The organism is Bradyrhizobium sp. NBAIM18 (assembly GCF_020193825.1).
Taxonomy (GTDB): Bacteria; Pseudomonadota; Alphaproteobacteria; order Rhizobiales; family Xanthobacteraceae; genus Bradyrhizobium; species Bradyrhizobium yuanmingense.
Genome location: NZ_JADYVO010000007.1, coordinates 337,270 through 392,610, shown reverse-complemented (window position 1 = coordinate 392,610; position 55,341 = coordinate 337,270). Strand labels below are relative to the sequence as shown.

Here is a 55,341-nt window from a genome sequence, read left to right as displayed (position 1 = left end):
GCCGTGCCCACCATTGCCCGCCGACTTACACGATGGATGAATCGGTGGGCCCGCTTCGCTTGGCCCACCCTACGACAGCTTACGTCTGGCCCCGCAGCTTCTCCGCCGCCTTCGGCGCGAAATAGCTCAGCACGCCGTCGGCGCCGGCCCGCTTGAAGGCGAGCAGGCTCTCCATCATGGCACGTTCGCCGTCGAGCCAGCCGTTGTTCGCGGCGGCCACGATCATCGCGTATTCGCCGGAGACCTGGTAGGCGAAGGTCGGCATGGCAAACGTGTCCTTCACGCGGCGGACCACGTCGAGATAGGGCATGCCGGGCTTCACCATCACCATGTCGGCGCCCTCGGCGATGTCGAGCTCGACCTCGCGCAGCGCTTCATCGGTATTGGCGCTGTCCATCTGATAGGTGCGCTTGTCGCCGGTGAGCGTCTTGGCCGAGCCGATGGCGTCGCGGAACGGGCCATAGAAGGCGGAGGCGTATTTCGCGGCATAGGCCATGATCTGCACGTCGAGCTGGCCGGCGCGGTCCAGCCCCTCGCGGATCGCGGCGACGCGGCCGTCCATCATGTCGGAGGGCGCGATGATGTCGCAGCCGGCTTCGGCCTGCACCAAGGCCTGACGCACCAGCACGGCGACCGTCTCGTCATTCAGGATCTTGCCGTCGGAGATCAGTCCGTCATGGCCGTGGCTGGTGAAGGGATCGAGCGCGACGTCGCAGAGGATTCCGATCTCGGGAAACTCCTTCTTGATCGCGCGCACGGCCTGGCAGACCAGGTTGTTCGGGTTGGTGGCTTCCGAGCCTTCCTCGTCGCGCAAAGAGGGATCGGTATAGGGAAACAGCGCGATGCAGGGGATGGTCAGCTTCATCGCGCGCTCGGCCTCGCGCACGGCCTGGTCGACGCTAAGGCGGTCAACGCCCGGCATCGAGGCGACCTGCTCACGCTTGTTGGTGCCGTCGATCAGGAACAGCGGCCAGATCAGATCGTCGGTGGTGAGGACGTTCTCGCGCACCATGCGTCGGGCCCACTCGGCCTTGCGATTGCGGCGCGGACGGACGGTCAGATCGAGGGCATGCGGCACCGCGGTGCTGTCCCGGCGCGAAACGTCGCGCAATTCGATCGGACGTCCGTATTTGATCGCCATTACTCTTCCTCCGGCTGGAATTATTCTTATACCAGCTCGCACGGTTCCCGTCACCGCGGCTTGACCTGCCGCAAGGCAGATCTGCCCCTGACTTGGGCAGCCGATTGATTTTGCGGGCCGAAGCAGCCAGAAGGGGCCATGTCCGAGATCTCCACCCGCGATGCGGCCCAAGGCGGCGCCAATGCCAGGGACGCTGCCCGTGACACTGCTAGAGAGAGCGCGCTCTCGGTGGCGGCGATCTCCTCGGAGCGCTCGGAGTCCGACGACAATGTCTGGACCCGCCGGCTGGTGCTGTTCCTGCGGGTGATGGCGCTGCTCTCGATCCTGAAAGGCCTCTATCATTGGGCGCAGGTCACAGGCTTCGTCGGCGGCGAGGACGAGGCGTTCGAGAACCAGTCGATGGCCTGGCAGGCCGCGACGGTCTACTTCGCGGTGATCGAGCTCGTCGCCGCCGTCGGCCTCTGGCTGGCGACGCCCTGGGGCGCGGTGGTGTGGCTGACGACCGTGGTGTCGATGGCGGTGATCGAGCTGATGTTTCCGGGAATCTACGGCGGCAGCCTCGTCGTGGTCGGCGTCGAGGTCTTCATGCTTGCCGCCTATCTCGCGCTCGCCTGGATGGCCGCGCGCGAGCGGCCGCCGTAGGCGACATCGTCGCGATCGACGACACTCTCGTGCCCCGGACGCAGCGGCAGCGCGCCGCGCTTGCGGCGTGATGCGCTGCAGAGCCGGGGCCCATCTCTCCAACATCTCGCCTGCGGCTTCTGGGTCCCGGATCTTCGCTGCGCTTGTCCGGGACAGGAGAATGTTGCGTTTGGTTGACCGCTGGTTGCCTAAAATTCGCGGTAAGTTTTCATTGACCAGCCGGTTCCGCCACAGCTCTTACGCGTGCGTTTCGAAACGGGGCGGGGCTGTTCTGGAATGCGACAACGGGGGCGGACGGAGGGTGAACAGGACCTTGCGAAGGTCAATAGAGGCTTTCAAAAAGTACTTGTGGCACAGGCTTAATGCGCAATTCACTGTCTTAAATTCATGATCTCTTTATTCTCTTATTTAAGCCGATCTTCAAACGCCCCTCTTAAGTTGCACCTATCAGACGGGACACAAGTTTCGTCGAATAAGTGTCGATAAAAACGACAACAGGGGAAGTGTCATGATGAAAGCCGTCGCAACTGCGGCAGATACCGCAGAGCGCGTCTCCGGCCAGCAGGGTTCGGTGCAGTCGCTCTATCTGGAAGCTTTGACTCTGGTGGAGCGGCTGCATCGCCGGCTCCTCGACGTGATCAAGGACGAATTCGATCGCCGCGGCCGTGCGGACATCAACTCGGTCCAGGCGCTCTTGCTCTATAACATCGGCGACAAGGAGCTGACCGCGGGCGAATTGCGCACGCGCGGTTACTATCTCGGCTCCAACGTCTCCTACAATCTGAAGAAGCTCGTCGAGCTCGGCTTCCTCGATCATCAGCGCTCGCGCGTCGATCGCCGCTCGGTGCGCATCCGCCTGACCCCGCAGGGCCAGGAAGTCCGCCGCATCGTCGATGCGCTCTACCAGAAGCACGTCAAGACGGTGGAGCAGGTCGGCGGCATCTCCGGCGACGAGTTCGCGACCCTCAACAAGTCGCTGCACCGCCTGGAGCGGTTCTGGACCGACCAGATCCTCTATCGCCTCTGAGTTCTAAAGGGATCTGGGCGAAGCCGGCCCGTAACAAGACCGGAAGCCCTCCCGAACGTGCCTGACTTCCCCAAGCGCGCCGGCCCGGACTTGCTCCGGACCGGTGCGTTGATGTTTTTTTGCACCTGCGAAAAAAATCCCTGGCAGCCAGGAACCAGTTCCCGGATCGGCGCTTATCTTCTTCGGATCGGAGAAACGGCGATGCTGGTCGAGCGCGGGCTTCGGGTGATGAACGTGGAACTCGTCAGCGAGGCCTACGCCATCGCCGCGAACTACCTTCGCCGCTCCGGCGCAATCCCGGACACTCTCGTCACCGACGACCGCCTGCTTCACCTGATCGTCAAGCTGCTCCAGCAGGGCGAATTCAACAAGATCAGGCTGGCCAACAGGGCGATCGCTCGGTTCCAGGCGCAGACCGAGGCCAGAGCGGTTGCCTGATCAAAACCCCCAAGATCCCGACCAACCAGAGGATGCCATGGAAGCTGCCATCGACCGCATCATGCAGACCTACGACCTGCTCGCCAACCGCACCGCGGCGGCCAGCGCCGAGGCGCGTGAAAAGGTCACGAACTACCTCAACATCCTGATGGAAGCCGGCGAGACCGACACCCATAGGTTGACGGTCTGCGGCCTGACCTATCTGCGCCAGCTCGACGGCAGCGTCGACCCCGTGAAAGCGGGGTATACCGGGCTGTAGAACGACGCCCGCTGCCCCGGCGGCAGCTGGCAAGAAATAAGGCCCAAAGCGGCCCCACCCGGATCTTGACGGGGAGCGGATCTCGCAAGACCGCTCCCGGGCTGAAAACCCCCAATCCCACCATATCTTGCATAAATATCTGGCCCGACCCGCAAATGCTTGGCCGCGGTCGGCCGATGTGGTAGATCGCGCGTGCTTCCGACCGCCACACCAGACCCGCCCGTAGCCCGCCAAAAGGCTGCGGCGGTGGAGATATTCGCAAGATGACCGCACCCAAGACCGCCTCCGCGCCCGATTCGTTTTTCACCGCCTCGCTCGAGCAGGCCGATCCGGAAATCGCTGCCGCCATCAAGGGCGAGCTCGGTCGGCAGCGCCACGAGGTCGAGCTGATCGCCTCCGAGAACATCGTCAGCCGGGCCGTGCTGGAAGCGCAGGGTTCGGTGATGACCAACAAATACGCGGAAGGTTATCCGGGCGCGCGCTATTACGGCGGTTGTGAGTGGGTCGACGTCGCCGAGAACCTTGCGATCGATCGTGCCAAGAAGCTGTTTGGTGCCAATTTCGCCAACGTGCAGCCGAACTCCGGCAGCCAGATGAACCAGGCGGTGTTCCTGGCGCTGCTGCAGCCGGGCGACACCTTCATGGGTCTCGATCTCGCCGCCGGCGGCCATCTCACCCATGGCTCGCCCGTGAACATGAGCGGCAAGTGGTTCAAGGCCGCGCATTACACCGTGCGCCGCGAGGACCAGATCATCGACATGGATGCGGTGGCCAAGCAGGCCGAAGAGGTCAAGCCGAAACTGATCATCGCCGGCGGCTCGGCCTATTCGCGCGCCTGGGACTTCAAGCGTTTCCGCGAGATCGCCGACAGCGTCGGCGCTTACCTGCTGGTGGACATGGCGCATTTCGCCGGGCTCGTCGCCGGCGGCGTGCATGCTTCCCCGGTGCCGTACGCGCACGTCACGACCACCACGACGCACAAATCGCTGCGCGGTCCGCGCGGCGGCCTGATGCTGTGGAATGACGAGACGCTGACCAAGAAGCTCAACTCGGCGATCTTCCCGGGCCTGCAGGGCGGTCCTTTGATGCACGTGATTGCGGCCAAGGCGGTCGCCTTCGGCGAGGCGCTGCGTCCGGATTTCAAGGTCTACGCCAAGAACATCGTCGAGAACGCCAAGGCCTTGGCCGAGACGTTGAAGGGCCATGGTCTCGATATCGTCTCCGGCGGCACCGACAATCATCTGATGCTGGTCGATCTCCGGCCGAAGGGCCTGAAGGGCAACGTCTCGGAGAAGGCGCTGGTTCGCGCCGCCATCACCTGCAACAAGAACGGCATTCCGTTCGACCCGGAATCGCCCTTTGTGACCTCGGGCATTCGGCTCGGCACGCCGGCTGCGACCAGCCGCGGCTTCGGCGTGGCCGAATTCCAGCAGGTCGGCGGCATGATCGCAGAGGTCCTCAATGCGATCGCGCAATCCTCCGACGGCAAGGCGCCGCTGGTGGAAGCTGCGATCAAGGAACGGGTCAAGGCGCTCACCGACCGGTTCCCGATCTACCAGTAAGGCGCCGCATGATCCGGAAAAGTGGGTACCGGTTTTCCGAAGAGATCATGCGAAAATAAAGGTCACACGGATGCGCTGCCCGAACTGCAACAGTCTCGATACGCAGGTGAAGGACTCGCGTCCGACCGAGGACTCGTCCGTGATCCGCAGGCGGCGCGTGTGCGTCGCCTGCAATTTCCGCTTCACCACCTTCGAGCGCGTGCAGCTGCGCGAGCTCACGGTGATCAAGCGCAACGGCCGCCGCGTGCCGTTCGACCGCGACAAGCTGATGCGCTCGGTGCAGATCTCACTTCGCAAGCGGCAGGTCGAGCCGGAGCGGGTGGAGAAGATGGTCTCCACCATCGTGCGCGAGCTCGAGACCGGTGGCGAGGCCGAGATCTCCTCGGAGGTGATCGGCGAGACCGTGATGGAGCACCTGCGCACGCTCGACGACGTCGCCTATGTGCGCTTTGCCTCGGTGTACCGCAATTTCCGCGAGGCCAAGGATTTCGCCGACGTGCTCGGCGAGCTCTCCGGCGAGGAGGAAGCGCGGCTCGCCGCGATCCGCAAATGATCTTCCGCATCCTGGAAGACCAGTTCGCGCAGAAGGCCCGCGAGGCCAAGGATGCTGATCGCCGTTTCATGGAGCTGGCGCTTGCGCTCGGTCGGCGCGGGCAGGGCCGGACCTGGCCCAATCCGGCCGTGGGCGCCGTCATCGTCAAGGACGGCGTCATCGTCGGCCGCGGCTGGACGCAAGCAGGCGGACGTCCGCACGGTGAGCCCGAGGCGTTGCAGCGGGCGGGCGAAGCAGCGCGGGGCGCCACGCTCTACGTCACGCTGGAGCCGTGCTCGCATTTCGGCAAGTCGCCGCCTTGCGCCGATGCGGTGATCGCCGCCGGCATCAAGCGCGTGGTGGCGGCGATCGAGGACCCCAATCCGGAAGTTGCGGGCCAGGGCCATGCGCGCCTGCGCGCCGCCGGCATCAATGTGGACGTCGGTCTGTGCGCGGCGGAGGCCGCGTTCGACCATGCCGGCCATTTCCGCCGCATCCGGGACCAGCGTCCTCATGTTATCCTGAAGCTCGCGGTCTCGCCTGACGGCAAGATCGGTGCGGCCGGCGGCAAGCCGCTTGCGATCACGGGGGAGGCGGCACGCAACCGCGTGCATCTGCTCCGCGCGCAGAGCGATGCCATCCTGGTCGGCATCGGCACGGTGCTGGCGGATGATCCGCAGCTCAACTGCCGCCTGCCGGGCATGGCGGCGCGCTCGCCGGTGCGTGTGGTGCTCGACCGGAGCCTGCGCATTCCCGCATCGAGCCAGCTGGTTCGGTCTGCGCGCGAGACGCCGCTTTGGGTGATCGCGTCCGAGCTTGCGGAAGCGGCCGCCGCGACGCGCCTTGGCGCGGCCGGTGCGCAAATCATGCGCATGCCTCCGGGGAGTGCATCCGGGCTCGATCTTTCGGCCGTGCTGCATGCGCTGGCGGACAAGGGCATCACACGGCTGATGGTCGAGGGCGGCAGCCGCGTTGCGGCATCGTTCGTCGCGGCCGATCTCGTCGACGAGGTCTGGCTGTTCCGCGGAGCGGAAGCGGTCGGCGAAGGCGGCGTCGATGCGCTCGATGCATTGCCCCTGTCGAAAATCACGCAGTCGCCGGCCTACAAGGTTCATGCTAGCGAGACCTGCGGCAAGGATACTCTCACCATCTACGAGCGCGCGTAATGTTCACCGGCATTGTCACCGATATCGGCGAGATCGTCAGCTTCACGCCAACGGCGCAAGGGCAGCTGCACCGGCTGCGGATCGCCTGCCGCTACGATCAGAGCACGATTGCGGACGGCGCCTCGATCGCCTGCAACGGTGTGTGCCTGACCGTGGTTGGCTCGGGCGTTGCGGATGGCAGGGACTCCAAGCAAAGGACCTGGTTCGACGTCGACACCGCGGCCGAGACGCTGGCGCTGACGACGGCCAAGCACTGGAAGGTCGGCACCAGGCTCAACCTCGAGCGCGCGCTGAAGATCGGCGATGAGCTCGGCGGCCATATCGTCGCCGGCCACGCCGATGGCATTGCAACCATCGTCAGCCGGGAGGACTTGCCGGATATGGCGCGGTTCGTGCTCTCGACGACGCGGGAGCTGGCCCGGTTCATCGCCACCAAGGGCTCGATCACGCTCGACGGCGTCTCGCTGACGATCAATACGGTTGCAGACGTGACCTTTTCGGTGCTGATCATTCCGCACACGCTTGATGTCACGACGATCGGCAGCTGGAAGGCGGGGGATGAGGTTAATATCGAGGTCGACCTGATGGCCCGCTACGCGGCGCGGCTGACGGAAATGACGGTCTCTTAGAACTTGGCTTACCTGCTTCCGGCGACTACATAGCGCCGACCCCTTTCGAAACGGATTGAACGATGGCAGACGCGCGGCGCGCACCCCTGAAGGACCAGACCGATATTTCCGGCGCGCGCGCGCTGATTGTCGAGGCGCGGTTCTATGACGATCTCCAGGATGCGCTGCTGGACGGCGCGGTGGCCGAGCTGAAGGCGGCCGGCCTGACCCACGACGTCATCACGGTTCCCGGTGCGCTGGAGATCCCCGCGGCAATCGCCATCGCGGTCGATGCCGCGGCGGCGAACGGCAGGCCCTATGATGCGGTGATCGCGCTCGGCTGCGTGATCCGCGGCGACACCATTCATTTCGAGATCGTCTCGCAGGAATCCTCGCGCGCGCTGATGGACCTCGCCGTGGCGCGGAAGCTGCCGCTCGGCAACGGCATCCTCACCGTCAACACCGAGGCGCAGGCCTGGGCGCGGGCGCGTGCCAGCGAGCTCAACAAGGGCGGCGATGCCGCGCGCGCCGCGCTTGCGATGCTGCGCATTAAACGCCGCCTGGCGCAGGCCTGAAGCCATGGCCGATAACACCAAGAAGCCGACAGGCGTTGTCGAGAAGAAGGCGAACCGGCGCGGTGCGGCACGGCTCGCAGCCGTGCAGGCGCTGTACCAGATGGACATCGCCGGTGCGGGCATCAACGACATCTTTGCCGAGTTCGAAAGCCATTGGCTCGGCAACGAGGTCGAGGGCGAGACGTATCTGCCGGCGGAAGCCGCCTTTTTCCGCGACGTCGTGTCCGGCGTCGTCCGCGACCAGAAGAAGCTCGATCCTCTGATCGACGAGGCGCTGTCAAAGGGCTGGCCGCTCAAGCGCATCGAAGCGATCCTGCGGGCGGTGCTGCGGGCAGGAGCCTATGAGCTCCAGCATCGCAAGGACGTGCCGGGCCGGGTGGTGGTCTCCGAATATGTCGACGTCGCCAATGCTTTCGTCGACCGCGAGGAAACCGGCATGGTCAACGCCGTGCTCGACCAGATCGGCCGCCAGTTTCGCGACGACGAGTTCGGGCGGGGGTAGTTTCCCGCGAGGGCGGTGAAGTGATGCGAGACGACTGCCCCATTCTCCGTCGTCATCACCCGCGAAGGCGGGTGATCCAGTACGCCGCGGCCTATCGGGCTAACACGACTGTCTCTCGAATACTGGATCGCCCGGTCAAGCCGGGCGATGACAGCGGTGGATGGGGCTGACGCCGATGGAAACCACACAAAATCCCTCCGGCGAAGACTCCCTCATCGCGCGCTATTTCAAGCCGCTGGCGACCGATCCCGGCGCGTTCGGGTTGGTCGACGACGCGGCGGTGCTGTCCTCGTCCGGCGAGGACATCGTCGTCACCACCGACGCGGTGGTGGAAGGCGTGCATTATCTTGCCGGCGATCCGCCTGACACCATCGCGCGCAAGGCGCTGCGGGTGAACCTGTCCGATCTCGCGGCGAAAGGAGCGACGCCGGCAGGCTTCGTGCTGACGCTGGCGCTGCGCAGCAAGGAGGATGCCTGGCTGCGTCCCTTTGCGGACGCGCTAGGCGAGGATGCCAACACCTTCGCTTGTCCTCTGCTCGGTGGCGACACGGTGTCGACGCCGGGCCCGCAGATGATCTCGATCACCGCCTTCGGCCGTGTGCCTCAGGGGCGGATGATCGGCCGCACCGGCGCAAGGCCGGGCGACCGCGTCCTGGTCACGGGCACGATCGGCGATGCCGCGCTCGGCCTCGACGTGCTCAAAGGCGGGGCTGCCGTCAGCGCGCTGACCTCCGATCCCGCGGCACGGGATTTTCTGGTCTCGCGCTATCGGGTGCCGCAGCCACGCAACGTGCTGGCGCCGGCCCTGCGCGATCATGCCACCGCGGCGATGGACGTCTCCGACGGCCTCGCCGGCGATCTGACCAAGCTCTGTGCCGCTTCCGGGGTCGCGGCTTCGGTCGACGTGACGAGCCTGCCACTCTCGGCCGCGGCAGCCGGCCTTCGCGCCCGCAACGTCGCGTCTGTCGAGACGCTGCTTGCCGGGGGCGACGACTACGAGGTGCTCTGCACCGTTCCGCCGGCACAATGCGAGACGCTGATTGCCGCGGGGCAGTCCCTCGGCGTTGCCGTGACCGCAATCGGTACCATCACGGAGGGGCAGAAGCCGCTGCGCTTCCTGGACGGGCAGGGCCAGGATCTGCTTTTGACGCGGCTGTCCTACAGCCACTTCTAGGAATTGCTCCAAACCGGCATCTGAGTTCTCAGCGCTTGGTCCTAAATACCTGCCGAGATCGGCCTTTTCGGGCTGATCCGGCGTTGCACCCTCAATGTGATTTTGGCAAGCTCGCGGCCGACTGGAGCCGTCCCTTAAGGGCAAGGGGGCGGCTTTGTTCAAAATCAAGGCGCTGCACCGCACGACGGACAACAAAAGGCGCCGGGGGTACATCAAGGATCTGAGGCAAACATCACATGACAGCATTATGGTTGATAGTGCTCTGCGGAGCGCTTTCCGTCGCCTACGCGATTTGGGCGACGTCTTCGGTCTTGGGCGCGGATGCGGGGTCGCCGCGCATGCAGGAGATCGCAGGGGCGGTGCGCGAAGGCGCACAAGCCTATCTCCGGCGGCAATACACCACGATCGGTATCGTCGGCATCGTCATCTTCGTGCTGCTTGCCTATTTCCTCGGGCTCTATGTCGCGATCGGTTTCGCCATCGGCGCGATCCTGTCCGGCGCTGCGGGCTTCATCGGCATGAACGTCTCGGTCCGCGCCAATGTGCGCACCGCCCAGGCCGCGACGACGTCGCTGGCCGGCGGCCTGGAGCTCGCCTTCAAGGCGGGCGCCATCACCGGCCTTCTGGTGGCGGGTCTGGCGCTGCTCGGCGTGACGCTCTATTTCGGCTTCCTGGTCCATTCGCTGAAGCTCGCGCCGGATAGCCGCGTCGTCGTCGACGCCCTGGTGGCGCTCGGCTTCGGCGCCTCGCTGATCTCGATCTTCGCCCGTCTCGGTGGCGGCATCTTCACCAAGGGTGCGGACGTCGGCGGCGACCTCGTCGGCAAGGTCGAGGCCGGCATTCCCGAGGATGACCCGCGCAACCCTGCGACCATCGCCGACAACGTCGGCGACAACGTCGGCGACTGCGCCGGCATGGCCGCCGACCTGTTCGAGACCTATGCGGTGACCGCGGTCGCCACCATGGTCCTGGCGGCGATCTTCTTCGCCAAGACGCCGATCCTCGCCAACATGATGACGCTGCCGCTCGCGATCGGCGGCATCTGCATCATCACCTCGATCATCGGCACCTTCTTCGTCAAGCTAGGGCCGAGCCAGTCGATCATGGGCGCGCTCTACAAGGGCCTGATCGCAACGGGCATCCTGTCGCTGATCGGCATCGCCCTGGTGATCTACTACCTGATCGGCTTCGGCAAGCTCGAGGGCGTCAACTACACCGGCCTGGCACTGTTCGAGTGCGGCGTGGTCGGTCTCGTCGTCACCGCCCTGATCATCTGGATCACCGAATACTACACCGGCACCGACTATCGTCCGGTGAAGTCGATCGCCCAGTCCTCGGTCACCGGCCACGGCACCAACGTGATCCAGGGCCTCGCCATCTCGATGGAAGCGACCGCGTTGCCTGCGATCGTCATCATCGCCGGCATCCTGGTCACCTACAGCCTCGCCGGGCTGTTCGGCATCGCGATCGCGACTGCCACCATGCTGGCGCTGGCCGGCATGATCGTCGCCCTCGACGCCTTCGGCCCCGTCACCGACAATGCCGGCGGCATTGCCGAAATGGCGGGACTGCCGAAGGAGGTGCGCAAGTCGACCGACGCGCTCGACGCGGTCGGCAACACCACCAAGGCGGTCACCAAAGGCTACGCGATCGGCTCCGCTGGGCTCGGCGCCCTGGTGCTATTCGCGGCCTACAACGAGGACCTCAAGTTCTTCGTGGCCCGCTCCGCGCAGCATCCCTACTTCGCCGGCGTCAATCCGGACTTCTCACTGAACAATCCCTACGTCGTGGTGGGCCTGCTGTTCGGCGGTCTGTTGCCGTACCTGTTCGGCGCGATGGGCATGACCGCGGTCGGCCGTGCGGCCGGTGCGATCGTCGAGGAGGTCCGTCGCCAATTCCGCGAGAAGCCGGGCATCATGCAGGGCACCGACAAGCCTGATTACGGCAAGGCGGTCGACTTGCTCACGCGCGCGGCAATCAAGGAGATGATCATCCCCTCGCTGCTGCCGGTGCTGTCGCCGATCGTCGTCTACTTCCTGATCTATGCGATCGCGGGCGGCGGCGCGGCCGGCAAGTCGGCGGCATTCTCGGCCGTCGGCGCCATGCTGCTCGGCGTCATCGTGACGGGCCTGTTCGTCGCAATCTCCATGACCTCGGGCGGCGGCGCCTGGGACAACGCCAAGAAGTACATCGAGGACGGTCATTTCGGCGGCAAGGGCTCTGATGCCCATAAGTCCGCGGTGACCGGCGATACCGTCGGCGATCCCTACAAGGACACGGCGGGACCTGCGGTGAACCCGATGATCAAGATCACCAATATCGTGGCCCTGCTGCTGCTGGCGATCCTGGCGCACTGAGCGGCGCTGACGCGAGAAGAGAAAACCCCGCGGCGTGAGCCGCGGTGTTTTTGATTTGGCGATCCGACGCTCTCCCGACGTCATTGCGAGGAGCTCTTGCGACTAAGCAATCCAGCATCTTTCCGCAGAGACAGCCTGGATTGCTTCGCTTCTCTCGCAATGACGTGAGAGAGACCTACTGCACGTCCATCTGCAGGCCTTCCTTCTGGATGATGCCGGCGAACTTCTTCGTCTCGGCGTCCACGAAGGCGGCGAACTGCTCGGGCGTGCCGTAGTCGGCGCGGGCGCCCATGGCGGCGATCTGCTTCTTGACGTCCTCGCGCTCCAGCATCGCCTTGACCTGGAGATTGAGCGCGCCCAGCACCTCGGGCGAGGCGCCCTTCGGCAGGAAGACCGCGAACCAGGAGGACACGTCGAAATTCGCCAGCTCCGGCGCGCTCTCGCGCATGGTCGGCAGGTCTTTGGCGAGGTCGCTGCGCTCGGGCGTGGTGACGCAGAGACCGTTGAGCGTGCCGCTCTGCACCTGAGGCAGGGTCGGATAGAGATTGTCGAACAGGATCTGGATGTCGCCGGCAAGGGCGGCCTGGAGCGCGGGGCCGGCGCCGCGGAACGGGATGTGCGTCATCTTCAGGCCGGTGAGTTGGAGAAACCAGGCGCCGGTGAGGTGAGGGCTCTGGCCGACGCCGGAGGAGGCGTAGCTGAGCTTGTCCGGATTGGCCTTCAGATACGCGATCAGCTCGGGAATCGTTTTGATGCCGGTCTTCGGATGCGCCGAGACGATGTTCGGAATCCGGATCATGTTCGAGACCGGCTGAAGCTGGTCCGGCTTGTAGCTGAGGTTCTTGAAGATGCTGTAGGCGATCGCGTTCGGGCCGGGGTTGCCGACCAGGATGGTGTGACCATCCGGCTTGGCGCGCACGGCCTCGGCGGTGCCGATCGTGCCGCCGCCGCCGGAGCGGTTTTCCACCACAGTCGACTGACCCCAGGCGGTTTGCAGATGCGCGGCCAGGAGGCGGCCCATCACGTCCGTCGAGCCGCCGGCCGCGGCCGGCACGATGAGACGAACGTTTTCAGTGGGCTTCCAGTCGGCAAGGCTCGATCGCGGTAAAATCGCTGCGGCCGAAAGGCCGGCAGCACCGGCGAGCACACGACGGCGGGACAACAAAGGCTTATGCACGAATCCACTCCTGCTTTTTGCTTTGCGGGAACCGTAGGGAACGGCACGTGCGACCGCAAGTCGCGCGCGACGACAAGTGCCGCGCAGAGAGCGGCACGACGACGCAGGCGTAAGCCCATATACCTTGTGATGGAATTAAACGGCTTCAGGAGTCTCGTTCGACGTGCATTTTCGACGCGAAGCGACAAGCCGCTTCGATCGAACCCTTCCACGGCCTCAGTTGAAGCTGAGCAGCTTGAACAGCGGGGTGAGGTAGCTCATCTCCTGACCCGACGTCGGCGTGGTGCGGCTGATGAAGTCGAAGATCTTGCCGTCCTGGAGACCGTAATTCGCAAGCCGGCGCACGCGCCGGGTCTTGTCGAAATAGACTGCGATGACACGCTGATCGACCACCTTCTGGTTCATGAAGGCGACCGGGCGCTCCGAGCGCTGCGAGATGTAGTAGAACACTTCACCGTCGAGGGTCGCGACCGTCGAAGGCGTGCCCATCACGATCAGCACCTGATCCTGGCTCGCGCCGATCGGAATCTGCTCGAGCGCGCCGGGCGGCAGGATGTAGCCTTTCTGGAACTGCTCGCCGGTGCAAGCTGCAAGGGCCACGCCGATCACGGCGGTGGCCGCAAGCATGCGCAGGCCGCGCCAACAGGCATGAAGGCCGCGCCGCATGTCCGCGCGCAGGCTGATCTGGTTCGTTGTCGTCATAGCGGAACTGATTCCGTCCCCTTGCGTCGCGCGAGGCGCTGAAGTACCGGGCTGGGCGTCTGAATGCAACTCGCGCGCGCCCGCTTGCGGAAACCACAATGCTTTGGCCGTTCAATCACTTCAGGAAACCCCGGCGAACCCCGCCCGGCACCATTGAGGCCATCTATGGCATGATCGTGACGCAGGCGCGAGACCCCCTGTTTTACCGGGTCTTGGGTGTGCCCGATACGGTTAACGGGCGTTTCGACCTGTTGCTGCTGCATCTCTGGCTGCTGCTGCGCCGTCTGCGCGCGGCTCAGGGCGCCGCGGAGCTGTCGCAGGCGCTGTTCGACCGCTTCTGCGAGGACATGGACGACAATCTGCGCGAGATGGGGGTGGGCGACCAGACCGTGCCGAAGCGGATGCGGGCCTTCGGCGAGGCTTTCTACGGCCGCGTCCAGGCCTACGACCAAGCGATGGAAGCCGGCGGCGAGACGCTGGCAGCGGCGATCTGCAAGAATATCTTGAATGGGACCGGCTTCGACCAGGCGGAGCGGCTCGCGGCCTATGCGAGGGCCAGCGAGGCCGATCTTGGCCGGACCGACGAGGCTGCGCTGCTGCGCGCGTCCTTCAAGTTTCCCCGGGCGCTGTCAGAGGATGTCACGCCATGAGCCGACCAGATACCGAGCGCGATCCCTGGCGGGCGCCCGTCATCGTTGCGCAAATCCCGGACGGCGGGTTGCATCGCGAGCTCGAGGCCTCAGTGGCCGAGCGGCAGGCGATGGCGGAGGTCGCGGGCTTGCGCGAGATCCTGTCCGCCCATGCCAGCTTCGATGTCGTGCCGAAAAGCGGGGGGCGGGTCCAGGTCACGGGCCTGGTTCGTGGCCGGATCGGCCAGACCTGCGTCGTCACGCTGGATCCGATCGAGAGCGAGATCGAGGAGGAGGTGGACCTGATGTTCGCCCCCGAGGCCGAGGCGCGCCGCCTGGCCGATCTGATCGAGGAGGGGCAGGACGACGAGGCGCCGCCCGAGGTTGCCGACCCGCCCGAGCCGATCACAGGCGGCATCATCGACCTCGGCCGGCTCGCCACCGACGTCCTGTTCCTGGCGATCGATCCCTATCCGCGCAAGGAGGGGGCCGTGTTCGAGGCGGAGGTCACCGCTCCCGACCCCGAAGACCATCCCTTCGCCGTGCTGAAGGCATTGCAGGACAAGAAGAAGGGCCAATGAGGGGCATTTTGGCTCGCGGGCTGCCTTGCCAGGGGACGCGAGCCATTTGCCTCGATGGTTTGAGACGGCTGTTTATCTATCTGATTTCAATGCATTTCTCGCCAAATCCGCGCCCGGCGGCCGGATTGCCCCGAATGCAAAAGGCTGGGGGCAAGAGGTTGTTTCGGGGGTACAAAACGCTATTGTCGCGCCCCGGTCCGGGTGCGGCGTGGCGCTTGGCCGGCCGCCGTCCCGGTGGCGAACCCATTTTGCGGCCCCGCTGATCCCAAGACCGCACCAGACCAGGTTTCCAGGACTTACATGCCAAGCAAGGTTCGCATCGCGCTGGACGCCATGGGAGGCGATGTCGGCCCCGCCGTGGTCATTCCGGGCGCCGCCATCTCGCTTGGCCGGCATCGCGACACCGAGTTCCTGCTGGTCGGCGACCGCGCCAGGATCGAGCCCGAGCTCGACCAGCACCCGAAGCTGAAGGCCGCCTCCAAGATCGTCCATACCGACGTCGCCGTCAGCATGAAGGACAAGCCGAGCCAGGCGCTGCGGCGCGGCCGCAAGACCTCCTCGATGTGGCTCGCGATCGACGCGGTCAAGAAGGGCGAGGCGGACGTCGCGATCTCCGCCGGCAATACCGGCGCGCTGATGGCGATGGCGCGCTTCCATCTGCGCACCCTGCCGGGCATCGACCGGCCGGCGATCTCGGCGATCTGGCCGACCCTACGCGGGGAGTCCGTCGTGCTCGACCTCGGCGCCACCCTCGGCGGCGATGCCCACCATCTGGTGTCGATGGCGGTGATGGGCGCGGCCAAGGCGAGCGTGCTGTTCAACAAGACCCGGCCCACGGTCGGGCTGCTCAATATCGGCGCCGAGGAGATCAAGGGGCACGAGGAGATCCGCGAGGCCAGCGAGATCCTGCGGGCGCGGAACCTGCCGGAGCTCGACTATATCGGCTTCGTCGAGGGCGACGGCATTGGCAAGGGGCTCGCCGACGTGATCGTCACCGAAGGCTTTAGCGGCAACATCGCGCTGAAGGCGGCCGAGGGAACCGCACGGCAGATGGCGGAATTGCTTCGTCACGAGATGCAGCGGAGCTGGATGTCCAAGCTCGGCTACCTCTTCGCGCGCAGCGCCTTCCAGGCCCTGCGCAACAAAATGGACCCCAACAAGTCCAATGGTGGCGTGCTGCTGGGACTGAACGGGGTGGTGGTCAAGAGCCACGGCGGAACCAACGCCGAAGGCTTTGCCTATGCGATCGATGTTGGCTATGAGATGGCTCACTACGATCTCCTGAACAAGATCAATCAGATGCTCAACCGCGAGGGTGGTGCACTCAAATTCGTGCAGCCCGCGCCGGAGGATGTTTCGTGACTCAGATTCGTTCGGTCGTGCTCGGCTGCGGCTCTTACTTGCCGGAGCAGGTGGTGACCAACGCCCAATTGGCGGCGCGCATCGATACCTCCGACGAGTGGATCGTGCAGCGCACCGGCATTCGCGAGCGGCACATCGCGGCCGAGGGCGAGTTCACCTCGCACCTCGCCATCAAGGCGGCACAGGCGGCGCTCCGCGATGCCGGCGTTGACGCGCAATCGATCGAGCTGATCGTGCTGGCGACCTCGACACCCGACAACACCTTCCCCGCGACCGCCGTCGCCGTGCAGCACGGGCTCGGCATCAATCATGGAGCGGCCTTCGATCTGCAGGCGGTGTGCTCGGGCTTCGTGTTCGCGCTCGCCACCGCCGACAATTTCCTGCGCACCGGGGCCTACAAGCGGGCGCTGGTGATCGGCGCGGAGACCTTCTCGCGCATCCTCGACTGGAACGATCGCGGCACCTGCGTGCTGTTCGGCGACGGCGCCGGCGCCGTGGTGCTGGAGGCGCAGGAGCAGCCCGGCAATGCCGCGACCGATCGCGGCATCGTCACCACTCACTTACGATCCGACGGCCGCCACAAGGCAAAGCTGTTCGTCGACGGCGGGCCGTCCTCGACCCAGACCGTCGGCCATCTGCGCATGGAGGGCCGCGAGGTCTTCAAGCACGCGGTCGGCATGATCACCGACGTGATCGTCGATGCTTTCAAGGCGACCGGGCTCGATGCCGACGGCATCGACTGGTTCGTGCCGCACCAGGCCAACAAGCGAATCATCGACGCTTCCGCGCACAAGCTGCACATCGCGCCGGAAAAGGTGGTGCTGACGGTGGACCGTCACGGCAACACCTCGGCGGCCTCGATCCCGCTGGCGCTCTCGGTGGCGCGCAAGGACGGCCGCATCAAGAAGGGCGACATGGTCCTGCTGGAGGCCATGGGTGGCGGCTTTACCTGGGGCTCCGCGCTGGTGCGCTGGTAAGCCACACCGATAAAATTTTGCCGGAATCCGTGCCGATTATCGCGATGTGTGCATTGATGTGCGGTGTTGACCGCCGTATCGTAAGCTCATAATTTCAGACAAGAATTGTTCGCCGTGAGGTGGGGCAGGGCGATGAGCGAGACCAGCAAAACCGTAACGCGTGTCGATCTGTGCGAAGCTGTCTACCAGAAGGTGGGCCTGTCGCGCACGGAATCGTCTGCCTTCGTGGAACTCGTGCTGAAGGAGATCACCGACTGCCTGGAGAAGGGCGAGACGGTGAAATTGTCCTCGTTCGGCTCCTTCATGGTGCGCAAGAAGGGCCAGCGCATCGGCCGCAACCCGAAGACCGGCACCGAGGTGCCGATCTCGCCGCGCCGCGTTATGGTGTTCAAGCCGTCGGCGATCCTGAAGCAGCGGATCAACGCCCAGCACCGCACCAACGGCGACGCCACCCAGGCTCAAGAAGAGGCGTAACCGCCTTTCGGAAAGGACTGGCCTTTGGACAAGGCGCCGGATGCGTTCCGAACCATCAGCGAAGTAGCGCAGGAACTCGACATTCCGCAGCACGTGCTGCGGTTCTGGGAGACCCGCTTCTCCCAGATCAAGCCGATGAAGCGCAGCGGCGGCCGCCGCTATTACCGCCCCGACGACGTCGACCTGCTCAAGGGCATCCGCCGGCTGCTCTACGGCGAAGGCTATACCATCCGCGGGGTGCAGCGGATCCTGAAAGAGCACGGCGTCAAATCGGTGCAGGGCCTCGCCGACAGCGCGGCCGCGGTCTCCTTTGGCGCCATCGAGGACGCGATCGGCGCGAGCCTGATGGAGCCCGAGGACGAGGCCCCCATCAAGGGCGTCACCGACACCGACGATGATGACTTCCAGGGCGATGAAGAGGAAGGCATCGACTTCCGCTTCACCGAGGTCGACGACGAGGAGATCCTCACCACCTTCCGCAAAGGCGGCGCCGCCGTGCCCGCCGGCCCCAGCGCGCTCGACCGCGAGCGGCTGGAGCGGGTCCTCGGCGACCTCGTCGCCTGTCGCGAGATGCTGGATCAGGCCCTGAAGGAGGGCTAGGGCGGTCCCCGGCTTTGCGGGGCAGTTCCGGCCCCGCTTGGGCGGATACACCAAAATGCTGCGGCCTCGCCTTGCGCAAAGCGGCGATCCTAGCTAATGGAACGGCATTCGGAGCGTGGCGCAGCCCGGTTAGCGCACTAGTCTGGGAGACTAGGGGTCGGAGGTTCAAATCCTCTCGCTCCGACCAAATTCCTCAAGAACGGAATTCCTTCCGGGCCGTCGGTTGACCGCGGGCCGGCCGTTTGCGGTTGATTTTGCAACGTTCCGCAGGTGTTGCCCTCGCGTCACAGCATCCAGCGTCAACATGATTTAAGAATTTGGGCACTTTGGAATCGCGGAGGGGCGTCCCGTGAGAAGAGTACTGGCCGCTATAGCAGTCTCGGCGAGTGTCGTGTCGGGGGCCGTAGCTGCTGACCAAAGCCCCTGCACTTTTCACGAAAGCGCGCACGGCTGACTCCAGCCCAAGCTGGACGGGATTTTATGCTGGCGGCAACGTTGGCGGCGCATGGGCAGACCGGTCCGTCAATTTTACGAGTGACGCGGCCTCCGCTTTCATCTTCAATCCTGGAGTTCCGATTCTGCCTCCGTTTGCGGGGCAGGTTGCTCCCAGCCCTCACGATTTTTCGATGAGCGGTGTAACGGGAGGCTTGCAAGCCGGCTACAATTGGCAACTCGATAGCAAGTGGTTAGTCGGCGTAGAAGCTGACTTGAGCGGATCCAGCTTGCGCGGCGGCGGTCGTGAAACAACGCCGATTCTACCCCCCAGCCTTCACACAGACCATCTCGGCTGAGCAAAAGATCGACTGGTGGGGGAGCGTTCGTGGGCGTCTGGGGGCGCTGGTCACGCCTAGCGTTCTTCTGTATGGGACCGGCGGCTTTGCTTTTGGTCGAGTAGCGACATTTGACGACTACATCGTGAACGGACCGGGGGCGCTTTGAATATCTCCGTCGCCGGCACTTCATTCAGCTGTACGATCGGATCGACTTGCTTCACGGGGAACGATTCCCGCATTCAGACTGGCTGGACGGTCGGCGGAGGCGGCGAATGGCGCTTTGCGCCTGGTTGGAGCTTCAGGGCCGAATATCTCTACGTTGACCTCGGCAAATCGTCAGTGACGGCCAACGCACTCGCAACGGGCATTGGTCCGAACTTGTCCAGATACACAGCAAATTTCGGTCGGGCAGATTTCCACGTCGCCCGAGTCGGCGTGAACTATCATTTTTGACCTTTTGAGCAGATCGTGCCCTAAGGGCCCACCTACCTCAAATACCCGCGTCGTCTCGCCCACCAGCGTCCGCACCATCTCCGTGCCATCACGACAGTACGGTTCAGCCTCCCAGAAGACGCTACGATCAGCCGCCTCATGGCGGACCATCGATACGTGGTATCAGGACGCTTCCATTTTAGGTGCGAGGGCAACCCATGTTTCAGTTATCGTGGAGCGAGATCTTCGTCCCGACGCATTCCATCATGGAAATGGTCGTGCGGGGCACCATCATGTACCTTGGCGTCTTCACCCTGATGCGCTTCGTTTTGAAGCGACAAACCGGCGGGCTCAGCATCCCCGATCTGCTTCTCGTCGTCCTTCTGGCGGACGCGGCACAGAACGGCATGGCGGGTGAATACCACTCGATCACAGAAGGTATCGTGCTCGTTGCCACCATCATTTTCTGGAATCTAGCCATCGACTGGGTCGGGTATCACGTGCCTTTCGTGGAGCGGCTTGCCAGGCCCGCGCCGCTCCTTCTCATCAAGAACGGGCAGGTCCTTCGGCGCAACATGCGGCAGGAGCTGGTGACGATGGACGAGTTGATGAGCAAGCTTCGCGAGGAGGGCATAGCGGGCCCCGCGGACGTCGTAGAGGCATATATCGAGGGCGACGGAAATATCAGCGTGAAAAAGAAGGAGGCCTGACGGCCTTTTTCTGAACGGCCGAATGATCGGCGCTGCGGAGCATCGACGACGGATTGCTTGTCATGCTGCGAGGTTCTCCGCCGGCATGCCCAGGAGCACACGGCGGCCGGCAAATCAAACGCTGAAAACAACCCCATGCACACTAGCGATGTCATTGATGGAACAGCGCTTTTCCGAATCGATCTGATGTATCGGGCAAAACAGAGGTATGATGTCATCATGCCAGTTCTGTGAGGACGTATCCGGGAGCGGATATCGCAGCTTGCCGTCGGATTGAGTCCGGGACCGCCGCATCGACATGTAGAAACTACACCCGTCGTTCCTGTGCAGGCCAAGGGCAGGCGCAATCAGCGCCGGTCTCAGGGCAGCCCTCAAGCGCGGTTGGCTGCCGCGAGTACGACCGCCGGCCAGATCACGCAGCCCTCGGAGCTTCCCGGCCACTGCTCGCTTCTACCAAAAGATGTAGCGACGGCTCGTGCTCTCACGCTACCTTGTGCCGTCTGATGCAGGAATTGAGTCGATGGCAAAGCTTGGGAAGGGGCGGCGAAAGATCTACGCGCTCGCTCTTGTGTTGGCCTTTCAGTCAGGTTCAGCGGATGCGCAATCGAACATGACCGTAAAGGGGTTTCCGCCCGAGTTACCCGTTGAGATCGCGGGCAATCAGTGGTTCGTCTTTTTGGACGGAGACATCGATCCCGATGCACCCCAGCGGTTCGAGCGCTATGTCACGCAAAATCAGATTCCCGACCGATCTGTTGTCTATCTGAATTCACCCGGTGGAAGCCTGGTTGCGGGAATGGAGCTGGGCCGCCTGTTCCGAAAATATGGGTTTTCTACCGATATCGGTCGGAAATCACCGTTCTCTGCAAAGCGCTTCGATATCGATAAGGGCGGCTGCTACAGCGCGTGCGCATACGCCTATTTGGGCGGTCAGTTCAGGTATTTGAACCAGGGGTCGCGATACGGCGTTCACCAATTCAAGTCGCTGCAAGCCAGTGATGGCGTTGAAGGAACTGCTCAGGTCGTCTCTGCCCTCGCAGTAGAATACATACGTTCAATGGACGTTGATCCCGATTTATTCACGTTGAGCGCCGCCGCGAGCGCTAACGGGATGCATGAAATCGACAAAGCGACTTTGGAACGGCTGAATGTCGTCAATAACGGGCGGACCCGACCTGTCTGGACAATTGAAAGTACTGACGGACAACTTTATCTCAAAGGACAACGAACCACCGCGGAATCCGGAATAAACAAGTTCATCCTCTACTGCGAAGGACGCCGAGCAGTCTTGCTCGCTATCTTCGATGCCCTTCGCAGGGATACTGAACTCATGAACATGGCCGCCCATTCTCTTTTGATCGATAGCCAAGTGTATCCAATGAGTGCTGATTCCAAGCGGATTCAGAACGGGCTGTTCAATGTCGTATACAAGCTGTCACAAAAAGAAATAGTCGCCCTTCGAAAGGGGGAGAATGTTGGTGTAGCGGTTCAGGCCGCGTATGATGCACCTATATTCCTCGGGTTCGAGGGAATGAGCATCGGGAGCGGCAAGCCGAAGCTCATCGGCATGCTCAATCAGTGCGTTCGGTAAGGTTCTCCAAGGCAGATTTCCGGCGTCGTTCCCCCTACCTCAAATATCCCACCACCATCCTTGTCGTCTCGTCCACCAGCACCTTCACCATTTTCTCCGGCAGCATCTCGGCTCCGTTCAGCACCGTGTTGTGCGCGATGGCTTCGATCGCGCTCACGCACATGAACGCTGCGAGGGCGGGTCGAGCTTGCGCATCTCCTTGCGGTGGCCTTCGAGATAGGCGCGCACGAGGGCGTGGATTTCGTGGCTGTAGGCTTCGACCTCCGCGAGCTGGCCGGAGCAGGGGATCTGCTCGGCGAGGACGCGGTGCAGATTCGGGTCGATGGAATGGGCCCCGATCGTGATCTTGACGGCCGGCGCGGTTGTCAAACTTCCCTTAACGGCTGCTGCTGCGTATCGGTCCCGCAAGCGACCTGCGGCACCGTTCCGGCGGCGCGCACTACAAGATGCTCGAGGGGGCCGGTGCTTTCCGGCGCCCTCTTTCCATCCACCGGACTCTCATGTGAAGGTTTCTCTACTCGCTTTGACCAGGATCTGTAGTAGGCAACCGCCGTCATGATCGCGATTCCCGTAGCTCCGACGAGCAGTTGAGCGAGGATGCCGTTCCCTGCCAACTGCAGGATGAAGTACCCGATGAAGGCCAGGAGAATGCCCACACAGAACACTTCGAGGGACTGCTGGCCGCACTTTACCAGGGGTCGCAAGATGGTGGCTTGTAGCCCGCGCGCATCGATCGGTATGAACCGGGCACCAAGGATAATCAGCACCATCAAATGAAGATAGCGGTAGGGCGCCAGATTGGTCTTGTCGTTGGGATTGAAGAGCTCGAACAAGGCAGGCGCAAACAAGGCCCGCAGCTGAGGCTGGTGAGCAGCTAACGTCATGATCGCCGCAAAAATCAAATAGGCAACCGCAACAACCAGCACGAACCTGGACCGCAGCAAGAAATGCAGACGCCCCGCACCGGTCAACGCGAGCCATGCGCCCGTGACAAACAGAAGCTGCCACGCCAGCGGATTGAAGTACCAGCTTCCCGACGGATAGGAAGGCAGGTTCCAATGGAATTGCCGCGCAGCCAGATACAACAGCACCGACCCGATCATGGCGGCGTCGGGAAATCTCAACATCAACCAGAGGATCGGAGGAAACAGGCCCATCAAGACGACGTAGAGCGGCAGCACGTCCAAATTCAGAGGCTTGTATCGCAGCAAAAGCCCCTGCGTCATCATCTCGATCGGCGCGCTGGTGACCGGTCCGGCGTTGAACAGATCGATCAGATCAGGCGCGTTGAACCTCTCCGACAGGAAATGGATGAAAGCCAGGTAGATCATGAATAGCACGATATGGGCGGTGTAGATTTGCCATACGCGCCTGAAGAGCCTGCTCGTTCCGAACACAAAGCCTCGCTCCATTTTTCGGGTATAAACGAGCGCCGAGGTGTAGCCGGAGATGAACACGAACAGGTCGGCCCCGTCGCTGAATCCATAATTTCGGAACGAACACCACACCAGCACTGTGCCGGGCACATGGCCGAGAAACATCGCCCAGTTGGCGAGGCCGCGAAACAGGTCGAGACGCAAATCACGTTGCGGTGGTGGCAGCGCAAGCGCGAGCTTCATTCTGCTTTCCGTCGTGTCACGATTCACGATCGATGTCCGCGCCCCGGCACTCCGCCGGGATCGCTCACGCTAGATGGCAGGCAATACAACACCCATACGACAATGTTGGCGCGCTGAGGCCAGCGGGATATTGACCTGAGTCAAGCGGCCCGCCGAGGGCCCCGGTACTATGCATGGTAACTTGGTCCCGAACAAACGCGTGCGCTTTGTGTCATCGGGCCTGGCGAAGTGGGCGCTTCCTCGATCCGTCGTGTTCGGACATTACGGTGAGAGTGCTGGACTGCATTCTGGCGCGCCTCTCAGGGCGCAGGACGCTGCCTCATCCAAATGGGCGCGTTGTCACCGATTTCCGTAATCTCAGGCTCCGCTACCTCAAATACCCCACCACCATCCGCGTCGTCTCGTCCACCAGCACCTTCACCATCTTCTCCGACAGCATCTCTCCGTTCAGCACGGTGTTGTGCGCGATGGCTTCGATCGCGCTCACGCACATGAATGCTGCGAGCGCGGGATCGATCTTGCGCATCTCCTTGCGGTGGCGTTCGAGATAGGTGCGCACGAGGGCGTGGATTTCGTGGCTGTAGGCTTCGACTTCCGCGAGGTGACCGGAGCGGGGGATCTGCTCGGCGAGGACGCGATGCAGGTTCGGGTCGATGTGATGGGCCTCGATCGCGACGGTGACGAGGCGGTGCACGGCCATCTCGATCGGCAGGTCGGCGACCTCCGCGAAGGCGGCGCGGACGACATTCATGATCGCATGATTGTGGCGATCGATCACGGCGGCGACGAGGGCCTCCTTGCTGGGAAAATATTGGTAGAGCGAGCCGACGCTGACGCCGGCGATCTCGGCGATGCGGTTGGTACTGGCCTTCTCGAAGCCTTCCTTGACCAGAATGCGAGCAGTTGCCTCGACCAGCGCGTCGACGGTGGCACGGGATCGCTCCTGCGAGGCATTTTTCCGGGGTGTTGTGGACGGTTTGCGGGCCACGGACTTGTGATCTGAATGCGAGTAGGAAAAGCGAGTGAATGCTCGCATTATATCGACCAATGGCGGCGGGTCGGCAACCCTCTTCGTCGCCGGGTCGAAACAGCCGGATGGGGATGTGGCGATGAGCGTTGCGAGACTTGTAGCGGCCTTCCAATTCTGTCCGGGCGGCTGCGTATTCGGCGCGCGGGCGTCGCGCGATCCAGCACCAAGCCTGCAGAGCCGCCTCTTCAACCTGCTGCTGCAACAGCTTCCGTACAAGACGCAGCTCGCATCCGCCGAAGCGGTGCAGGCACACGTGCAGAAGCTGGCCCTAGCGCCGGCTTCTCATGAGCCGATCGGGGTCGGCGGTGGCGTCGAGGTGATCCTGACCAAGATGGGCGGGTGGCCAGTCTACTACACCGCGCCGGCGTCAGGCCACGAGGGCTGCAACTACGTCATGTTCCTGCATGGTGGTGGCTACATCAACGAGATCGTGCCGGCCCATTGGCGCTTCATCGGCGAGATGACGCGCAAGGCGCGAATCTGCTGCGTCGTGCCGATCTACCCGCTGGCGCCGCGGGCGACCGCCAAGGACGTCGTGCCGGCGACGGCCGAGCTGCTGCGCATGCTGCTGGAAGACGCGGGCGATGCAAAGGTGACGGTCGTCGGCAATTCGGCCGGCGCTGGCCTTGCGCTCGCCGCCTGCCAATGGCTGCGTGATCGCGGTCATCGGCAGCCGAGCCGGATGCTGCTGATCTCGCCCGCGGCCGATGCCTCGGTCGGCCGTCCGGAGCAGATGGCGATCGCGGCGCGCGATCCGATCCAGGATATTCCGGGCATCGTCGAGGCGGCGCGGCTCTATGCCGGCGAGCTCGAAGTCGGCCATCCCTTCGTCAGCCCGCTCAACGGCAGTTTCCGCGGGCTCGCGCCGATGACGATCTTTTCGGGCACGCGCGATCTTCTCTATCCCGACAGCGTCGATCTTGCCGCAAGGGCGCGGACAGTGGGCGTTCCCGTCGAGCTTCATCTATTGCGCGAGCAACCGCACAACTTCGCGCTGATGCCGACGCCGGAAGGACGGCGGGCACGCGCGATCATCTTGCGTGAAGTGGCTTAGAGGGAGGCGTGATCATTGTCACAGAGCGCCTGCCGTGATCGGTCTGGCGCTGTGTCCGCGCGGAGGGACAAGCGGCCCCCGGGCGTTTCCTCTTGGATTGAACGTTCTGGTATCCGTGGTCTCGGTACCAGTGGTTTTGCGGGGCCTTAGGCGTGGCCCTTGATCTCATAGTGACCCGGCACGCATTTGTAGCGCTCGAGGCGCCAGTTCGCGTGATAGATCGGATGCTCACCCATCCACTTCGCGAGAGGCGCTTGTGCGCCGATCGCGCACTGCATCAGCGAAATCTCGGGTGTCATGTTGCTGTCGGTCACGATTTCCTCGACACAACTGCCTGAGCTGGCTGCGCCAAGCCGGCAAAGCACGGCAACGACGGTCACGAACATTCCTATCACCTCGTTGGTTGTTTCTGACCACGAAGAGGATGCAAGCGGAGTGCCAGAGCCTGTGACACGCAAACAACACGCTGGCCTGGCCGACTCAATCCAGCGTCCACCCCCATTTGGCGATTCGGATTGTAAAAAAAAATTGCCATTAACCCGAAGCCGGACAAATACGGGAACCCGCTGGAAAATACTTAGGAATGATCGATTATCCGGGCCGTGTCGCCTATGAGCCACTTCACAAGGCCCGCGCGCAGCATCGCGCGTAGTCCGCCCGCCGAAATTACCGAAGGCGAAGAGGGCAGCGCACGGCTTTTACCCGCGGATGTCGCGCTGCTACAGTTTTGCGCGCGCCGCGGTCAGCGGCGCCGTGACCAAGAAACACACCGACAAGGGGAGGGACCGAAGTCCCATGAAGGATTTTGCTGGAAAGATCGCAGTCATCACCGGCGGCGGCACGGGCATGGGGCGCGAGCTCGCGCGGCAGCTCGTGGCCGAGGGCTGCAACGTCGCCATGTGCGACGTCTCGGAGGCCGCGATGGCCGAGACCAAGCGGCTGTGCGAGGCCGAGAAGCTGCCGCAGGGCCTGCGCGTCACGACGCACGTCGCCGACGTCGCGATCGAGGACCATCTGAAGCGTTTTCGCGACGAGCTCGCCGAGCAGCAGCAGACCGACAAGATCCATCTCTTGTTTAACAATGCCGGCATCGGCGGCGGCGGCAGCCTGTTCACCAACACCCGCGAGCAATGGGAGCGCACCTTCAACATCTGCTGGGGCGGGGTCTATCTCGGCGTGCGCACCTTCCTGCCGATGCTGGTCGCGGCGGACGAGGCCCACATCGTCAACACCGCGAGCGTCAACGGCTTCTGGGCTTCGATCGGCATGGGGCAGGCGCACACCGCCTATAGCTCGGCGAAGTTCGCGGTGAAGGGATTTACCGAAGCGCTGATCAACGATCTTCGCCTGCACGCCCCGCACGTCAAATGCTCGGTGGTGATGCCCGGCCATATCGGCACGTCGATCGTCTCCAATTCGCGCAAGGTGCAGAGCGGCGACGGCTCGGAGCGGCTCAACGCCGACGAGGTGGCACTGACCCGCAAGCGAATGGCCGCCGCCGGCGTGCCGGATGCAGACAAGATGTCGGACGAGGACATCCAGGCCGCGTTCGCCGAGCGCGCCCGCAGCTTCCTGGAGGACGCGCCGACCACGGCCGCCCAGGCGGCGAAGATCATTCTGGACGGCGTCAAGGCGGAGCGGTGGCGCATCCTCGTCGGCGAGGATGCCGAGCGCCTCGACGAGCGCGTGCGCGCCACGCCGGAGCAGGCTTACGACCGTGCCTTCTACGAAAGTTTTACGCAGGAGGTCGGCTGGCGGCTTGGTTGAGGCCGCCGCTAGGGCGCCCACCCATCGCACCCGAGAGCCCGGGGAGGCGCGTCAGCGCCGTCTCGAAGGAGAGCGTGCGCGCACGCCGCCGCCAGAGGTCATATTCGTTAGCGCGCCAACGAGGCGCGCTAATATGGCTATGATGGTCGTCATGGCAAGAGATGCTCGGACAATTCTATGTGTCAGCTGCTGCCAATGTTCGTCGCGCACATGAGCTGTTGGAATGTCACCCATCCGTCATGACGATGTTCAAGCGATGTTGATCTCACATGCCTGTAATGACACGCGCGCCGGCTTGGTCGGCGACTTGAAATGGTTTAGTCAATCGGGATAACGCGACGATTAGAGCGTAGCTCCCAATGATGCCCGCATGCCTCTCCGACGACTGGACCTTTTGCCCGGAGCGAGAGGACATTTCAGCTGAGTTCACGCGGCTGCTCGCGGCGGCCCAGGAGGGCGGCGCCACGATCGCGGAATGCCTGATGATCGCGCGGCAGCTGAAGCGCGGCGACGATCGCTCCTGGCACCGCGAGTGGAAGAAGCTGGCGCAGACCAATCGGCAGCGCGCGGAGACCGCGTTCGCGGAGGGCCACCGCGCCAGTGCGCAGCGCAATTGGCTGCGCGCCATGAACTATTATGGTGCCGCAGCGATGCCGCTCGATCCCGCCGACGAGCGCCGCTGGGTCGCCGTGCTGGCCATGCAGGAATGCGCGCGCAGCTATCTCGCCGCGCGCAACCCGGCCGGCGAGGTGGTGACGATACCCTGGCTCGACGGGCACTCGCTGCAGGGATACTTCCTGCCTGCGCCATCGGGGAAGGAGCCGGCGCCGACCGTGATTTGCATCGGCGAGCCCGGCCACCGCAAGGAAGAATTTCTGTTCAAGCTCGTGCCGCACGCGCGCGAGCGCGGCTTCTCGATGCTGGCGCTCGACCTGTTCGGCGACCAGCGCGACGATTTTCTCGAGGCGCTATTGCGGCGCCAGGATCTCGAGAGCGCGATCCCCGGCGTCATGGATTATCTGGAGACGCGGCAGGACGTCGATTTCGCGCGGGTCGGGATCATCGCCGATGGCTGGGGCTCGTCCTTCGTGGCGCGCGCGGTGCTGCAGGAGCCGCGGCTTGCCGCCGCCGTCTGCGACGGCGGCCTGTGGGATCTGCACGAGCGGGCCTTTTTCGCCAGCCGATTCGCGATGAGCGACGTCAGCATCGTCCCTGTGCCGCATGCGCCGCTGATGGCCTCCAGCGCCGACTGCCCGGTGCTGATCACGCTCGGGGAGGACGGCTGGCTAAAGGCCGACCGGGCGCGTCAGCTCGTCCGGAATTCCCGGCTCGGCAGCTCGGATGTCACGCTGAAAGTGTTCACCGCGACGGAGACCGGCGCCGCGCAGGCCCATGCCGACAATCCGAGCCTTGCCAACGAATATATATTCGACTGGCTGGAATCGCGGCTCCATGGCGCGGGGCGGATCTAGCGGCGAGCCGTCAGAGGTCCAGGCTGAGGCGGACGCAGGCCTTTTCCAGCCGGGTCTTCAGCGTCGCGAGCTTGGTGGTGAATTCGGCGAGCTCGGCCTCGTCGAACTCCTGGAAGACGAATTCCTTGATGGTCTTGTACTGCTCGTTGAGGCTCGCCAGGTGCTTCTGCGTTTTCTCGGTCAGGGACAGCCGGACCACGCGCGCGTCGGTCGGCGAGGGGCGGCGGCGCAAAAGGCCCTTCTTCTCCAGCAGCTTGGACTGGGTGGTGACGAAGGACGGATCGACGTGGAGGAGCTTGGACACGACGTTGACCGGAATGCCGTCGTCCTTGTCGAGGTCCGAGATGGCCATCAGGATCAGCCATTGCGGTCCGCTGATGCCGAGCGTCCTCGCCCAGAACTGACGCAGCTCCTCGAGATACATGTTGATCGACGATATCTCCCAGGTGAATCGCCTGATGATATCCAGGTTGCCGATGGTGCGCAGGCGCGCGCCTTCCTTCCTCGTCGCGGACACAGCGTCACTCCCGCAAGCTGATTCTCGTTCCGGCTCATTTTCGGCGGGCATAGTCCACGCAACTCTGCTCTGACGCAAGTGCAGAGCAGGGTAATGGTGTCACGAAAACTACAAATATGACCCGATCAGGCTTTTTGGCTCAACACCGCTGTTGCGTTGCGGCCACAGGGTTAGTGAAACCACAAAGCTGATCTAATAAACTATTTTGATTAACGGAACGGCGCGGGCATATTGATCCCGACGGTGGGGGGTTCTCGATCGTCCCGTTGCAGGTGGTTCGCTCACGTCCCTCGCGAATGCAGGTACGTCCGAAAACGCGAAGCGGCCGAGCGGATTTGATGAAGAGACGGGGATCTGGGGGGCCTCACGGTCCGGTCTCCGTGAAATGAGCAACTTGGAGGTTTTAAATGAAAGTGGTGAAGAGCCTTTTGCTCGGCACTGCGGCGGGACTGATCGCCGTTGGTGGAGCTCAGGCGGCTGATCTTCCGGTCAAGGCCAAGGCAGTCGAATACGTGAAGATCTGCTCGCTCTACGGCGCGGGTTTCTACTACATGCCGGGCACCGATACCTGCATCAAGTTTGGTGGTTACATCCGCGCTGACATGCTTCTCGGCGGCGGCGGCGACTATGGCTTCAGGAACAGCTCGAGCAGTGTGAACGGCGGGTCCAACAACCGTCTGACCAACTACTACTACAGCCGCGCTCGTCTGGACTTCAACATCGATACCCGCACGGCGACCGAATACGGCGTTGTTCGCACCTACGCCGACCTGGTCGTCAGCTACGACTCCACGAACGTCACCGGCAGCAACCCGTCGGCGTTCTCGACCAGTTCGGCCTCGCTCGGTCTCTACCATGCATTCATCCAATTCGCGGGCTTCACCTTCGGCCGCACGGTCTCGATCTTCGACGCTCCCTGGCAGAGCTATCCGGCCGGCGGCCCCGATACCCTTCCGGGCGGCTCCAACCACGTCAACGGCGTGAACCAGGTTGCCTACACGGCTGACTTCGGCCAGGGCATCACTGCTTCGTTCGCGCTGCAGGACGAGACCTCGGCGAACAATGGTCAGTCGAACCTCTGGAACGTGTCGTCGGGAACGGCGGCGCAGTTCGTGACCGGCGTCTATGGCGCAAGCGCCTGGGGCGGCACGCGCATGCCCGAGGTGATCGGTCAGGTTCGTGTCGACCAGGCCTGGGGTCTGGCGCAGATCTCGGTCGCGGCCCATGAGCTGCATTCAGCCTATTACGGCGCGACTGAAGTCACCGGTCATCCCTCCGACAAGTGGGGCTGGGCCGTGCAGGGCGCCTTGTCGATCAAGAACATCCCGACCGGCGCGGGTGACGTCATCAACCTGCAGGCCGTCTACACCGACGGTGCGACGCGCTACAACTTCCAGAGCCTGTTCCCGCAGAGCTTCTTCATGTTCAGCGGCAGCGGCAACGGCGCGTATCAGAGCACCGGGTTCGCCGGTCTCGCCGACGGCGTGTTCGGAACCGGTACCGGCATCGATACCGTCAAGACCTGGGGCTTCCGTGGCGGCTATACCCACAACTGGAGCCCGAACTGGGCCAGCGCCATCTACGGTGGCTACGCCCAGCTGAAGTACGGCAACACGGGCAAGGCCCTGATCTGCACCAACTTCGCCGCAATCGGTTTGGCCGGTTCGACCTGTAATCCGGACTTCAACTTCGCGGTGGTCGGTGTGAACACCGTGTGGACCCCGGTCAAGGGCCTGGCGTTCACTGCCGACTTGAGCTGGTCGCGTCTGGACCAGAAGTACTCCGGCTTCATCGCGAGCCCGGGCATTGCCAGCGCTGCGAAGCCGGCGGCCGTGTACGAGCTGAAGGACCAGGACTCGGTGAGCATGCTGCTGCGCGCTCAGCGCAACTTCTGATCCTCGATCGCGCAAATCGATCGGAGACCCCCGGCGGGAAACCGCCGGGGTTTTTCATGGGCAAGAGTTTCGGAAAATCGAATGCCGTTGCGGAACACGAAGGCGAGCCATGCGATTCCGTCGCGTCAAACTTATTTACTTACTTGAGTTACTAAGCTATATCACTGCCAGCCAGATACGAAAGTTGCGGCTCTTAGCTTCATGCTAAGCCTCCAGAAACCTCCGGCGATGCCCCGCCGGAGGTTTTTTGTTGTCCGGATTGCCTGCAACGTCAGGCGCGCATCGCGCGCCCGCGCGTCGGCGGCCGGTAGGCGAGGCGGCTGTGGCCGGCGCAATAGGGCTGGCCGTCCGGCGCCGTGTTGCCGCAGAAGCAGAAATCGGCTGCGCCCGGTGTCGAGATCGGCCAGCGGCAACGATTCTCGGACAGCTCCAGCAGCGAGCAGCGGTTGGCCTCGTCGATCGGGCCTGCAACCACCGGCGCATCGGTTTCGCCATAGAGCGTGGCGAGCATCTCGTATTGCAGCCGCGGCACGGCCTTGCGCATCCGCGCCGGCGCCAGGCCTTTGTCCTGGACCTTGCGGTCGTCGACCGTGCGGCCGCGCGTCAGATTGAGCCGCGACAATTTGCCGATCACCGCGTTGCGGCTGACGCCGATGTCGGCGGCGATCTCGCGACAGGAGAGGCCGGCCTCGAAGTGCTGTTTCAGGAGTTCGATTCGTTCGTCGGTCCAGGTCGGTGAGAGAACAGGCATTTGTCGGCGATCCCAGGTTGCAGATGTCGGCCATCCGCGGTCTCGAGATCCGCCCGCCTCACGTACCGGGTGCGCTCACGTCCTGCCATTGTCGCGGATCGACAGAAGACCGTCCTTGATGGCGAGACGGATGCCTTCCTCGATCAATGTCCGTGCGACGCCGGGAACGCTGGTGCCGTGGGTGCCCTGTCTCACCAGCTTCTCCAGATACGCGATGGTCGAGAGCGCCAAGGTTACGGGAATGCGGTCAGTCTCGGCTTTTTCGGTGGCCATGGCCCGAACGCTAGCCTCTTACTCGGGTACATAAAAGTAACGATTAAGACTCTATTTAGGTTCGAGGGTGGAAGTCAAATCAGCGCTGGGGCGGAAGCTCACGTGATTGGAATCGCTTGAGAATCGGACACATCACGACGCGCCGCCGGGAAGACCGGGCGGCGGCGTGATGTCGGCAGGTCAGGAAAGGGCGCGGCGGCTCAGCCGTGCACGATCGCCTTTTCGATCATGCAATGGATGCCTTTGGCGCCGTTGACGGTCTGGGTCACCCGGAGATCGGCGGCGAGGCTGCACAGCGTGTAGGCATCCTCGCGCGACAGATTTCGCGTTTCGCCGAGCAGCGCGATCATGTCCCGCAGCGCGCGCACCACGCATTGGTCGAGATCGGGGTCCATTGCCATGGTCATGTAATGCGTCGGCGTCTCGGCGCGGGGGTAGTCGAGCTTCAGGTCCTTGCGCAGCGTCAGGCGGAAGCGGCCCTGCAGCGCGGTCTCGATTGCGGTAACGCAGACCTCGCCGTCGCCCTGCACGCCATGGCCGTCGCCGCAGGAGAACATTGCCCCCGGCACGAACACCGGCAGATACAGCGTCGCACCGGCTCCAAGCTCCTTGTTGTCGAGATTGCCGCCCATCGCGCGCGGGATCAGCGAGGAGATGCGGCCCCAGGCTGGCGGCGGCGATACGCCCATCACGCCGAAGAACGGCTTCAGCGGCAGGTCGAGGCCCCACGGCATGCGGCCGACCATCCTGGTACGGTCGAGCGGAATGTTCAGGATCCGCGTCTCGTGGAAATCGTCGGGCAGGGTGCCGGACAGCGGCTTGATCATGTTCCAGCCCCAATCCTGCCGGAGCTGCACGTCGAGGATGTCGACCGCGAGCACGTCGCCGGGCTCGGCGCCCTCGACCGCAATCGGACCGGTGAGGATGTGGCCCGGCAGCATGCGCTCGTTTTTGGCATGAACCTGGTCCATCTCGGGCGGAATGTGAAACCTGTCGCGATCAGGCAGCATGTCGGGACCGCCGCTGATGGTGTCGACCGTCACCTCGTCGCCGCTGGCCACGGTGAGGACGGGCTCGAGTGCGGCTTCGAAGAAGCCCCAATGGCAGGTTTCGGGGCTGGAATGCAGGTGATGATGGGTCATTTGCCGCGTCCGGTTGGTTTGATCGGTCCGGGCTTGACCCGGCGATCGATCCTCTTTCAAGAAGGATTTCCGAACAAGGCCGTGCCGGCCAAGCCCGCGCATGGCAGGCACGATCATTCCAGCGAGGCTCCTCTGTTTTTCGCTCTCTCCAAGACCATCGGCGTCGCGCTGCTGCCGATCAATCTTCTGGTCGAGCTCGGAATTGTGTCTGTCGTGCTGATGGCGACGCGCTTTGCCGCGTTTGGCCGCCGGCTTGCCGTGACCACGCTGGTGCTGCTGGCGCTCGCGGCGTTCTCGCCGCTCGGCAATCTCCTGATCTACCCGCTGGAGTCGCGCTTCCCGGCGTGGGACGCCTCGCGCGGCGCGCCCGACGGCATCATCGTGCTCGGCGGCTCGGTCGACACCGATCTGTCGGCGGCGCATCGCACGCCGGTCGTCGCGCACGCGGCCGATCGTCTGTTTGCGCCGGCCGAGCTTGCGCGCCGCTACCCCAATGCGCGCATCGTCTTCACCGGAGGCTCCGCGAACCTGGTGTCGAGCGAGGCCAGGGAGGCCGACTATTCCGCGCCGATCCTGGAGAATCTCGGCATCGCGAAGGACCGCCTGATCCTGGAGCGTAACTCCCGCAACACCTGGGAGAATGCGATCTTCACCAAGCAATTGGTATCGCCAAAGCCCGGCGAGCGCTGGCTCCTGGTGACGTCGGCATTCCATATGCCGCGCTCGATGGGAATCTTCCGCAAGGCCGGATTTGAGGTCGAGGCCTATCCGGTGGACTGGCGGATGGGGGGACGTGAGGATCTATTCTCCTTCACCAACATGGGCGCGGACGGCTTGAGACGAACCGAAGTTGCGGTGCGCGAGTGGATCGGTCTTACCGCTTACCGTCTGATGGGCAGGATCTCCGAGTTGCTTCCGGGACCGGGCAGGGACTAGAACAAAGCCGCAAAACAAGAATACGCGGCGCACCATCGCCGGCGCGGAGGAAGCCATGCAACAGCAGAGTGCGGACAGGATCGACCTTGCCGGCCTCGTCGCCGATCTCAACAGCCTGCTGCGGCTGAAGACGAACGTGATCGGCATGAAATTGTTCGCGCGCGTCGCAGAAATGGAGGCGATCCCGAAGATCCGCCGCCCGAACGCAATTCACACCACCGACCAGATCGTCAGCATGGCCGCGCGACTGGGCTGGACCGTCGGCATCACCGCCGACGATCTCGTAGGCGCGCAATGCCGCGCGGTGATCGGTCTTGCGCCGCAGGACGAGAAATGGCTCGCCGGCGAAAACTATGTCGGGGTCTGGCACGGCACAGCGGAGGACGCGCGCAAGCGCCAGGCGGCGCTGGACGTGGTTCCGTTCGGGCACTATCAGGCGCTCGCCGTCAGCCCGCTCGCGAGCGGCCGGCTCGATCCTCCCGATATCTGCCTCGTCTATGCGACGCCGGGGCAGATGATCATCCTGATCAACGGGCTGCAATATACCGGCTACAAGAAGTTCGAATGGGGCGTGGTCGGCGAGACCGCATGCGCCGATTCATGGGGGCGGGCGCTCAAGACTGGGGAGCCCAGCCTGTCCTTGCCATGCTATGCCGAACGGCGCTATGGCGGCGTGCCGGACGAGGAGATGCTGATGGCATTGAAGCCCTCGCATCTCGCCAAGGCAATCGAGGGCATGAAGGCGCTGGCGAAGAATGGCCTGCGCTATCCGATCCCGCCCTATGGCATTCAAAGCGACGTCCGTGCCGGCATGGGCGTGAGCTACGCGAAGAAGTAAAGGCCGATCATGAGCTCTGCGAAATTCGACATCGTCGTCTACGGCGCGACCGGCTTCACCGGCCAGCTCGTCGCCGAATATCTGGCGGCGCATTACAAGGACGACAAGGCGCTCAAATGGGCGATGGCGGGACGCAGCCTCGACAAGCTGAAATCGGTGCGAGATGCGATCGGCGCGGCCACTGACACGCCGCTGGTCGTCGCGGATGCGTCGGATGCGGCGTCGCTCAAGGCGATGGTGGCGCAAACCAAATCGGTGATCACGACGGTGGGCCCGTACCAGTTCCATGGCGAGGGCCTGCTAGCGGCCTGCGTCGCTGCGGGTGTGGATTATTTCGATCTCTGCGGCGAGCCGGTCTGGATGCGGCAGATGATCGACAAGTACGAGGCTGCGGCCAAGGCGAGCGGCGCGCGTATCGTGTTCTCCTGCGGCTATGATTCCGTGCCGTTCGAGCTCGGCACCTTCTTCGTGCAGGAGGAGGCAAAGCGCGTGTTCGGCGCGCCGGCCCCGCGCGTGAAGGGCCGCGTGCGCGACATGCGCGGCACGCTGTCAGGCGGCACCGCGGCGAGCGCGAAGGCGACCTTCGATGCCGTCGCCAAGGATCTCAGCCTCGTCGCCATCCTCAACGACCACTTCGCGCTGACGCCCGGCTTCACCGGCCCGAAGCAGCCCAAGGGCAACAGGGCGGTCTTCGAGGAGGACCTGCAATCCTGGGCCGCGCCGTTCATGATGGCGCTGATCAACACCCGCAACGTCCATCGCTCCAACATGCTGATGGGCTTTCCCTACGGGAAGGACTTTGTCTACGACGAGATGGTGCTGACTGGCCCCGGCGAGAAGGGCGAGGCCAACGCCAAGCGCGTGATGGCGGCCAATGCCGAGAAGACCGGCCCGAACGCGCCGAAGCCGGGCGAGGGGCCGTCGAAGGAGGAGCGGGAGAACGGCCTGTTCAACCTGCTCTATGTCGCGATCGCCCCCGACGGCCGCATGGTCCGCGCCGGCGTCACCGGCGACCGCGATCCCGGCTACGGCTCGACCTCGAAGATGATCTCCGAATGCGCCATCTGCCTGCTGCGCGATGCGAGCGACGTTCCCGCCGGCTTCTGGACGCCGGGTGCAGCGATGCAGCACAAGCTGATCAAGCGGCTGCAGGACAATGCCGGGCTGACGTTTGGGGTGGAAGGCTAAGGCGCTCCCTTCGCCTCTCCCCGCTTGCGGGGAGAGGCCGGATTGCGCAGCAATCCGGGTGAGGGGGACTCTCCGCGAGTCCAACTCTCATCGTCTCCGCGGAAGCGGCCCCTCACCCCGACCCACTCCCCGTAAGAACGGGGAGAGGGAGAGAGATCACGCCGCCCTTGCATCATACGCGTACATGAAGTCCATGCCCTTGGCGCCCAGCGGCAGCAGCCATTTCAGCACCTGATTGCGCATCCAGGCGCCGGTGGCGCTGAACTCGCGCTTGTTGTTGCCGTTGCGGCGGGCGATCGCGACGATCTTCTCGGTGCGCGGGCGGCGCTCGGCCTCGAAGGCCTGGAAGGTGGCGCCGAGTTCCTGGCCCTCCTGCATCAGCCGCGCGAAGCGCAACGCGTCCTCCAGCGCCAGCGAGGCGCCCTGGCCGGCATGGGGGCTGGTCGCGTGCGCGGCATCGCCGATCAGAAGCGAACGCTTGCGCGACCAGGTCGGCAGGGTCGCGACGTCGAGCGTGTCGGTGACCACGATGTTCTCGGCCGCTTCGATGATGGCGGGGATCGGATCATGCCAGCCGTGATGGAAGCTGTGCAGATGCTGCTTCAGCGTCGCATGGTCGAGCGCGCGGAACGTCGCCGCGTCCATGCCGTGCGCCGGCTGCGTGCTCCACCACATCACGCCGTCTTTCGGATCGGAGCTGCAATAGCCGTAGCCGAAGAAGCCGCTCTGTCCGAAGGTCGTTTCGACGTGCTGGCCGATGGATCTGCCGTCGAGCACGGCGTGCGGCACGAAGCCGCCGAAGCCGATCAGGCCGGTGTCGAACGGCTGCGGGCCGTCGGGCACGACCTGGCGGCGCACGACCGAGTGCACGCCGTCGGCGCCGATCAGGAAGTCGCCTTCGGCGGTGGTGCCGTCGGCGAAGTAGGCGATGATCGGCTGGTCGCCGCGATCCTCGATCTTGATCAGGCGCTTCGCGAAATAGAGCGAGACAGAGGCGCACCAGGCCTTGTCGATCAGGATCTCGTTCAGCGTGGCGCGCGCGATGTTGACGGCCGGCTGGCCGAAGCGCCGCGCCAGGTCGCGGTTGATCGAGCCGAGCTTCTTGCCGCCCTGCGAATAGAAGTCGAAGGCTTCCGCGACCGAGCCGCGGCTGATCAGCTGCTTCGCCAGCCCGATCTCGTCCATCACATGCATGCCGTTCGGTGCGATCTGCAAGCCGCCGCCGATTCCTTTCGAATAGGGCCAGGCCTCGTAGATCGCGGATTCGATGCCGGCGCGGCGCAGCAGGATCGCGGCGACGGGGCCGGCGATGCCGGCGCCGATGATCAGCGCCTTGCGGGGACGGTGGGCCATGGCTTGCTCCCGACGTTTCCGTGGTGCTAGGAGAAATTACGGTCACTAATTATCTTAGCGACTAAGATATATATTGCCTAAGAGATGAGGTGGGCCTTGTCAAGGACGAAGGCGCGCGCTGCGCTGCTGCAGGAGCTCGAGGACGCCATGCGCAGGTCCTCCGCGCAGGGCGTGCTCTACGGCCAGACCGTCGCCAACGTTGCCGGAATTGCCAATTCCGACCTCGAATGCATGGACATCCTGTATCTCGAGGGCCGCGTCACGGCAGGGCGGCTCGCCGAGGTCACCGGCCTGACCACCGGTGCCATCACCGGTGTTGTCGACCGGCTCGAAAAGGCGGGCCTGGTGCGGCGCGAAAGAGACGAGAAGGATCGTCGCAAGGTCTTCATCGCGGTCGTGCCGGAGGCGATCGCCGGCCTCGGCCAGTATTACGTGCCGATGCAGCAGGCGATGGAGAACGTCTGCAGCGGCTATTCCGACGAGGAATTGCGGCTGCTGCTTCGCTTCTCCAATGAAGCATACAAGGGCACGCTCGCGGCGACCGAGGCCCTGAAAGCTCTGCTCGACACGCCGCCGGAAAAGCGGCCGGATCTCAAGCTGAAGAAGCGTCCTCGCCGGACCTGAGCTTGTAGGCTTGCGCGGCTGCGATCATCCCCCACACTGCGCCCAGCATCATCCAGAAGTGCCGCCAGTGGTCGGTGTCGATCACGAAGCTTTCGCCGACGGTGCCGAGGAAGGCGGAAAAGACCGCGAGGTAGGCGCGCTGCCACGGCACACGGATGAAGACGTGGCGGAAACCCATGATGACGGTGGTGAACACCAGCGCGGGATAGCACACGCCGGAGAGCCAGCCGCCGGACATGAAGGCGTTGAGGTAGGAATTGTGGGTGTCCTCGGGGAAGTAGCGGTTGAATTGCAATGGACCGATGCCGAACGGCAGATCGAGCGCCATCTCCGCACCCAGGATGTGCCGGCCGAACCGGCCGAAGCGGCCTTCGTCATAGCTCTGGCCGAAGCTCGCGCGCTGCTTGAACATCTCCGCCGTGGAATCGAGCGACAGCAGCACGGCGATCAGCGCGAGGCCGAGCACCGCGGCAACGACCGCCATGATGACGATGCGCGAACGTTGCGCATTGGTGCGGCTGGTCAGCACCATCAGCGCCAGCATGAAGGCGGAGGTCAGCACCAGGCCGCCCCAGGCCGCACGCGAGAAGGCGAGCAGGATCGCCAGTGACATGATGCCGAAGGCGATGACGTTGCGGAATGCCTTGGCCAGTTTATCGGAGACCACGCTCTGAAGCGCGAACAGCGCCGGCAGGATCAGGTAGGCGCCGAGCACGTTCGGGTCCTTGAAGGTGCCGCGCGCGCGGCCGTAGAGCGTCAAGAGGTCGTTGCCGCCGGGAACCAGGTGGAAGTAGCCGGCGATCGCCAGCAGCGAGGCAATCATCGCGCCGACCACGAGGCCGCGGCGCAGCATGTCGAGCCGGGCCTCGGTGTCCTCGGAGATGACCATGGCGAAGAACACCACGGTCACCGCCATGTACCAGGAGGTCGCGATCCAGCTCACCACCTCCGTCCGCTCGTACAGCGGAATCGCGCTGATGGTGTAGCCGACATTGAGCAGGATCAGCATCAACAGCAGCGGCATCAGCACGAGCCGCAGGCGCAGGCCGGTGGCGAAAAAGATGACGGTCGCGAGCAGCGTCGCGATCTCGTAAGGGCTCGGTTCGATGAAGACGATGGCGCCAGAGGCGCCGACCAGCCACACCAGCGCGCGCTGCAACGCCAGCACGCCGGGCGCGGCCGTTGCGGCTGCGTTCACTCCACCGGCTGTCGCCGCATACGCCATCACACGCTCATACGCTTACGCAACTCATGCGCCACAACACAGCCGTCATCGCCCGGCTTGACCGGGCGATCCAGTACTCCGCGGCGCCTATCGTGGAAACCACTGGCGCTACGGAGTACTGGATGCCCCGCCTACGCGGGGCATGACAGAGAAACTCAATACGCGTTCTCGTTCTTGGTCAGCAGCGAGACCGGCGTCTTCAGGAGAATGACGAGGTCGAACAGCACCGACCAGTTCTCGATGTAATAGAGGTCGAACTCGACGCGCTTCTGGATCTTCTCTTCGTTGTCGATCTCGCCGCGCCAGCCGTTGATCTGGGCCCAACCGGTGATGCCCGGCTTGACGCGGTGGCGGGCGAAATAGCCGTCCACGGCTTCGTCGAACAGCCGGCTCTGCAGCTTGCCCTGCACCGCATGCGGGCGCGGGCCGACCAGCGACAGATTGCCTGAAAACACCACGTTGAAGAGCTGCGGCAGCTCGTCCAGGCTGGTCTTGCGGATGAAGCGGCCGACGCGGGTGACGCGCGGATCGTTCTTGGTCACCACCTTCGAGGCGGTCGGGTCGGCCTGATGGTGGTACATCGAGCGGAACTTGTAGACGTCGATGCGCTCGTTGTTGAAGCCGAACCGCTTCTGTCGGAACAGCACCGGGCCGGGGCTGTCGAGCTTCACGGCGAGCGCAACCAACGCCATCACCGGCAGGGCTGCGAGCAGCGCAAGGCTGCCGACGATACGGTCGAACAGCCATTTCATCACCAGGTCCCAATCGGTGATCGGCGCCTCGAACACGTCGAGCGTCGGCACCTCGCCGAGATAGGAATAGGAGCGGGGCCGGAAGCGCAGCTTGTTGGTGTGCGCGGAGAGGCGGATGTCGACCGGCAGCACCCAGAGCTTCTTCAGCATCTCCAGGATGCGCGTCTCCGCCGAGATCGGCAGCGCGAACAGCACGAGGTCGACGCGGGTGCGGCGGGCGAACTCGACGATGTCGTCGACCTTGCCGAGCTTGCGCGCGCCGGCGCAGGTGTCGAGCGCGCGGCTGTCGTTGCGGTCGTCGAACACGCCGAGCACGTGGATGTCGGAATCCTCCTGCGCCTTCAGCGCCTCGACCAGCTGCTCGCCATTGCTGTCGGAGCCGACGATGATGGTGCGGCGGTCGAGCCGGCCCTGGCGCGCCCAGCCGCGCACCAGCTGGCGCAGCACCAGCCGCGAGGCCATCAGCGCCGCGAGCCCGAGGACATAGAAGGCGGCAAGCCATAGCCGCGACACCTCGCTGCCGAACTTGGCGAAGAACGAGATGCCGATGAACAGCAGGAAGACGAACGACCAGGACGAGATCATCCGTGTCATCTGCCGCAGCTGCCCGCGGAATAGCTGAACCTGGTAGATATCGGCGGCCTGGAAGCAGACGACGGCGGCGATGGCGACGGCGACGACCTGCGCGGGATAGACCCAGCTGAAGACGCCGGCGAGCGGCAGGACGTAGCCGAGATAGAGCGCGATGCCGACGAAGCTCAGCAGCGCGAAGTCGGCGAGGCGAACGAAGCCCGCGATCACGATCGGCGAATAGGCGCGGGCGACCTTCTGGTTGACGACTTCGAGTGCGGCGGGCGACAGCCGGCGCCGGCGCTCGACGAAAGGCTGGTCAGCGGGCTTCGCTGCGGCGCTGGTCGCGGCGTCGAGCATCGAGCGTGCGTTGAGCGGTTCCACGGGCGTCCACGTCCATTCCAGAACCCGCGGCGCGGCCTTGCGCGCCCGGGCAAGCATCCCCTGGCGCTTCGATTATCGGACAAATCGGAAGATTTTCTAAAGCAGGATTAAGGATGGTTAATGATTGGCAAATGCGTCGCGATAGCCGGCGAGTACGCCCTCGACCATTGCGGCTTGCGAGAAATGCGCGGAGATGCGCTGGCGCAAGGAGAGTGCGCGTTGCGCGGTCGTTTGCGGATCGTCCAACGCTGCGGCGATCGCCTCCGCCATGGCCTCGGGATCGCTGGGCGCGAACAGCGCGGGGCTGTCGACGCCCAAGATCTCGGGGATGCCGCCGATCTTGGATGCGATCATAGGAATGCCCGCGGCACCGGCCTCGATCACGACGTAAGGCATGGAATCGCCGCGCGAGGGGACGACGAGCAGCCGCCCCTTGGAGAAGCCGTAGCGCGCCTTGACGTGACCGATGAAGCGGATGGCGTTCGCGAGGCCAAGCCGCTCGACCTGCGCCTTCAGCGCGGCCGTCTCCTCGCCGTCGCCGCCGAGCGTGAGCGTGACCTTCTTGCCGCCCTCGTGCAAGCGCGCCACGGCATCGACCAGCAGGTCGGCGCCCTTGATGTGCCTGAACTCGCCGACATAGCAGAGGTCGGTCGCATCCTCGGCGGTGATGACCGGCTCGAATTCCTCCGGCGTCACGCCATTGAAAACGCAATGCACCACGCCCTTCGGCGTGCCGACGATGCGTTGATAGGTGTCGCGGGCAAAGGCGCTCTCGAACAGGAACAGGTCCGTCGAGTCCATCAGCGTGCGTTCGAGCCGCGCGTAGAATTCGCCTTTGAAGGTGTTGAGCGGATAATGCAGCGAGCCGCCATGCGGGGTGTAGATCCGGATCGTGTCGTCCGAGCGCCGCCGCATGCGGATGAAGGCACCGGCCTTGGCGCCGTGGCCGTGCAGCACGTCGGGCTTGAGCGTGGCGATGAGCCGCCGCATGCGGAGCCATACCATGACGTCATCGGGCGACGGCTCGCGGCGGATCGCCATGCGGTGGACGCCGAGCTTCAGGCGCGGCGCAAGCTCGGTCAGCGCCTTGTCGGCGCGCTCGCCGCCGGTGAGGCTGTCGGCGAGGATGCCGACATGATGGCCGCGGTCAACCTGGCCGTTGGCGACGTCGAGGATGTGGCGGAAGATGCCGCCGACCGGAGCGCGCACGGCGTGAAGGATGCGAAGCGGCCGGTCGGGAGAGGGGGGCATGATCAAAACCAGCTCGACGGCGACTTGCCGAACAATTCTCACGAAATAATCGAGATGGATTAAGGGGCCTCGTGGTTAACAAACGGTGACGGGTCGACGTGCACAAGGCGCGGGTCGTCACGATTAACCCAGCGGCAACCTTAATGGAGTGTAATCGCCCCGGTTGAGGTAGAGTCGCAGTGTTGCCCTGCGGGAGTGTTCGATGCGTTTAGCGTTCTGGCGTGCCGGCAAGGACAAGGCTGTGATCGCGCGGGCCGTCGCGAAGTCCAAAGGCGAAGCTGCGCCCAAGAGCGAAACGAAGGCCGAAAAGCGCGAAGCGGAAGCCGAAAAGATCGAAGCCAAGGTTGAGGCCAAGATCGAAGCGAAGCCCGAAGCGAAGCCCGCGCCCGTCATCGCCAAGCCTGGGCTGGTCGAATCCGGCGACATCGACCTGCACGCGCTCGGTGCGGCCCTGGCGCGCAAGCGCGGCTGGGTCATCGTGCCGACGGTGCTGGCGCTCGTTGCCTCGCTCGCCATCGTCAATCTCGTCACGCCGCGCTACAAATCTGAAACCCGGATTCTGATCGACGGCCGCGAGAACGTGTTCCTGCGTCCGAACAGCGACCGCACCGAGGAGCGGCAGGCGCTCGATGCCGAGGCCGTCACCAGCCAGGTGCAACTGGTGCTGTCGCGCGATCTGGCGCGCGAGATCATCAAGAAGAACAAGCTCGCCGAGCGCCCCGAATTCGATCCGGTGCTGCAGGGCATCTCGCCGCTGAAGTCGCTTGCCGCGTTGATCGGTATCGTCCGCGATCCGTTCGCGATGACGCCGGAAGAGCGCGTGCTCGATTCCTATTACGAGCGACTTTCGGCCTACGCCGTCGACAAGTCGCGCGTGATCGTGGTCGAATTCCAGTCCGCCGATCCCGAGCTCGCCGCGCGCGTCGCCAACTCGATCGCCGACGGCTATCTCGTGCTGCAGCAGGCCGCGCGCCAGGAGCAGGCCAAGAACGCCAGCCAATGGCTGGCCGGCGAGATCGAGAGTTTGCGCAAGAAGGTCTCGGACGCCGAAGCCAGGGTCGAGGACTTCCGTTCCAAGTCCAGCCTGTTCGTCGGAACCAACAACACCACGCTGTCAAACCAGCAGATGGGCGAGGTCAATACCCAGCTCAACAATGCGCGCTCGATGAAGGCGGATGCGGAATCCAAGGCACGGCTGATCAAGGAGATGCTCCAGAGCGGCAAGCCGATCGAGGCATCCGAGGTCGTGAACTCCGAATTGATGCGCCGGCTGTCGGAGCAGAGGGTCACGCTGCGCGCCCAGCTCGCCGAGCAATCGTCGACGCTGCTCGGCAATCATCCCCGGATCAAGGAGCTGAAAGCGCAGCTCGGCGACCTCGACAATCAGATCCGCGATGAAGCCGCCAAGATCTCGCGCTCGCTCGAGAACGACGCCCGCATCGCCAGCGGCCGGGTCGATGGCCTCACCGTGAGCCTCGAGCAGCTCAAGAAGCAGGCGGCCTCCACCAACGGCCAGGACGTCCAGCTCCGCGCGCTGGAGCGGGAAGCCAAGGCGCAGCGCGATCTGCTCGAGACCTATCTTGCCAAGTACCGCGAGGCCAACACCCGCGAGACCATCGACACCGCGCCGACCGACGGCCGCATCATCTCGCGTGCCATCGTCTCGAACACGCCGGCCTATCCGAAGAAGCTGCCGATCGTGCTGATCGCGACGATCGCAACGCTGCTGCTCTCGTCCGGTGTCGTCGTCACCGGCGAGCTGCTGCGCCAGACCGCGCCGCTGGCGGCAATGGGCCTTGCGCAGGCGCCGGTGCGCCAGGAGCCGCTGGTCGTTCAGCGCGCCATCGAGCCCGCGGTCGACAGGGGCAGCGAACCCATGTTGGATCCGGTGTTGGCGGAGCCCGCGCCGCTGCAGCCGGAGATGACGGCCGATTTGGATACGAGCGAATTCGCCGAGATCGAACGTCTGGCCGACGAACTGCGTGCCGCAGGCACTGCGGCCAAGAAGGTCACGGTGCTCGGCACGGCGCCCGGCGAAGCCATCACGCTGTCGACGCTGACGCTGGCGCGGAATCTGGCGCGCGATGCACGCGTCGTCGTGGTCGATCTCGCCGCGTCCTCGCCGACCATTGCCGCAGTCTCCGCCGATGCGCAGGCTCCCGGCCTTGCCGAGCTGATGCAGGGCGAGGCCTCGTTCGCGCAAGTCATCACACGGGACAAGCTGTCGCGGCTGCATCTGGTGATGGCCGGCCGTCCCGGCTTCGACCGCAGCCTGCTGCAGTCGCCGCGCGTCGCACTCGCGATCGACGCGCTGCTGCGCGCTTACGACCACGTGCTGATCGATGCCGGCAGCGCCTCCGACCTTCCGGCCGAGCTGCTCACCGCGCATGCCCGCGCCGTCGTGGTGCCCGACGCCGCGATGGCAGCGGATGCGCGCGCGCAGATGTGCGAGCAGCTTAGAGCCGTCGGCTTCAGCGCGGTGGCGATGCTGAGCAAGCCGGTGCAGCCGTCCGATGCCGCCGAGACGCCGCGCGTGGTGGCGGCGTAGGCGAGGGCGCTCGCCGTCGATTTTCTTCAGTTTCCGCGCGGTCTCTCTCTCACCCTCCCCTGGTGGGAGAGGGTCGATCGCGCGCAGCGCGAGCGGGGTGGGGTGATCTCTCCACTCGGGCACCTGTTGGATGTGGAGAGACCGTCACCCCGTCTCACATTACGCTGCGCTCCATGTGAGCCGACCCGCGGGCGAGCTACGCTCGTCCCGGACCCCTCCAGGGGAGGGTAAGGGGCAGTTTCACAAGTGGAGAGAGCGAGAGGGTCCAGCGTCTACCCGAACGCCTGCCGCAGCCGGCGGGCCATGTCGAACAGCATCTGATTCTGCTTCACCAGCCGCTTGCCGTGGCTGAGCGAGGACATCGCCATGGCCGCAAGCTTGCCGCGCGAGGTCAGGGGGACGAAGCTGTCGAAGATCGCCTCGTCGTCCTTGCAGAACATCCGCTTGTAATCGTCCGAGCCGATGCCGAGGTCGAGCGAGCGGTAGCCGCGTTCGCCATAGCGGTCGATGATGTAGCGCATCAGGATCAGGCCGGGGCTGTAGCGGGCGTGCTCGGACATCGTGTAGGTGTTGAACATCATCGAGAAGCGCTCGCCGTCGGCGACGCCGGCGAAGATCGCGATCACCTCCTCGTCGCATTCCAGCGCATGGATGTCGATGACATGACCTTCGCCGCGTGGCGCGAGGCAGGCGCTGCGGACGAACCGCTCGACGCCGGGTTCGGCGAAGACGTTCGGCAGCTTCTGCTCCGCCATCCGCGCCGGCTTGACGCGGAAGAACCAATCCAGCAGGCGAATGATGTCTGCGTCCGACGTCGCCAGGTGATAACGGTAGCCGGCGAGGGACTGAAGCTTCTTTTCCTTGCTCTTGAGGCGGCGGCGGAGGGAATTGCCGATGCGCGATGCCGGCGGGCCGCCCGGCTCCATCGCCAGTCGCGGGCAGCCGTTGATCGCGCGCTGCCGCGGCAGGGCTGCAAACGGGTTCTGCTGGTCGTGCCAGCGCTCGGGCTGCTGTGTCAGCGCGAGCACGTCGACGTGCTCGCCGAGCGGCGCAAGCAGTGCATCGAGATCGGCGCTGGCGGCCTCTGCTGCGAACTCGGCGTTCCACAGGCCCATGTTGAAGGTGGTGTGCTTGCCGCCCATGAAGCCGGCGGTGCGCACGCCGTGGCCCTGCCGCAGCGAGAGCGGCAGCAGCAGGAGCGGGCGGCGATCGGCGTCGCGGGCGATCACGATGAACGGCAGGGCACCTTCACGGGCGCCGACCAGCCGCTGCCAGGGGTCGAGCAGGTCGAAGCGCTGGTAGGGCGTGAAAAGATGGCCACTGGCCTCGAAGCCGCGCCAGACCGCCTCGGCCTCGGCGAGATCGGTGACGATGTCGACCTGTGCGATACGGCTCGCTCTCGACCGCGCTGGCGCTTCTGCCGTCCGGCTTTGCATCGCCGCAGCCATGGTCATTCGCGAAACCTGTCGAGAAATCGAAAATACGTATTTCGGCCCGTGGCCGACCTTTGCAAACAAAGGTCAACAAAGGGTAATGACTTGGGCGAGGGAACTGACCGCCGGCGCGCGCGAAGGGTGGGATTTTGGCTTCCGACGACAGATGGCTGGAACGGCTGCGCCTCGAGCTGGCCTGGTTCACCGGCCAGGCCATGCTGCGCAGTCGCGGTGCCGGCGCCATCCTGCGTTTCCGCTACGTGCGGCCTCGGCGGCGCGGATTTCAGCCGCTGCGCGAGCACGAGATCACGCCGCAATTCCTCGATCGCGCCATCCGCGCGCTGAAGCGGTGGAACTACGATTTTCTCGGCATGGACGAGGTCTGCCGGCGCGCGGTGATGCTGCCGGAGAAGCGTCGCTTCGTGGCGCTGACCTTCGATGGCGCCGGCAAGGATCTCATCACCTACGCCTATCCGGTGCTGGCGCGTCACGCGGTGCCTTTTACGATCTATGTGCCGACCGCTTTTCCCGACGGCGTCGGCGAGGCCTGGTGGATCGGGCTGGAGCAGGTGATCGCGCGCGAGAGCCGCATCGACCTGATGATGGGCGACCAGGAGCAGCGCTTCACGGTCGCCGACAAGGCCGGGAAGCAGGCGCTGTTCTCGCATCTGGAGAGCTGGCTGCGCTCGCTGCCGCCGGCGGATCTGTCGGCCGTGATCGCCGATCTCTGTACGCGCTACCGGATCGACCTCGCCGCGCTCTCGCGCGAGGCGTCGATGGATTGGGAGGATCTCGCCAGGCTCGCCGGCGATCCGCTCGTGACGATCGGCAGCGCAACGGTGAACTATCCGATGCTGGCCAACATGAAGGACGCGGCCGCACTGCGCGAGATGACGATGGGCAAGGCCGTGGCGGAATCGGCTTTCAACCGCGAGATCAGGCATTTCGCCTATCCGTTCGGCGACCGCGCTTCGTTCCGGCGCAGCCACGTCGTGATGGCGGAGCAGGCGGGCTTCGCCAGCGCGGCCTCGACGATCCCGGGCATCGTGGAGGCGGAGGGACGGACGAACTTGCGCGCGCTGCCGCGGATCTCCTGGGACGGGCGGGTGCGCTCGCTGCGGATGCTGCGCGTGCTGGTGTCGGGCGCCGCTTTTGCGCCGGTGCGGCCGACCGGGAGCGCTACGAGCCAGACCTGAGGCGATCGGGCCGCTGCATCCAGCTCACGATCGGCATCGCCGGCAGCACCCAGCCCATGCCGACCACGACGTAGTAGATCGCCTGCCGCCAGCCGGATTCGGCGATCCACGGCATCTGCGCCGCCGCCATGCCGAGCAGGGCCCAAACGGTGGCCAGCACCAGGAGCAGGATGGCGCCGAGGAACTTGCGGGTGCGGATCGTCATGGCGGGAACTTTAAGGCTTTCGCGTTACTTGCGCTGCGGGAGCGGGGGACTATAAGGGGCACTCAACCGGGTTCAAGTCTCTTCGCCACAGGCTTGGTTTTGTCCTTGAAATGACGACGAATTCCGCCCCATCCGAGCCGCATCGCGCCGTGCGCTGGTGGCTGATCTGTGTGGCCGCGCTGATCGCACTGATGGTGCTGGTTGGCGGTGCGACACGGCTGACGGAATCGGGCCTGTCGATCGTCGAATGGAAGCCGGTCACGGGCAGTGTTCCGCCGCTGTCGGAAGCGGCATGGGCCGAGGCGTTCGAGGCCTACAAGAAGATCCCGCAATATCGCGAGCTCAATTCAGGCATGAGCCTGTCCGAGTTCAAGACGATCTTCTGGTGGGAATGGAGCCACCGGCTGCTCGGCCGCTTCATCGGCGTCGCCTATCTCCTGCCGTTTCTGTACTTCCTATGGCGCGGCGGACTGTCGGGTGAGCTGAAGCGCAGGCTGTGGCTGCTGTTCGCGCTCGGCGGCCTCCAGGGGGCGGTCGGCTGGTGGATGGTGGCCTCGGGCCTGACGGAACGCACCGAGGTGTCGCAATATCGGCTGGCGACGCATCTTTCGCTCGCGCTCCTGATTTTCGCCGGGATCGTCTGGGCGGTGCGGCGGCTCGAGCAGCGGCCGCAGATCGCGGCGCCGGCTCGGCTGCGGTTCACGAGCGCGCTGCTGCTCGCGGTGACCTTCGTGCAGATCTATTTCGGTGCGCTGGTCGCTGGCTTGCGTGCCGGGCGGGCCTACAACACCTGGCCTGAGATCGATGGGGCGCTCATCCCCTCGGCGGAACGGCTGTGGTTCGAGACACCGTGGTGGCGCAACATGTTCGACAATGTGCTGACGGTGCAGTTCGAGCATCGCATGACCGCCTACGTGTTGATCGTGCTGGCGCTGCTGCATGCGATCGACGCGGTGCGCTCGCGTGCAGGTGCGGCCGCGAGCGGCGCGTTGTGGCTGTTCGCGGCGGTGAGCGTGCAGGCGGTGCTTGGCATCCTCACGCTGCTCAACCAGGTGCCGATCGATCTCGCGCTGACCCACCAGGCGGTTGCGATCGTGGTGTTGACGCTGGCAGTGATGCAGGTGGAGCGGCTGGCGTCACGGCAGTCTGTGCAGGCGCAGCCGCGCGCGGTCCCCGTGGGTCAGCCCGGCTGATCACCATCAGCCCGGCTGATCAGCAATAGCCGTAGACGCCGCACGCATAGGGCAGGCGCCAGAAATAATCGACCTGTTTCCCGCCGTAATAGGCGCCCTGATAATCGTAGCTCCAGGGGCGGCCGTAATAGCCAGGCAAGGTGTGGGAGCCCGGCAGCAGCGGCGTGCCCGGCAGGTTGCGGATGTAGCTGCCGATGCCGTAGGCCGGCGAGATCAGCGCATCCGGATCGGTTTCGACATAGACCTGAGGTGGGTCCTGCGGCGGCCCGGCCGCGCGCCGCTTCGGCGTCGCCGGCAGATCGGCGGCAATGGCCGCCGAGGCCGTCAGCATCACAGCCAGAGCGGGCACCATCCAGCGCAGCATCGTCGGCTCCGAATCAAAGGGGCGATCCAAGCACGATGTATGAGGCAGATATGGTTAATGAGGATTAACCGACGGCGGCCAAAACGGCCGCCGTCGTTCCCAGGCGCTACGCCCCCAGCGCCTGTTCCAGATCCGCGATCAGGTCTTCCTTGTCCTCGATACCGACCGAGATCCGGACCACGTCCGGGCCGGCGCCGGACTTGATCTTGGCGGCGTCGTCGAGCTGGCTGTGCGTGGTCGAGGCCGGATGGATCACCAGCGAGCGGGTGTCGCCGACATTGGCGAGGTGCGAGAACAGCTGCAGCTTCGACACCAGGCTGACTCCGGCGTCATAGCCGCCCTTCAGGCTGAAGGTGAACACCGCGCCGGCGCCCTTTGGTGCGTATTTGCGCGCGAGCTGATTGTACTTGTCGCTCGGCAGCCCGGCATAGCTCACCGAGGCCACCGCCGGATGTCCCGCGAGGTATTCGGCAACGGCTTTGGCATTGTCGCAGTGCTTCTGCATGCGCAGCGGCAGCGTCTCGATGCCGGTCAGGATCATGAAGGCGTTGAACGGCGACAACGCCGGGCCGAGGTCGCGCAGGCCGAGCACGCGGCAGGCGATTGCGAAGGCGAAATTGCCAAACGTCTCCTGCAGCCGGATGCCGTGATATTCGGGGCGCGGTTCCGACAGCATCGGATATTTGCCCCCCGTGGACCAGTCGAAGGTGCCGGCATCGACGATGATGCCGCCGAGGGAATTGCCGTGGCCGCCCAGGAATTTCGTCAGCGAGTGCACGACGATGTCAGCGCCATGATCGATCGGACGGATCAGATAGGGCGAGGCTAGCGTGTTGTCGACGATCAGCGGCACGCCCGCCTTGCGCGCCACGGTCGAGATCGCCTCGATGTCGGTGATGCTGCCGGCGGGGTTGGCGATGGACTCGATGAAGATCGCTTTCGTGCGCGGCGTCACCGCACGCTCGAAGCTCGCGATATCGTCGGGATCGGCCCACACCACGTTCCAGCCAAAGCTCTTGAAGGCGTGCGTGAACTGGTTGATCGAGCCGCCATAGAGCTTTCGCGCGGCGATGAATTCGTCGCCGGGTTGAAGCAGCTGCTGCAGCACCACGACCTGCGCGGCATGGCCGGAAGCGACCGCGAGCGCGGCCGTGCCGCCTTCGAGCGCGGCGACGCGCTCTTCCAGCACCGCATTGGTAGGATTACCGATGCGGGTATAGATGTTGCCGAACGCCTGCAGGCCGAACAGCGAGGCGGCGTGATCGGCATCGTTGAAGACGAAAGAGGTCGTTTGATAAATCGGAGTCGCGCGCGCGCCGGTGGTGGGGTCGGGCTGTGCACCGGCATGCACGGCGAGCGTTGAAAATCCCGGAAGGCGATCGCTCATTTGGGCGTCCTGTTCTTGTGGCCTGAAATTCGCGCGGCATGCTGATCGGCGCCGTGCCCGCCGTCAAGGCGCGGCGTCACATCGGAATCATTTTGGGAACGATCGTGCTGCGCATTGTCGCGTTTGCGAAACGAAGCCTTCGCAATCGCGTCAGCTTTGCTCGCTCTTGTTCTTCGCAGCGCGATCCGATGCGGCGGTGTCGCCACCGCCGACACTCATCCGATTGAGGGACAGCCTCATGCCCTGCGTCGGCGCCGGCGCGCGCTTGGAGCTGAGCGTGCGCGAATTCACGCCCATCCAGGAGATTTCTGACGACAGGCGGCCATATTCGATCTTGGGGCAGCGGTTCATGACCACCTTGATCCCGACTGATTCCGCTTTCGCGGCCGCCGCATCGTCGCGCGCGCCGAGCTGCATCCAGATCACCTTCGGCAGCGGGTCGAGCGTGAGCGCCTCCTCGACGACGGGCATGATGTGGCTGGAGTTGCGGAAGATGTCGACCATGTCGACGGGGCGGCCGATATCCGACAGTGATGCGACGAACGGCTTTCCGAGCAGCTCCTTGCCGACATGGCCGGGATTGACCGGGATCATGTCGTAGCCGCGCTGCATCAGGTATTTGAACGCGAAATAGCTCGGCCGCACATTGACCGGCGAGGCCCCGACCATCGCGATGGATTTCACGCTGTTGAGGATGCCGCGGATGTAATTGTCGGGATAGGCGTCGTGGTTCATTGGTCGTTCTTCTTTCTTGTCATTGCGAGGAGCAAAGCGACGAAGCAATCCAGGCTGTTTCCGCGGAGGGATTCCTGGATTGCTTCGCTTCGCTCGCAATGACGAATTTCATTCATCCCGCCATGTCGGCGCGCGCTTCTCGATGAAGGCGCCGATGCCTTCCTCGGCGTCGCGCGCCATCATGTTCTCGGTCATCACCTCTGCGGCATAGCGATAGGCGTCTGCAAGGCTCATCTCGGCCTGGCGGTAGAAGGCCTCCTTGCCGAGCTTGATCGTGTAGGCGGATTTCAACGCGACCTGTTGCGCGAGCTCGATCGCGGCGCCGAGTTCGGTGCCGGCGGGAACGACACGGTTGACGAGCCCGATCTCGCGGGCGCGGTCGGCCGTGACAGGCTCGCCCGTCAGCAGCATCTCCATGGCCTGCTTGCGCGGGACGTTGCGCGACAGCGCCACCATCGGGGTCGAGCAGAACAGGCCGATATCGACGCCGGGTGTAGCGAACTTCGCCTCGTGCGATGCGATCGCAAGATCGCAGCTGGCGACGAGCTGGCAGCCGGCAGCGGTCGCGATGCCCTGGACGGCCGCGACCACGGGCTTCGGCAGATGCACGACGGCCTGCATCATGGCGCTGCAGGCCGTCATGATCTGCGCAAAATAAGCCCGACCCCGATCCGGATCGGTGCGGCGCGCGGTCAGTTCCTTTATGTCGTGGCCGGCGGAAAAAGCGGGGCCGTTGGCCGCGATGACGGCCGCGCGGATGTGCTTGTCTTCCGCGATCGCGTTGAGGCTCGCATGCAGCTGTCCGATCATCGCCTCGGAAAGGCTGTTGCGCGCGGCTGGTCGGTTCAGCGTGAGCACGGCGACGCTGCCGACGATCTCGCGCAGCAGGATCGGCGGTTGCGGGGTGGGGGCGCGGGCGGCCTGAACGGACATCGAAGCGTTTCCGTTGGATTATTGCATTTGAATGACGCAGCTAACTTAATGTAACAGGGCAAGTGAAGCGAGGGTGGGAACAGCATGGCGGCAGCGAAAATGAGCGTGGCGGAGCTCGAGCGGTTCCTCCGCCACGAGTTTCCCCAGGCCTTCAGCGGCGACGACATCACGATCGAAAGCGCGGACGGACAGACCTGCCTTCTGCGGCAGCGCTACAGCGAAAAGATGCTGCGACCGGGCGGCACCGTGTCCGGCCCGACGCTGATGGCCTTGGCCGATTTCGCCATGTACGTGGTGCTGCTGTCTGCCATCGGGCCGATCGGGCTCGCCGTGACCACCAATCTCAACATCAACTTCCTGCGCAAGGGCCAGCCCGGCCAGGACGTGCTGGCCGAGGCCCGGCTGCTCAAGCTCGGCAAGCGCCTTGCGGTCGGGGAGGTGAACCTCTTGTCCGGGACCTCACCCGATCCGATCGCCCATGTCACCTCGACCTATTCCATTCCAAACGTTTGAGCTTTTTGCAGGTAATATGGCACCATATTTTTAAGTTATTGAGTTTGCTTAGCTATTTTCGGCTCTAGGGCATTGACCGTTGCGCCGCTCTTCTCTAGAACCGCGCGCAGTCTGGTGCGGTGTTCGCGCCGATATCTCCCGTCCACGGAAACTCCGACAATGAAAACCTTTTCGGCAAAGCCGGCTGAGGTGACGAAGAAGTGGGTGCTGATCGACGCCAAGGGTCTGGTCGTCGGCCGCCTCGCCACCATCGTCGCCATGCGCCTGCGCGGCAAGCACCTCCCGACCTACACCCCGCACGTCGATTGCGGCGACAACGTCATCATCATCAACGCGCAGCATGCGGTCCTCACCGGTCGCAAGCGCGAGCAGAAGACCTACTACAAGCACACCGGCTATGTCGGCCACGTCAAGGAGCGCACCGCGCGCCAGATCCTCGAAGGCCGTCATCCCGAGCGCGTGCTCGAGAAGGCCGTCGAGCGCATGATCCCGCGTGGTCCGCTCGGCCGCGTGCAGATGGGTAACCTCCGTGTCTACGGCGGCGCCGATCATCCGCACGAGGCGCAGCAGCCCGAGAAGATCGATATCGCCAAGTTGAACCGCAAGAACACGAGGGCCGCATAACATGGCCGAATCCATTCAGTCGCTCGACCAGCTCTCGCAGCTCAAGACGGCGGCCGCGCCCGAGGCGCCCAAGCACGAGAAGAAGGTCGACAAGTTCAACCGCGCTTACGCCACCGGCAAGCGCAAGGACGCGGTCGCCCGCGTCTGGATCAAGCCAGGCGCCGGCAAGGTCACCGTCAACTCGCGCGAGGTCGAGGTCTATTTCGCCCGTCCCGTGCTGCGCATGATGATCGAGCAGCCGTTCTCCGTGGCCCAGCGTTCGGGCCAGTACGACGTGATCTGCACCGTCGCCGGCGGCGGCCTGTCCGGCCAGGCCGGCGCGGTCCGTCACGGCATCTCCAAGGCGCTCACCTATTTCGAGCCGGAGCTGCGCTCCGTGCTCAAGAAGGGCGGCTTCCTCACCCGCGACTCGCGCGTGGTCGAGCGCAAGAAGTACGGTAAGGCCAAGGCCCGCCGGTCCTTCCAGTTCTCGAAGCGTTAATCGCTTTTGTCGCATTCGCCGCGAAAGCGGCTTCAATGAGATGCAAAAGGGCGCTGATTTCAGCGCCCTTTTTGTTGTTCGTTTGTATGCAAATTGATGGCGTGTTTCCCGAAAACTTAGGGACCGGCGAAAACCTGAATGGAACCCGCGAGACCTAGCGTCGCCTTCGGAAGGGCGCGCAAATCGGCTGGGCCGATCGCGTAACTGCTATGTTCTAGAGGGGGCCGACATGATGTCGCTCGATAGCATCACGCTCTATTTGGTCGCCACCATGGTCGCCGCACTGCTCGGCGCCATGATGGTGTTTTTCGGCAAGCAGGAGAACAGCCCGGCGCTGAAATGGTGGGGCACCGCCTATCTGCTCGGTGCCGCCTCCGTCGCGCTATGGACCGCGGCGGGCGACAGGCTGGGGCCGCACATTTACCTTGCACTGAACGCGGTCGGTTTCGTCGCCTGCGGCATGGTCTGGAACGCGGCGCGCGTCTTCCACGGCCGCAACCCGAACTGGCCGGGGCTCGTGCTCGGCGCGCTCGCCTGGGTCGCTGCTGCGACGCTGCTCGATCCCGCTTCATCGATGCTGCGCATGCTCGTCGGTGCCGGCATCGTCTCGGTGTACGCGGCGCTGACTGCGAGCGAGCTCTGGACCGAACGGCGCAAGAGCGTGCAACGGCGCTGGCCCGCCTTCGTGATGCCGGTGATGCACGGCTGCGTGTTGATGCTGCCGATCCTGATCGGCAGCTTCCTGCGCCCGCATGATGCCGGCTTCTCCTCGAGCATCTGGGTCACCGTGTTCGCGGTCGAGCTCATACTCTATGCCGTCGGTACCGTGTTCGTGATCTTCATGCTGGTGTCGGAACGCACCGTCACCGCGCACCGGACGGCGGCATCGACCGATCCCTTGACCGGCATGCTCAACCGGCGTGGCTTCTCGGAGGCTTGTGCGCGCGTGATCGAGCGCGAGGCCAAGGCCGGGCGGCCGGTGACCGTGATGATCTTCGACATCGACCATTTCAAATCGATCAACGACCGCTTCGGCCATCCCGCCGGCGACGAGATGCTGAAGCTGTTCTCCACCGTCGTGGTCACCAATTTGCGCA

General features: G+C 64.3%; 57 protein-coding genes and 1 tRNA gene (1 of these 58 only partly in view). 36 read left to right on the top strand and 22 right to left on the bottom strand.

Annotation, left to right across the window (positions count from 1 at the left end; translation table 11 throughout):
• Nucleotides 1-79: 79 nt before the first annotated feature.
• Complete coding sequence (gene hemB, locus I6F17_RS19035; RefSeq protein ID WP_225130739.1) at nt 80-1,141, bottom strand: porphobilinogen synthase; 1,062 nt, start codon at nt 1,139-1,141, stop codon at nt 80-82.
• A gap of 138 nt (nt 1,142-1,279) precedes the next feature.
• On the opposite strand from hemB, the gene I6F17_RS19030 reads away from it, so the two are divergent.
• The 12 genes from I6F17_RS19030 to I6F17_RS18975 all read left to right on the top strand — a co-directional run bounded on the left by I6F17_RS19030 (nt 1,280) and on the right by I6F17_RS18975 (nt 11,983).
• Nucleotides 1,280-1,783 carry a DUF6163 family protein gene (locus tag I6F17_RS19030; protein ID WP_025036697.1) on the top strand — a complete coding sequence of 168 codons (504 nt, stop codon included), beginning with the start codon at nt 1,280-1,282 and terminating at the stop codon, nt 1,781-1,783.
• Nucleotides 1,784-2,291: 508 nt separating this feature from the next.
• On the top strand, nt 2,292-2,810 hold the full coding sequence (locus tag I6F17_RS19025; RefSeq protein ID WP_025036696.1) for a MarR family winged helix-turn-helix transcriptional regulator: 519 nt from the start codon (nt 2,292-2,294) through the stop codon (nt 2,808-2,810).
• Between the two features lie 201 nt (nt 2,811-3,011).
• Nucleotides 3,012-3,248: a hypothetical protein gene (locus I6F17_RS19020; RefSeq protein ID WP_036010478.1), complete on the top strand. Its 237-nt coding sequence runs from the start codon at nt 3,012-3,014 to the stop codon at nt 3,246-3,248.
• Between the two features lie 37 nt (nt 3,249-3,285).
• A complete protein-coding gene (locus I6F17_RS19015) occupies nt 3,286-3,507 on the top strand; it encodes a hypothetical protein (protein WP_025036694.1) in 222 nt (73 codons plus the stop codon).
• A gap of 263 nt (nt 3,508-3,770) precedes the next feature.
• On the top strand, nt 3,771-5,069 hold the full coding sequence (glyA, locus tag I6F17_RS19010; RefSeq protein ID WP_225130741.1) for a serine hydroxymethyltransferase: 1,299 nt from the start codon (nt 3,771-3,773) through the stop codon (nt 5,067-5,069).
• Between the two features lie 70 nt (nt 5,070-5,139).
• A complete protein-coding gene (gene nrdR, locus I6F17_RS19005; RefSeq protein ID WP_011087793.1) occupies nt 5,140-5,622 on the top strand; it encodes a transcriptional regulator NrdR in 483 nt (160 codons plus the stop codon).
• On the top strand, nt 5,619-6,767 hold the full coding sequence (gene ribD / locus I6F17_RS19000; protein ID WP_225130743.1) for a bifunctional diaminohydroxyphosphoribosylaminopyrimidine deaminase/5-amino-6-(5-phosphoribosylamino)uracil reductase RibD: 1,149 nt from the start codon (nt 5,619-5,621) through the stop codon (nt 6,765-6,767). The genes nrdR and ribD overlap by 4 nt, the downstream gene beginning before the upstream one ends.
• Nucleotides 6,767-7,396 (top strand): riboflavin synthase, encoded by a 630-nt coding sequence (locus tag I6F17_RS18995; protein WP_225130745.1) that lies wholly within the window; start codon nt 6,767-6,769, stop codon nt 7,394-7,396. Before ribD ends, I6F17_RS18995 begins: the two co-directional genes overlap by 1 nt.
• A gap of 62 nt (nt 7,397-7,458) precedes the next feature.
• Nucleotides 7,459-7,950 (top strand): 6,7-dimethyl-8-ribityllumazine synthase, encoded by a 492-nt coding sequence (ribH, locus tag I6F17_RS18990; RefSeq protein ID WP_225130746.1) that lies wholly within the window; start codon nt 7,459-7,461, stop codon nt 7,948-7,950.
• Between the two features lie 4 nt (nt 7,951-7,954).
• Nucleotides 7,955-8,452, top strand: a complete 498-nt coding sequence (gene nusB / locus I6F17_RS18985) for a transcription antitermination factor NusB (RefSeq protein ID WP_225130749.1) — start codon at nt 7,955-7,957, stop codon at nt 8,450-8,452.
• A gap of 175 nt (nt 8,453-8,627) precedes the next feature.
• Nucleotides 8,628-9,626 carry a thiamine-phosphate kinase gene (gene thiL / locus I6F17_RS18980; RefSeq protein WP_225130750.1) on the top strand — a complete coding sequence of 333 codons (999 nt, stop codon included), beginning with the start codon at nt 8,628-8,630 and terminating at the stop codon, nt 9,624-9,626.
• Nucleotides 9,627-9,862: 236 nt separating this feature from the next.
• Nucleotides 9,863-11,983, top strand: coding sequence for a sodium-translocating pyrophosphatase (locus I6F17_RS18975; protein ID WP_109143543.1), 2,121 nt, complete (start codon nt 9,863-9,865; stop codon nt 11,981-11,983).
• 175 nt (nt 11,984-12,158) lie between these two features.
• Here I6F17_RS18975 and I6F17_RS18970 read toward each other — a convergent pair whose 3' ends face one another.
• Nucleotides 12,159-13,160: a tripartite tricarboxylate transporter substrate binding protein gene (locus I6F17_RS18970; RefSeq protein ID WP_036010447.1), complete on the bottom strand. Its 1,002-nt coding sequence runs from the start codon at nt 13,158-13,160 to the stop codon at nt 12,159-12,161.
• Nucleotides 13,161-13,376: 216 nt separating this feature from the next.
• Nucleotides 13,377-13,862: an outer membrane protein assembly factor BamE gene (locus I6F17_RS18965; protein ID WP_036010444.1), complete on the bottom strand. Its 486-nt coding sequence runs from the start codon at nt 13,860-13,862 to the stop codon at nt 13,377-13,379.
• A gap of 98 nt (nt 13,863-13,960) precedes the next feature.
• On the opposite strand from I6F17_RS18965, the gene I6F17_RS18960 reads away from it, so the two are divergent.
• From I6F17_RS18960 to I6F17_RS18915, 9 genes are all read left to right on the top strand, one after another.
• Entirely contained in the window at nt 13,961-14,512 is a 552-nt protein-coding gene (locus tag I6F17_RS18960; protein ID WP_225130752.1) for a ubiquinol-cytochrome C chaperone family protein, read from the top strand.
• Complete coding sequence (locus tag I6F17_RS18955) at nt 14,509-15,072, top strand: DUF177 domain-containing protein (RefSeq protein WP_036025465.1); 564 nt, start codon at nt 14,509-14,511, stop codon at nt 15,070-15,072. The genes I6F17_RS18960 and I6F17_RS18955 overlap by 4 nt, the downstream gene beginning before the upstream one ends.
• Before the next feature lie 300 nt (nt 15,073-15,372).
• On the top strand, nt 15,373-16,434 hold the full coding sequence (plsX, locus tag I6F17_RS18950) for a phosphate acyltransferase PlsX (RefSeq protein WP_128265259.1): 1,062 nt from the start codon (nt 15,373-15,375) through the stop codon (nt 16,432-16,434).
• The gene (locus I6F17_RS18945; protein ID WP_036010434.1) at nt 16,431-17,411 is read left to right on the top strand and encodes a beta-ketoacyl-ACP synthase III; all 981 of its coding nucleotides are present in this window, start codon (nt 16,431-16,433) and stop codon (nt 17,409-17,411) included. The genes plsX and I6F17_RS18945 overlap by 4 nt, the downstream gene beginning before the upstream one ends.
• 132 nt (nt 17,412-17,543) lie before the next feature.
• Nucleotides 17,544-17,885: an integration host factor subunit alpha gene (locus tag I6F17_RS18940; protein WP_036010431.1), complete on the top strand. Its 342-nt coding sequence runs from the start codon at nt 17,544-17,546 to the stop codon at nt 17,883-17,885.
• Between the two features lie 24 nt (nt 17,886-17,909).
• Complete coding sequence (locus I6F17_RS18935) at nt 17,910-18,485, top strand: MerR family transcriptional regulator (protein WP_225130754.1); 576 nt, start codon at nt 17,910-17,912, stop codon at nt 18,483-18,485.
• A 109-nt stretch (nt 18,486-18,594) separates the two neighbouring features.
• Nucleotides 18,595-18,672: transfer RNA gene (locus I6F17_RS18930), tRNA-Pro, on the top strand.
• Between the two features lie 1,284 nt (nt 18,673-19,956).
• Entirely contained in the window at nt 19,957-20,400 is a 444-nt protein-coding gene (locus tag I6F17_RS18920) for a YetF domain-containing protein (protein ID WP_225130759.1), read from the top strand.
• Between the two features lie 520 nt (nt 20,401-20,920).
• A complete protein-coding gene (locus tag I6F17_RS18915; protein WP_225130760.1) occupies nt 20,921-21,991 on the top strand; it encodes a hypothetical protein in 1,071 nt (356 codons plus the stop codon).
• A 34-nt stretch (nt 21,992-22,025) separates the two neighbouring features.
• Here the strand turns inward: I6F17_RS18915 and I6F17_RS37760 are convergent, their stop codons facing one another.
• From I6F17_RS37760 to I6F17_RS18900, 4 genes are all read right to left on the bottom strand, one after another.
• Entirely contained in the window at nt 22,026-22,148 is a 123-nt protein-coding gene (locus tag I6F17_RS37760) for a hypothetical protein (RefSeq protein WP_276325983.1), read from the bottom strand.
• Nucleotides 22,145-22,360: a hypothetical protein gene (locus I6F17_RS18910; RefSeq protein ID WP_225130762.1), complete on the bottom strand. Its 216-nt coding sequence runs from the start codon at nt 22,358-22,360 to the stop codon at nt 22,145-22,147. The genes I6F17_RS37760 and I6F17_RS18910 overlap by 4 nt, the downstream gene beginning before the upstream one ends.
• Nucleotides 22,357-23,610, bottom strand: coding sequence for an OpgC domain-containing protein (locus tag I6F17_RS18905; RefSeq protein ID WP_225130764.1), 1,254 nt, complete (start codon nt 23,608-23,610; stop codon nt 22,357-22,359). Before I6F17_RS18905 ends, I6F17_RS18910 begins: the two co-directional genes overlap by 4 nt.
• A 367-nt stretch (nt 23,611-23,977) precedes the next feature.
• Entirely contained in the window at nt 23,978-24,598 is a 621-nt protein-coding gene (locus tag I6F17_RS18900; RefSeq protein ID WP_225130766.1) for a TetR/AcrR family transcriptional regulator, read from the bottom strand.
• Between the two features lie 121 nt (nt 24,599-24,719).
• Here I6F17_RS18900 and I6F17_RS18895 point away from each other — a divergent pair, with 121 nt between their 5' ends.
• Entirely contained in the window at nt 24,720-25,694 is a 975-nt protein-coding gene (locus tag I6F17_RS18895; RefSeq protein ID WP_225130768.1) for an alpha/beta fold hydrolase, read from the top strand.
• A 146-nt stretch (nt 25,695-25,840) separates the two neighbouring features.
• Here I6F17_RS18895 and I6F17_RS18890 read toward each other — a convergent pair whose 3' ends face one another.
• The gene (locus tag I6F17_RS18890; protein WP_025036674.1) at nt 25,841-26,080 is read right to left on the bottom strand and encodes a hypothetical protein; all 240 of its coding nucleotides are present in this window, start codon (nt 26,078-26,080) and stop codon (nt 25,841-25,843) included.
• A gap of 409 nt (nt 26,081-26,489) precedes the next feature.
• Here I6F17_RS18890 and I6F17_RS18885 point away from each other — a divergent pair, with 409 nt between their 5' ends.
• Nucleotides 26,490-27,461, top strand: a complete 972-nt coding sequence (locus I6F17_RS18885) for an SDR family NAD(P)-dependent oxidoreductase (protein ID WP_128265252.1) — start codon at nt 26,490-26,492, stop codon at nt 27,459-27,461.
• Nucleotides 27,462-27,820: 359 nt separating this feature from the next.
• Nucleotides 27,821-28,933 carry an alpha/beta hydrolase gene (locus I6F17_RS18880; RefSeq protein WP_225130769.1) on the top strand — a complete coding sequence of 371 codons (1,113 nt, stop codon included), beginning with the start codon at nt 27,821-27,823 and terminating at the stop codon, nt 28,931-28,933.
• 10 nt (nt 28,934-28,943) lie between these two features.
• On the opposite strand, the gene I6F17_RS18875 is transcribed toward I6F17_RS18880, so the two are convergent.
• The gene (locus I6F17_RS18875) at nt 28,944-29,450 is read right to left on the bottom strand and encodes a MarR family transcriptional regulator (protein WP_036010395.1); all 507 of its coding nucleotides are present in this window, start codon (nt 29,448-29,450) and stop codon (nt 28,944-28,946) included.
• Nucleotides 29,451-29,857: 407 nt separating this feature from the next.
• Here I6F17_RS18875 and I6F17_RS18870 point away from each other — a divergent pair, with 407 nt between their 5' ends.
• Nucleotides 29,858-31,345 (top strand): porin, encoded by a 1,488-nt coding sequence (locus tag I6F17_RS18870; RefSeq protein WP_036025433.1) that lies wholly within the window; start codon nt 29,858-29,860, stop codon nt 31,343-31,345.
• A gap of 271 nt (nt 31,346-31,616) precedes the next feature.
• Here the strand turns inward: I6F17_RS18870 and I6F17_RS18865 are convergent, their stop codons facing one another.
• The 3 genes from I6F17_RS18865 to I6F17_RS18855 form a co-directional block, all read right to left on the bottom strand.
• Nucleotides 31,617-32,096 (bottom strand): GcrA family cell cycle regulator, encoded by a 480-nt coding sequence (locus tag I6F17_RS18865; RefSeq protein WP_036039120.1) that lies wholly within the window; start codon nt 32,094-32,096, stop codon nt 31,617-31,619.
• A gap of 75 nt (nt 32,097-32,171) precedes the next feature.
• A complete protein-coding gene (locus tag I6F17_RS18860; RefSeq protein WP_024341172.1) occupies nt 32,172-32,369 on the bottom strand; it encodes a hypothetical protein in 198 nt (65 codons plus the stop codon).
• A 200-nt stretch (nt 32,370-32,569) separates the two neighbouring features.
• Nucleotides 32,570-33,511, bottom strand: a complete 942-nt coding sequence (locus I6F17_RS18855; protein WP_036039117.1) for an acetamidase/formamidase family protein — start codon at nt 33,509-33,511, stop codon at nt 32,570-32,572.
• A 168-nt stretch (nt 33,512-33,679) separates the two neighbouring features.
• Here I6F17_RS18855 and I6F17_RS18850 point away from each other — a divergent pair, with 168 nt between their 5' ends.
• The 3 genes from I6F17_RS18850 to I6F17_RS18840 are packed head-to-tail and all read left to right on the top strand — an operon-like array spanning nt 33,680 to nt 36,473.
• Nucleotides 33,680-34,447, top strand: a complete 768-nt coding sequence (locus tag I6F17_RS18850; RefSeq protein WP_036039139.1) for a YdcF family protein — start codon at nt 33,680-33,682, stop codon at nt 34,445-34,447.
• 55 nt (nt 34,448-34,502) lie between these two features.
• The gene (locus tag I6F17_RS18845) at nt 34,503-35,285 is read left to right on the top strand and encodes a DUF169 domain-containing protein (RefSeq protein ID WP_036039115.1); all 783 of its coding nucleotides are present in this window, start codon (nt 34,503-34,505) and stop codon (nt 35,283-35,285) included.
• 9 nt (nt 35,286-35,294) lie between these two features.
• Entirely contained in the window at nt 35,295-36,473 is a 1,179-nt protein-coding gene (locus I6F17_RS18840; RefSeq protein ID WP_225130770.1) for a saccharopine dehydrogenase NADP-binding domain-containing protein, read from the top strand.
• A 156-nt stretch (nt 36,474-36,629) separates the two neighbouring features.
• Here I6F17_RS18840 and I6F17_RS18835 read toward each other — a convergent pair whose 3' ends face one another.
• The gene (locus tag I6F17_RS18835; RefSeq protein ID WP_225130771.1) at nt 36,630-37,826 is read right to left on the bottom strand and encodes an FAD-dependent monooxygenase; all 1,197 of its coding nucleotides are present in this window, start codon (nt 37,824-37,826) and stop codon (nt 36,630-36,632) included.
• 147 nt (nt 37,827-37,973) lie between these two features.
• On the opposite strand from I6F17_RS18835, the gene I6F17_RS18830 reads away from it, so the two are divergent.
• Nucleotides 37,974-38,450, top strand: coding sequence for a MarR family transcriptional regulator (locus I6F17_RS18830; protein ID WP_225130782.1), 477 nt, complete (start codon nt 37,974-37,976; stop codon nt 38,448-38,450).
• Here the strand turns inward: I6F17_RS18830 and I6F17_RS18825 are convergent.
• The 3 genes from I6F17_RS18825 to I6F17_RS18815 all read right to left on the bottom strand — a co-directional run bounded on the left by I6F17_RS18825 (nt 38,419) and on the right by I6F17_RS18815 (nt 42,632).
• On the bottom strand, nt 38,419-39,675 hold the full coding sequence (locus tag I6F17_RS18825) for an O-antigen ligase family protein (protein WP_225130772.1): 1,257 nt from the start codon (nt 39,673-39,675) through the stop codon (nt 38,419-38,421). The two genes, I6F17_RS18830 and I6F17_RS18825, sit on opposite strands and share 32 nt — an antisense overlap.
• Nucleotides 39,676-39,830: 155 nt before the next feature.
• Nucleotides 39,831-41,381: an undecaprenyl-phosphate glucose phosphotransferase gene (locus I6F17_RS18820; protein ID WP_225130773.1), complete on the bottom strand. Its 1,551-nt coding sequence runs from the start codon at nt 41,379-41,381 to the stop codon at nt 39,831-39,833.
• Nucleotides 41,382-41,498: 117 nt separating this feature from the next.
• Nucleotides 41,499-42,632 (bottom strand): glycosyltransferase family 4 protein, encoded by a 1,134-nt coding sequence (locus I6F17_RS18815; protein ID WP_225130774.1) that lies wholly within the window; start codon nt 42,630-42,632, stop codon nt 41,499-41,501.
• Between the two features lie 202 nt (nt 42,633-42,834).
• Between I6F17_RS18815 and I6F17_RS18810 the strand changes: the two genes are divergently transcribed.
• The gene (locus I6F17_RS18810) at nt 42,835-45,180 is read left to right on the top strand and encodes an exopolysaccharide transport family protein (protein WP_225130775.1); all 2,346 of its coding nucleotides are present in this window, start codon (nt 42,835-42,837) and stop codon (nt 45,178-45,180) included.
• 272 nt (nt 45,181-45,452) lie between these two features.
• Here the strand turns inward: I6F17_RS18810 and I6F17_RS18805 are convergent, their stop codons facing one another.
• A complete protein-coding gene (locus I6F17_RS18805; RefSeq protein ID WP_225130776.1) occupies nt 45,453-46,634 on the bottom strand; it encodes a GNAT family N-acetyltransferase in 1,182 nt (393 codons plus the stop codon).
• Between the two features lie 128 nt (nt 46,635-46,762).
• Between I6F17_RS18805 and I6F17_RS18800 the strand changes: the two genes are divergently transcribed.
• Nucleotides 46,763-47,809: a polysaccharide deacetylase family protein gene (locus I6F17_RS18800; protein ID WP_225130777.1), complete on the top strand. Its 1,047-nt coding sequence runs from the start codon at nt 46,763-46,765 to the stop codon at nt 47,807-47,809.
• On the opposite strand, the gene I6F17_RS18795 is transcribed toward I6F17_RS18800, so the two are convergent.
• Nucleotides 47,793-48,014 (bottom strand): DUF2842 domain-containing protein, encoded by a 222-nt coding sequence (locus tag I6F17_RS18795; RefSeq protein WP_036010340.1) that lies wholly within the window; start codon nt 48,012-48,014, stop codon nt 47,793-47,795. The genes I6F17_RS18800 and I6F17_RS18795 overlap by 17 nt on opposite strands.
• Before the next feature lie 110 nt (nt 48,015-48,124).
• On the opposite strand from I6F17_RS18795, the gene I6F17_RS18790 reads away from it, so the two are divergent.
• A complete protein-coding gene (locus tag I6F17_RS18790; protein ID WP_225130779.1) occupies nt 48,125-49,207 on the top strand; it encodes a COX15/CtaA family protein in 1,083 nt (360 codons plus the stop codon).
• 19 nt (nt 49,208-49,226) lie between these two features.
• On the opposite strand, the gene I6F17_RS18785 is transcribed toward I6F17_RS18790, so the two are convergent.
• The 4 genes from I6F17_RS18785 to I6F17_RS18770 form a co-directional block, all read right to left on the bottom strand.
• A complete protein-coding gene (locus I6F17_RS18785; protein ID WP_036025406.1) occupies nt 49,227-49,571 on the bottom strand; it encodes a hypothetical protein in 345 nt (114 codons plus the stop codon).
• A gap of 106 nt (nt 49,572-49,677) precedes the next feature.
• Complete coding sequence (locus I6F17_RS18780; RefSeq protein ID WP_036039097.1) at nt 49,678-50,958, bottom strand: O-acetylhomoserine aminocarboxypropyltransferase; 1,281 nt, start codon at nt 50,956-50,958, stop codon at nt 49,678-49,680.
• 150 nt (nt 50,959-51,108) lie between these two features.
• Nucleotides 51,109-51,693 (bottom strand): CoA-binding protein, encoded by a 585-nt coding sequence (locus tag I6F17_RS18775; protein ID WP_036010322.1) that lies wholly within the window; start codon nt 51,691-51,693, stop codon nt 51,109-51,111.
• A 108-nt stretch (nt 51,694-51,801) separates the two neighbouring features.
• Complete coding sequence (locus I6F17_RS18770) at nt 51,802-52,626, bottom strand: enoyl-CoA hydratase (protein ID WP_225130780.1); 825 nt, start codon at nt 52,624-52,626, stop codon at nt 51,802-51,804.
• 84 nt (nt 52,627-52,710) lie between these two features.
• Here I6F17_RS18770 and I6F17_RS18765 point away from each other — a divergent pair, with 84 nt between their 5' ends.
• From I6F17_RS18765 to I6F17_RS18750, 4 genes are all read left to right on the top strand, one after another.
• The gene (locus I6F17_RS18765; protein WP_225124039.1) at nt 52,711-53,139 is read left to right on the top strand and encodes a PaaI family thioesterase; all 429 of its coding nucleotides are present in this window, start codon (nt 52,711-52,713) and stop codon (nt 53,137-53,139) included.
• 159 nt (nt 53,140-53,298) lie between these two features.
• Nucleotides 53,299-53,763, top strand: coding sequence for a 50S ribosomal protein L13 (gene rplM / locus I6F17_RS18760; RefSeq protein WP_018642440.1), 465 nt, complete (start codon nt 53,299-53,301; stop codon nt 53,761-53,763).
• 1 nt (nt 53,764) lies between these two features.
• A complete protein-coding gene (gene rpsI / locus I6F17_RS18755; RefSeq protein ID WP_018642439.1) occupies nt 53,765-54,244 on the top strand; it encodes a 30S ribosomal protein S9 in 480 nt (159 codons plus the stop codon).
• A gap of 229 nt (nt 54,245-54,473) precedes the next feature.
• A protein-coding gene (locus I6F17_RS18750; RefSeq protein WP_036039091.1) for a GGDEF domain-containing protein crosses the window boundary here: on the top strand, nt 54,474-55,341 show its 5' portion. The gene runs 353 nt beyond the window's last position; the window shows 868 of its 1,221 coding nt (coding positions 1-868); the start codon lies at nt 54,474-54,476; its stop codon lies beyond the right edge, outside the window.

Bases quoted from the DNA above. Each gene is read 5' to 3' on its own strand.
- hemB (WP_225130739.1), bottom strand. From the start codon at position 1,141: ATGGCGATCAAATACGGACGTCCGATCGAATTGCGCGACGTTTCGCGC.
- I6F17_RS19030 (WP_025036697.1), top strand. From the start codon at position 1,280: ATGTCCGAGATCTCCACCCGCGATGCGGCCCAAGGCGGCGCCAATGCC.
- I6F17_RS19025 (WP_025036696.1), top strand. From the start codon at position 2,292: ATGATGAAAGCCGTCGCAACTGCGGCAGATACCGCAGAGCGCGTCTCC.
- I6F17_RS19020 (WP_036010478.1), top strand. From the start codon at position 3,012: ATGCTGGTCGAGCGCGGGCTTCGGGTGATGAACGTGGAACTCGTCAGC.
- I6F17_RS19015 (WP_025036694.1), top strand. From the start codon at position 3,286: ATGGAAGCTGCCATCGACCGCATCATGCAGACCTACGACCTGCTCGCC.
- glyA (WP_225130741.1), top strand. From the start codon at position 3,771: ATGACCGCACCCAAGACCGCCTCCGCGCCCGATTCGTTTTTCACCGCC.
- nrdR (WP_011087793.1), top strand. From the start codon at position 5,140: ATGCGCTGCCCGAACTGCAACAGTCTCGATACGCAGGTGAAGGACTCG.
- ribD (WP_225130743.1), top strand. From the start codon at position 5,619: ATGATCTTCCGCATCCTGGAAGACCAGTTCGCGCAGAAGGCCCGCGAG.
- I6F17_RS18995 (WP_225130745.1), top strand. From the start codon at position 6,767: ATGTTCACCGGCATTGTCACCGATATCGGCGAGATCGTCAGCTTCACG.
- ribH (WP_225130746.1), top strand. From the start codon at position 7,459: ATGGCAGACGCGCGGCGCGCACCCCTGAAGGACCAGACCGATATTTCC.
- nusB (WP_225130749.1), top strand. From the start codon at position 7,955: ATGGCCGATAACACCAAGAAGCCGACAGGCGTTGTCGAGAAGAAGGCG.
- thiL (WP_225130750.1), top strand. From the start codon at position 8,628: ATGGAAACCACACAAAATCCCTCCGGCGAAGACTCCCTCATCGCGCGC.
- I6F17_RS18975 (WP_109143543.1), top strand. From the start codon at position 9,863: ATGACAGCATTATGGTTGATAGTGCTCTGCGGAGCGCTTTCCGTCGCC.
- I6F17_RS18965 (WP_036010444.1), bottom strand. From the start codon at position 13,862: ATGACGACAACGAACCAGATCAGCCTGCGCGCGGACATGCGGCGCGGC.
- I6F17_RS18960 (WP_225130752.1), top strand. From the start codon at position 13,961: ATGCTTTGGCCGTTCAATCACTTCAGGAAACCCCGGCGAACCCCGCCC.
- I6F17_RS18955 (WP_036025465.1), top strand. From the start codon at position 14,509: ATGAGCCGACCAGATACCGAGCGCGATCCCTGGCGGGCGCCCGTCATC.
- plsX (WP_128265259.1), top strand. From the start codon at position 15,373: ATGCCAAGCAAGGTTCGCATCGCGCTGGACGCCATGGGAGGCGATGTC.
- I6F17_RS18940 (WP_036010431.1), top strand. From the start codon at position 17,544: ATGAGCGAGACCAGCAAAACCGTAACGCGTGTCGATCTGTGCGAAGCT.
- I6F17_RS18920 (WP_225130759.1), top strand. From the start codon at position 19,957: ATGGAAATGGTCGTGCGGGGCACCATCATGTACCTTGGCGTCTTCACC.
- I6F17_RS18915 (WP_225130760.1), top strand. From the start codon at position 20,921: ATGGCAAAGCTTGGGAAGGGGCGGCGAAAGATCTACGCGCTCGCTCTT.
- I6F17_RS18905 (WP_225130764.1), bottom strand. From the start codon at position 23,610: ATGAAGCTCGCGCTTGCGCTGCCACCACCGCAACGTGATTTGCGTCTC.
- I6F17_RS18895 (WP_225130768.1), top strand. From the start codon at position 24,720: ATGAGCGTTGCGAGACTTGTAGCGGCCTTCCAATTCTGTCCGGGCGGC.
- I6F17_RS18890 (WP_025036674.1), bottom strand. From the start codon at position 26,080: ATGTTCGTGACCGTCGTTGCCGTGCTTTGCCGGCTTGGCGCAGCCAGC.
- I6F17_RS18885 (WP_128265252.1), top strand. From the start codon at position 26,490: ATGAAGGATTTTGCTGGAAAGATCGCAGTCATCACCGGCGGCGGCACG.
- I6F17_RS18880 (WP_225130769.1), top strand. From the start codon at position 27,821: ATGATGCCCGCATGCCTCTCCGACGACTGGACCTTTTGCCCGGAGCGA.
- I6F17_RS18870 (WP_036025433.1), top strand. From the start codon at position 29,858: ATGAAAGTGGTGAAGAGCCTTTTGCTCGGCACTGCGGCGGGACTGATC.
- I6F17_RS18865 (WP_036039120.1), bottom strand. From the start codon at position 32,096: ATGCCTGTTCTCTCACCGACCTGGACCGACGAACGAATCGAACTCCTG.
- I6F17_RS18860 (WP_024341172.1), bottom strand. From the start codon at position 32,369: ATGGCCACCGAAAAAGCCGAGACTGACCGCATTCCCGTAACCTTGGCG.
- I6F17_RS18855 (WP_036039117.1), bottom strand. From the start codon at position 33,511: ATGACCCATCATCACCTGCATTCCAGCCCCGAAACCTGCCATTGGGGC.
- I6F17_RS18845 (WP_036039115.1), top strand. From the start codon at position 34,503: ATGCAACAGCAGAGTGCGGACAGGATCGACCTTGCCGGCCTCGTCGCC.
- I6F17_RS18840 (WP_225130770.1), top strand. From the start codon at position 35,295: ATGAGCTCTGCGAAATTCGACATCGTCGTCTACGGCGCGACCGGCTTC.
- I6F17_RS18835 (WP_225130771.1), bottom strand. From the start codon at position 37,826: ATGGCCCACCGTCCCCGCAAGGCGCTGATCATCGGCGCCGGCATCGCC.
- I6F17_RS18830 (WP_225130782.1), top strand. From the start codon at position 37,974: ATGCGCAGGTCCTCCGCGCAGGGCGTGCTCTACGGCCAGACCGTCGCC.
- I6F17_RS18825 (WP_225130772.1), bottom strand. From the start codon at position 39,675: ATGGCGTATGCGGCGACAGCCGGTGGAGTGAACGCAGCCGCAACGGCC.
- I6F17_RS18815 (WP_225130774.1), bottom strand. From the start codon at position 42,632: ATGCCCCCCTCTCCCGACCGGCCGCTTCGCATCCTTCACGCCGTGCGC.
- I6F17_RS18810 (WP_225130775.1), top strand. From the start codon at position 42,835: ATGCGTTTAGCGTTCTGGCGTGCCGGCAAGGACAAGGCTGTGATCGCG.
- I6F17_RS18805 (WP_225130776.1), bottom strand. From the start codon at position 46,634: ATGACCATGGCTGCGGCGATGCAAAGCCGGACGGCAGAAGCGCCAGCG.
- I6F17_RS18795 (WP_036010340.1), bottom strand. From the start codon at position 48,014: ATGACGATCCGCACCCGCAAGTTCCTCGGCGCCATCCTGCTCCTGGTG.
- I6F17_RS18790 (WP_225130779.1), top strand. From the start codon at position 48,125: ATGACGACGAATTCCGCCCCATCCGAGCCGCATCGCGCCGTGCGCTGG.
- I6F17_RS18785 (WP_036025406.1), bottom strand. From the start codon at position 49,571: ATGCTGCGCTGGATGGTGCCCGCTCTGGCTGTGATGCTGACGGCCTCG.
- I6F17_RS18780 (WP_036039097.1), bottom strand. From the start codon at position 50,958: ATGAGCGATCGCCTTCCGGGATTTTCAACGCTCGCCGTGCATGCCGGT.
- I6F17_RS18775 (WP_036010322.1), bottom strand. From the start codon at position 51,693: ATGAACCACGACGCCTATCCCGACAATTACATCCGCGGCATCCTCAAC.
- I6F17_RS18770 (WP_225130780.1), bottom strand. From the start codon at position 52,626: ATGTCCGTTCAGGCCGCCCGCGCCCCCACCCCGCAACCGCCGATCCTG.
- I6F17_RS18765 (WP_225124039.1), top strand. From the start codon at position 52,711: ATGGCGGCAGCGAAAATGAGCGTGGCGGAGCTCGAGCGGTTCCTCCGC.
- rplM (WP_018642440.1), top strand. From the start codon at position 53,299: ATGAAAACCTTTTCGGCAAAGCCGGCTGAGGTGACGAAGAAGTGGGTG.
- rpsI (WP_018642439.1), top strand. From the start codon at position 53,765: ATGGCCGAATCCATTCAGTCGCTCGACCAGCTCTCGCAGCTCAAGACG.